Genomic DNA, 56,577 nt, shown 5'->3' with positions numbered 1-56,577 from the left:
CCGGAAACGCCCTACGATGCCGAAGATCTGGCGGAACGTTTTGAAACCCTTGCGTTTTACGATGAATACGCCAGCGTATCTGACGGCGGTGCCGGGGGCATGGGACGCTGGGAACAGCCCGTGCAGCTGGTGCCGGTCTTTGGGCCCTCGGTGACCAAAGCACAGGCCGAGAGAGACCGCGCTACCCTCACCGCCTATGCTGCGCGACTGGCCCGGATCACCGGTCATCCGGTCACGGTCGGCACCAGCGGCAACTTCACCGTGATCTTTGCCGGCATAGACGATGCCGATTTTGTCGAGGATAAGGTGCGCCGCCTGCTGCCCAACCTGTCCCCGGGTGACCTTGCGCTGTTTGCGACCCCGCCGCGCAAGTTCTATTGCCTCGTCTCTGCCGGGGGGCCACAGCGTGATCCGCTGAATTATGCCCGCGGCGTGGCGCTGATCCGGGCCGAACAGCCGGACCTGATGCGCGAGAGCTGTATCCACGAGGAAATCGCCCAGGGCCTTGGCCTGCGAAACGACAGCCCGAAGGCACGGCCCTCGATCTTTAACGACGACGATGAGTTTGCCCGCCTGACCAGCCATGACGAGAAACTGTTGCAGATGCTCTATGACCGCCGGTTGCGTGTCGGCATGAGCGCGGCGGAGGCCCGTCCCATCGTTCAGCGCATCGCAAGAGAGGTCATGGGAGGCCCAGGGACCTGACATGGATCACGCTTTTGGCCACTTGCCCGCCGTGGCGACAACCGGCTTGCGCGCCTATATACTGAGGACGCAGCCGGGCCGGGGTATGAACACGCAGCCGGGCGTTCGGGACTGTTGTCGTTGCATGGGGTCTGCCCCATCGCGTTTTGGAACACGGAGGAGCCACGCCATGGCGACATCATCGGGCATGCTGCGGAGAGACCGGCACCCGCCGCAAGCCCTTTACGCCGGTTGGGTCTCCGCTGCGCAACATCCCTCCGCCCTCTCAGCCATCCGCACACCAACCTCCGCAAACCAAAGAAGGTCAGCTCATGGGTATTTTTGACTTCCTCAAAGGCGAATTCATCGACGTCATCCATTGGACCGATGACACCCGCGACACCATGGTCATGCGGTTCGAGCGCGAAGGCCATGCGATTAAATACGGTGCCAAACTCACGGTCCGCGAGGGTCAGGCGGCGGTGTTTGTGCATGAAGGCCAGCTGGCGGATGTGTTCACGCCCGGGCTCTATATGCTCGAGACCAACAACATGCCGGTGATGACGACGCTGCAGCACTGGGACCACGGTTTCCAGTCGCCGTTCAAATCCGAGATCTACTTTGTCGCGACAACGCGGTTCAATGACCTCAAATGGGGCACCAAGAACCCGATCATGTGCCGCGACCCGGAGTTCGGCCCGGTGCGCCTGCGCGCCTTCGGCACCTATTCGGTGCGAGTGGTGGACCCGGCGCGGTTCCTGACCGAGATTGTCGGCACCGATGGTGAGTTCACCATGGACGAGATCTCTTACCAGATCCGCAATATCATCGTGCAGGAGTTCTCTCGCGCGATTGCAAGCTCCGGCATTCCGGTGCTTGATATGGCCGCCAACACCGCCGATCTGGGCAAGCTGGTCGCCGCCGAGATCGGCCCCGTTGTGGCTGAATACGGCCTCTCGATCCCTGAGCTATATGTGGAGAATATCTCCCTGCCGCCGGCGGTGGAGCAGGCGATGGACAAGCGCACCCAGATGGGCATCATCGGAGATCTGGGCCGCTATACCCAGTTCAAGGCCGCCGAAGCGATGGAAGCCGCCGCCACGACCCCCAACAGCGGCATGGGCGCTGGCCTCGGCATGGGGATGGGCATGGCGATGGCACAGCAGATGGGTCAGACCTTGCACCAGGCGCAGTCCCCGGCGGCAGCGGGTCAGACCTCCGGTCCCTGGGGCGCACGGCCCGCACCCGCTGCCTCGCAAGCGCCTGCGCAGGCCGCACCGATGGCCCCGCCGCCACCGCCGGTGGAACATGTCTGGCACATTGCGGAAAACGGTCAGACCTCCGGCCCCTACTCCAAGGCCCGCATGGGACGCATGGCCCAAGAAGGCCAGCTTACCCGCGACACCCATGTCTGGACACCGGGTCAGGACGGCTGGATGCGCGCGGGCGACGTGACCGAACTGGCACAGCTGTTCACCATCCTCCCCCCGCCTCCTCCGCCGCCGCCACCTGCGGACAGCTGAACCTCGCGCTACAAGGCCCTAAGGTCGGGCGCACTGACGCCCGCCCCTCTTATATCTGCGCCCTGCCCCCTTCCCGTGACCAAACCTGTGTTCAAAGAGCCCGCTTGACGTGACCCAGACACCGCCGCCCCCGCCCGCACTGGACGCAGCCCCGCAACAGGCCGAGGAAACCCATCGTTTTCCCTGCGAGCAATGTGGTGCGGACTACCGTTTTGCCCCCGCCGAGGGCGCGTTGATCTGTGATCACTGCGGTCACCAGAAAGACCTGGTTGAAAGCCCATGGGGCGGTGGTGCGCTGAAGGAGCTCGATTTCCTCAAGGCCCTGCGCGAACAACTTCCCGCTGCCGAGATGGAAGTGACGCGCGTCTCCTCCTGCCCCAATTGCGCCGCGCAGGTGGAGTTCGACCCCTCGGTGCATGCGCTGGAGTGCCCCTTCTGCGCGACCCCGGTGGTGGCGGACACCGGCGAGAATCGCCATATCAAACCCAAGGGGGTGCTGCCCTTTCAGTTTGACGAACGCGCCGCGCATCAGGCGATGGAGGACTGGCTCGGCGGGCTGTGGTTTGCGCCCAACGGTCTCAAGGACTACGCCCGCAAAGGGCGCAAGATGGATGGGATCTATGTCCCCTACTGGACCTATGACGCCCAGACCCGCAGCCAATACAGTGGCCAGCGCGGCACGGAATATACGGTCAACCGCACCGTGATGGTCGATGGCAAACCGCAGGTGCGCACCGAAATCCGCGTGCGCTGGTCCAATGTGCGCGGGCGCGTGCAGCGGTTCTTTGACGACGTGTTGGTGCTGGCTTCCAAGAGCCTGCCGCGCAAATATACCGAAGGGCTGGAGCCCTGGGATCTGTCGCAGCTTGCCCCCTATCAGCCCAAGTATCTGGCTGGCTTCCGGGCCGAGGCCTATACAGTCGACCTTGAGACAGGCTTTGCCGATGCGCGCCAGAAAATGGACCGGGTTATCGAACGCGACATCAAATTCGACATCGGCGGCGACCGCCAGCGGATCAGTTCGGTCGATACCGACGTCAGCGCGGTGACCTTCAAACATGTGCTGCTGCCGGTCTGGATGGCGGCCTATAAATACCGTGGCCAAAGCTATCGCTTTGTCGTCAACGGCCAGTCCGGCCGCGTTCAGGGCGAACGCCCCTATTCCGCGTGGAAGATCGCCGGCGCCTTGGTGCTCGGCCTGATCGTCGCGGCAGGCGTGGCCTATCTCGCATCGCAAAGCTGACCCCCAGACGACCCGGCCGGCGCAGGGCCCACAACCGGACACATCCGCTCCGCCCCCGGTCTCGGGCGCGCGCCTCGTCATGTCCGCTGCGAATCCGACAGCATCCCCGAGGGTGGGTGCCGAGCTTCGGAACAGGATCGGGATGCAGCCGTAAGGATCTGAATTACATATATATTTTTGAAACCACCCCTCTCGACCGACGCCGACATGGCTTATTTCCGACACCTGCTTGCGTTTTCACGACCTCGACGGCATGTTGCGCCAAACCCCGGGAGAGATCGGACATTGCCCAACAGCACCTTGAGCGCGCCAGATCGGACCGCCCCTTTACCCTGGCAGACGGTTCACAACCGCCGCCGTGAGGGCCATGGTAAAGACGGGGAGCGTGGGCGATGACCGCAGGCAATGCACGATCCGCGCGCCGACAGCCGCAGAAGGCGGTCCTTTCGGCGCCACAACGGACGAGAATCGCGACGGCCACGCCAGCAGCTGCCTGTGTCGGGCGCGGTCATCGGACATCACGCCACGATGCGGGGACAGGCCCGCAGGAAGGAGCCCCATGCGCGCCCTCTTGCAACGTGTGAGCGCGGCCAGCGTCACCATCGACTCGGCCATCACCGGCGAGATCGAATCCGGTCTTCTGGTGCTGGTCTGCGCGATGCAGGGCGACAGCGAGGCCGAGGCCGCACAGCTGGCGCATAAAATTTCACGCCTGAGGATCTTTCGCGATGAGGCAGGCAAGATGAACCGCTCGGTGGCGGATGTCCACGGTGCGGTACTGGTGGTCAGCCAGTTCACCCTTGCCGCCGACACCCGCAGCGGCACACGACCCGGTTTTTCCAAAGCCGCGTCACCAACAGAAGGAGAACGGCTCTATCATTGTTTTTGCGAGAACATCCGGGCGACAGGAGTGCCCGTGGAGACCGGCAAATTCGGAGCAGACATGAAAGTTTCACTTGTGAATGACGGTCCTGTTACAGTTTGGCTGGACACCGAGGATCGTCCCAGCAAGACGAAGTGACCGGGCCCCGGCCCGTCCACGCCGGATTTAGACGCGTTACCAGGTTCAAAGCTGGCCTGCGGCATGTGTGATCACAAAGCCTGCGCGAAATTTCTGGCAATATTTCTTGCCCCACTGCGCCAAATCGGCAAATCTTGATTCACCATTCAAGAAATCGGGGCTCACCCGAAACCTCGACAGGGAGACGACGAATGAACAATCATCTGAAACACCTCGCACGGGAAGCCGCGCTTGGCCGCATGGGCCGCCGTGAATTCCTCGGCCGCGCTGCGGCGCTGGGTGTCACCGCACTGGGGGCCAACACGCTGCTGGCCTCTGCCGTGAAGGCCGCCGGCCCGCAACAGGGCGGCACCATCAAGGTCGGTCTGCAAGGCGGCTCCACCACCGACAGCATGGATCCGGCGCTGGCGACCAACCAGGTTGCACTGTCCGTGATCCGTCTGTGGGGGGAACCGCTGGTGGAACTGGGCGAAGACGGCGGTCTCGAAGGTATGGTCGCCGAGAGCTTCGAAGCCTCTGCCGACGCCAAGACCTGGACCTTCAAGATCCGCTCCGGCATCACCTTCTCCAACGGCCAGCCGGTCACCGCCGAAGACGTGGTGGCAACCATGGAGCGCCACTCCGGCGAGGACACCAAGTCCGGCGCGCTTGGCATCATGCGCTCCATCACCAATGTGAAGGCCGATGGCAACACGGTGGTGTTCGAACTGGACAACCCCAACGCCGACCTGCCCTATCTGCTGACCGACTACCACCTGGTGATCCAGCCCAAAGGCGGCATGGATGATCCCACCGCAGCGATCGGCACCGGCCCCTACGTGATGAAGTCCGTGGACATGGGCGTGCGCTTTGTGGCCGAAAAGAACCCGAACTACTGGGGCGATCTCGGCAACGCGGGCACCATCGAATATGTGGTCATCAACGACAACACCGCCCGCGTCGCAGCCTTGCAGGCCGGTCAGGTGGACATGATCGACCGGGTGCCGCCGCGCACCGCGAAACTGGTCGACCGTGCCCCCAATATCACCGTGCATTCCACCGCGGGTCCGGGTCACTACGTGTTCATCGCCCATTGCAACACCGACCCCTTTGCCAACAACGACGTCCGTCTGGCGCTGAAGTACGGCATCAACCGTCAGGAAATGGTCGACAAGATCCTGAACGGCTTTGGCTCGGTGGGCAACGACACCCCGATCAACGCCTCCTACCCGCTGTTCACCCAGCTGGAGCAGCGTGAGTACGATCCCGACAAGGCCAAGTTCCACATGGAAAAATCGGGCTATGACGGCTCGATCCTGCTGCGTACATCGGACAACTCCTTCCCCGGGGCACCGGATGCGGCGGCGTTGTTCCAGCAATCGCTGGCAGCCGCGGGCATCACCCTCGACATCAAGCGCGAGCCCAACGACGGCTACTGGTCCGAGGTCTGGAACAAGCAGCCGTTCTGCACCTCCTACTGGGGCGGGCGTCCGACCCAGGACCAGATGTTCACCACCGCCTACCTCTCGACGGCGGACTGGAACGACACCCGGTTCAACAACGAGCAGTTCGACCAGATGCTGATCGCCGCCCGCGGCGAGCTGGACGAGGCCAAGCGCACCCAGATGTATGCGGACATGTCCACCATGGTGCGCAACGAAGGCGGCCTGATCTGCCCGATGTTCAACGACTTTGTCGACGCGACATCCGACCGGATCGACGGCTGGAAAGACGGCGTCAAAGGCCATGCGCTGATGAACGCCTATGCCCCGCTGAAGATGTGGGTCAAAGCCTGATATGAATCCGGTTGTAAAACTTCTGGCTCAGCGCATTGCGCTGAGCCTCCTCCTGCTGTTGATGATCTCGGTGCTGATCTTTGCCGGTACCATGATCCTGCCGGGAGATGTGGCCCAATCCATCCTTGGACAATCCGCAACCCCCGAGGCGCTGGCCAATCTGCGCGCCGAGCTGGGACTGAATGATCCGCCTGTCACCCGCTACTTCCAATGGCTGTTCGGCGCCATTCAGGGTGATCTGGGCACGGCGCTGACCTCCGGGCAGGACATTACCTCTGCCATCAGCTCGCGCCTGTCGAACACGCTGTTTCTTGCCTTCTGGGCGGCGGTCATCGCCGTGCCGCTGGCGATTTTCCTCGGCCTTCTGGCGGTGCGCTACAAGGACCGCTGGCCCGACAAGCTGATCTCCGCCGTGACCCTGGCGTCGATCTCGATCCCCGAATTCCTGATCGGCTACGTCCTGATGTATCTGATCGCCGTAAAACTGCGCTGGTTCCCCTCCGTTGCGATGATCAACGACGGCATGAACCTGTGGCAGAAGCTCAATTCCATCGCCCTGCCTGTTGCGGTGCTGACGCTCGTGGTGCTTGCCCACATGATGCGGATGACCCGTGCAGCGATCCTCAACGTGATGCAGTCCGCCTATATCGAGACCGCTGAACTGAAAGGGCTTTCGACCTTCAAGGTGATCTGGCGCCATGCCTTTCCGAACTCGGTTGCCCCGATCGTGAACGTGGTGATGCTGAACCTTGCCTATCTGGTCGTCGGTGTCGTGGTGATCGAAGTGGTCTTCGTCTATCCCGGCATGGGGCAATATCTGGTGGATCACGTGTCCAAACGCGACGTTCCGGTGGTGCAGGCCTGCGGCCTGATCTTTGCCGCCGTCTATATCGGCCTCAACATGATTGCCGATATCGTCTCGATCCTGTCGAACCCGCGTCTGAGGCACCCGAAATGAAGAATATCCCCGTATCCGCTCTGATCGGGCTGTTTTTCACGGCCCTTTACTTCCTCGGCGCGATCTTTGCGCCGCTCCTGGCCCCCTATGGCATGGCCGAAGTGGTCGGCGACGTCTGGGAGCCCTCCAGCGCCGACTATCTTCTGGGCACCGACAATATCGGGCGCGATCTGTTGTCGCGCATGATCTACGGCGGTCGCACCACCATCTTTATCGCCACCGTGGCGACCATCATCTCCTTCACCACCGGCTCCGTCCTCGGCATCTTTGCCGCGGTGGCGGGCGGCTGGGTGGATCAGATGCTGTCGCGCTTTGTCGATCTCATCATGTCGATCCCGACGCTGATCTTTGCCCTTGTGGTGCTGTCGGTGACGCCGGTGACCGTGCCGATGCTGATCCTGGTGATGGGGCTTTTGGATTCCACCCGCGTGTTCCGTCTGGCCCGCGCCGTTGCCGTCGATATCGAGGTGATGGACTATGTGGAGGCGGCCCGTCTGCGCGGCGAGAAAACCGCCTGGATCATCTTCCGCGAGATCCTGCCCAATGCGCTGTCGCCGCTGGTGGCAGAGATGGGTCTGCGCTTCATCTTCATGGTGCTCTTTGTCTCCACCCTGTCCTTCCTGGGTCTGGGCGTGCAGCCTCCTGAGGCAGACTGGGGCGGCATCGTGAAAGAAAACAAGGACGGTATCGTCTACGGCGTCCCCGCCGCCCTGATCCCCGCCTTCGCCATCGCAACGCTTGCGATCTCGGTGAACCTGGTGGCGGACTGGATCCTGAACCGTACCACATCGCTGAAAGGAGGCCGGGGATGAGCGAACCACTCCTGAAGGTCCGCGACCTGAAAATCGGCGCCACGGTTTATCCGCCGGGCGAGAAACCCCATGACATCGAGATCGTGCATGGCGTCAGCTTTGACCTGATGCCGGGCAAGGTGCTGGGTCTGATCGGTGAATCCGGCGCGGGCAAATCCACCATTGGTCTGTCGTCCATGGCCTATGGCCGCGGCGGCGTGAAGATCACCGGCGGCGAGGTCTGGGTCAACGGACGCGATATCCTCAAGTCCAAACTGGGCGATATCCGCAAGCTGCGGGGCGGCGAGGTGACCTATGTGTCGCAATCGGCGGCCGCCTCCTTCAATCCGGCCAAGACCATCATGGAACAGGTGGTCGAGGCCTCGGTCGAGCAGGGAAAATTCTCCCGCAAGAATGCCGAGGCCCGTGCGCGGGCGCTGTTTGACAAGCTGGGCCTGCCCGATCCGGACAATATCGGCAGCCGCTATCCGCACCAGGTCTCCGGCGGCCAGTTGCAGCGCTGCATGACAGCACTTGCGCTGTGCCCGGAACCGGATCTGGTGGTCTTTGACGAGCCCACCACGGCGCTGGATGTGACCACGCAGATCGACGTTCTGATGGCGATCAAGGAAGCGATCCGCGACACCGGTGTGGCGGCGCTTTATATCACCCACGATCTCGCGGTGGTGGCGCAGGTGTCGGATGACATCATGGTGCTGCGCCATGGCGAAACCGTGGAATATGGCGACGTCAACCAGATCATCAACGAACCGCAGGAAGAGTACACCCAGGCGCTGGTGTCGGTGCGCTCCATCGACCACGAGGAAAAGGCCCCAACGGAAGAACCGGTGCTGTCGGTGCGCAATATCACCGCGCGCTACAAGGGCACCAAGTTCGATGTGCTGCACAACGTGAACGTCGATCTTTACCCCGGCCAGACACTTGCCGTGGTGGGCGAGTCCGGCTCGGGCAAGTCGACGCTGGCGCGGGTCATCACCGGTCTGCTGCCACCGCGCGAGGGCGAGATCTACTTTGCCGGGCGCACGCTCACGCCGGACTTCAACCACCGCAGCCGCGAGGATCTGCGTGAGTTGCAGATGATCTACCAGATGGCGGATGTGGCGATGAACCCGCGCCAGACCGTGGGCACCATCATCGGCCGCCCGCTGGAGTTCTACTTCGGCCTCAAGGGGGCGGAGAAGAAAAAGCGGATCGTGGAGCTTCTGGACGAGATCGAACTCGGCGAGAAATTCATCGACCGCTATCCGGCAGAGCTGTCGGGCGGGCAGAAACAGCGTGTCTGCATCGCACGGGCGCTGGCGGCCAAGCCCAAGATGATCATCTGCGACGAGGTCACCTCGGCGCTGGATCCGCTGGTTGCGGACGGCATCCTGAAGCTGTTGCTGAACCTGCAAAAGATCGAGGATGTGGCCTATCTCTTCATCACCCACGATCTGGCGACGGTGAAGGCGATCTCCGACAACATCGCGGTGATGTACAAGGGCAAGGTGCAACGCTATGGCGGCAAGACGCAGGTGCTGACCCCGCCCTTTGATGATTACACCGACCTTCTGCTCAGCTCCGTACCAGAGATGAAACTGGGCTGGCTCGAAGAGGTCATCGCCAATCGCAAGATGGAGAGCGCGGGCAATTGATGCCAGAGTGAACCAAGAGGACAGCGCCCGAGCCTAGGGTGGGCGTGAAGCGCCCTCCCTGGGGGAGGGTCGGGCGCTGTCCGGCCTTGCGGCCGAACAAAACCTCCCCCTCTCACGCTTCGCTCCTTCGCGATTTTGACAGGCCAAGCCCCGGTCCTCGCCGCCCGCTGATCCCGGTCAGCTACCGCCTTTACCGGAACCAATCATCCACTCCCAGCCCAGGACCTCTCCCATGGACCGCAAACTCCTGCTCATCATTCTTGATGGCGTGCCCTACCGCAATTTCCGTCGCCTGTTTGGCAACCTCGAAGGCTGGGTTGCCTCTGGCGAGGCCCGCGTCTGGAAACACCGCGCGGTGCTGCCCTCGATCTCGGCCAGTTGCTATGCCTCGATCCACACCGGGGTCAGCCCGCAGGAACATGGCTGCACCGGCAACGGCAATGTCTTTCGCCTCAACCACGACGACGTGTTTTCACAAGTGCGCAAAGGCGGCGGCACCACGGGCGCCGTGGCGCATAGCTTCTGGTCGGAGTTCTTCAACCGCTCCCCCTTCGATTATGTGCGCGACATCGAATATGACGAGCCAGAAAGCGCCACCATCAACCATGGCCGGTTTCATTCGATGACGGGCTATGGCCACGACAACCAGATGACGCCCTCGGATGTGGATCTCTTTGCCACGCTCACCAACCTCTGCGGGCGCTTCGATCTCGATTACGGCATGTTGCACACCTGCACGCTGGACAGCATGGGGCACCGGTTCTTTCACGAAAGCGCCGAGATGGACAAAGCCTGCTTTGTCATGGACGAGATGCTCGCACCCTTCATCCCGCGCTGGCGTGCCATGGGCTATGAGGTGATCGTGACCGCAGATCACGGCCAGGACGACCGCGGCCACCACGGCGGACGCCATCCGCTGCAACAGGAAACCGCGCTCTATTACTTTGGCGACGGCGAGGGCCCCGGCGAAGGCGATGTGATCGACCAGCTGCAACTGGCCCCCAGCATCCTGTCCCGCCTCGGCGCACCGGTCGCCGATACGATGAAGGCCACGCCCTTTCTGCGCTGACAGCCCGAGCGGCGCCTGACCCCCCTCGTGGCCGCCACACGGATGGCCACGATCTCGGCCCTGCTGAGCGGCGTCGGCGAATGGGCAGAGAGCAGCAGATCAAACGCCATCGCCCAGACAAGCCCGGAATAATCCAGCGCGGCTGCCAAAGACCGCGATGCCCCGCAGAAAACCCGCTTGAGACGCCGAAGGGGAGGTCGCAGTCCTCGTCGCTTCGCTCAACCTACCGGCACTCGGTGGCCCTATTCGTCGTAGGGCCAGATTTCCTGCCCAAGCCCCTCGATCGCCAGAACGATCCGCTCGAAACTGTCCCGGGCTCTGCCCACGCTGTGACGGGCGCGCAGGTAGCCGTGCACCAGCCCGGCCTCGTTGATCCACTCCGCCTGACCGCCCGCCTTGCGAATGGCATCGCGGTAGGCGCCACAATCATCGCGCAGGGGATCGCAGTCCGCAGAGAACATCACCGTGGGCGGCAGGCCGGAAAAGTCGCGATCCTGGAGCGGCGCATAGGTCGGATCGCCCGCCGGTTCGGTGCCACCAGACCGCACACCCGCATAGAATTTGACATCTTCGAGCGTCAACATCGGCGCCTGGGCATGCTCGCGATAGGACGGCAGGCTGTGATCGCCGCCAAGGCCCGGATAGATCAGCACCTGTCCCAGCACCACATCGAGCCGACCGCGCGCATGATGCGCCACGCAAGCGCTCAGCATGCCGCCGGCACTGTCGCCCGCCAGCACCACGCCGCCCTCGTCATAGGTTTCCGCAATCCATTCCAGCACCGTCCAGGCATCGTCGAACTGCGCCGGGTGCTGGTTTTCGGGAGCAAGCCGGTAGTCCACGGACACCACGCGATAGCCGGTCTGTTCACAGATTTCGGCACAGACATCATCGTGGCTGTTGAGATCGCCGACAACAAAGCCTCCGCCATGGCAGTACATGACCGTGCGGGTGGGATCACCGGCCTGATAGATACGCACCGAGACCGTGCGGACCGTCCGCTCGGTAACCTCCACAACCTCCGCCCGGGGTTTACGGAACGCCGCCGCCATCTTGTTGTAGACCTCGCGCTGTTCGTCGATGCCGAGGGCCACGGAATCCTCCGGATAGTGGCGGCCCGTCTCCCGGATGAAGGTCCAGGTTTCCTCGTCAATCAGCTTTTCGTAGTCCATGTCCTCACCGTGGCTGGTGTCGCGTCCCAGAAAGCCTAGGACCGCAGCCCCACGATGAAAATGGCAAAATGAAAAAAGCACGCCGGACGCGGCGTGCTTTTCTCTGTCACAGCGCCATGCGGCGCGCAGGCGGCACCCTATGCCTCGGCCTGCTCCCAGGGGCGGGTGAAGGCGCCCAGCACATTGCCGACATCCTCGGACGCGCATCCGTTCAGGCTGACCTGCGCGACCAGACCGCGTTTCTTGTCGTCGAGGACCGAACTGACCCGGGCAGGCAGGCCAGCGGCCTCCAACGCGCCATCGTAGATGCGAATGATCGCATGCCGCCGCAAGTCCGGCTTGAACACTTTGCCCACCGCGGTTTTGGGCAATTCCGGCAGGATTGTCAGGTGCTTGGGGATCGCGGCCCGTTCATGGATGTGACGCTTGCAATAGGCCAGCAACTCCTCCTCGGTCACCGTGGCACCGTCCACCAGCTCGACAAAGGCGCAGGGCAATTCACCCGAATGGGCATCCGGCTGGCCAATGGCACCGGCAAAAGCCACCGCGTCATGGCCCAGCAGCGCCTCTTCGATCTCTGCCGGGTCGATATTGTGACCGCCGCGAATGATCAGATCCTTGGCGCGGCCGGTGATCCAGAGGTAGCCGTCGCTGTCCACCCGCCCCAGATCGCCGGTGCGCAGGTATTTCTCCTGATAGTAGAGGTCCACGTTCTTGTCGGCCTCGGTATAGGTGTGGCCGGGGAACACGCCGGGCGTATAGACGCAGATCTCGCCGATCTCGTCGCAGCCACATTCCGTCAGCCCGTCCGGCGTGCCCTTCACGATCTTCACATCGGAATAGGGGAAGGGAATGCCGATCGATCCGACCTTTTTCTCCCCCTCCACCGGGTTGCAGGATACAAGACAGGTCGCCTCGGTCAGGCCATAGCCCTCCACCAGCGTGACTCCGGTGGCCTTTTCAAAACGGCGGAACAGCTCCAGCGGCAAGGGAGCAGAGCCGGAAAACGCGGTCTTGATGGTGGAGACATCCGCATCCACCGGGCGCTGCATCTTGGCCGAGATCGCTGTTGGCACGGTGATGATAAAGGTGATCTTCCAGCGTTCGCAGAGCTTCCAGAAATTGTCGAACACCCCCTCGCCGCGATAGCCCTGCGGGGTCGGGAACACCACATGCGCACCAGATGCAACAGCGGCCATGACGATCACATGGCAGGCAAAGACATGGAACAGCGGCAGCGGACACATGATGTTGTCCTCTTCGGTGAAGAGGAGCGTATGACCGAGCCAGCCGTTGTAGATCATCCCTTGATAGGTGTGCTGCGCCACCTTGGGCATGCCGGTGGTGCCGCCGGTGTGGAAATAGCAGGCCACCCGGTCGCCGTCGCTGTCGGGAAAGGTCAGCTCGGTCGGCTGTTTCGCCATTTCCTTGCGAAAACACTTGTAGTCCGCATGGGCATGCGCCTTGTTCACCTTGGGCCGGATCAGCGGCACGATCCAGGATTTCGGCGGCGTCAGATAGCGGTTGAGATCGACCTCCAGCACGGTCTTGACGCTGGGGGCATGGGCCACCGCCTCGGCCACCTTCTGCGGCACGTCGGTCTTGGGAAAGCCCTTGAGCGTCACCACAACCTTGGCGCCGGTCTCGCGCAGGATGGACGCGATCTGCTCGGGTTCCAGCAGCGGGTTGATCGGGTTGACGATCCCCGCCACGGCCCCGCCGAGCATGGTAATCAGCGTCTCGTTGGCATTGGGCAGCACATAGGCGACCACGTCCTTTTCCCCGATCCCGAGGGACCGGAACAGGTTTGCGGCCTGGGTGGTCTTGTCCTTCAGCTCGCGCCAGGTCAGCGTCTCCGCCTTGTCGGTCGGGCCGGACAGGATCTGATAGCTCACCGCCTTGTTGTTCGGGAAATTCCCCGCCGTGCGTGACAGGAGCCCATAGAGCGTTTTGGGCACATCCCGGTCCGCCCATGCGCATTCCTGTTCGATCGCCGCGACATCCGCGGTCGTTGCAAAAGCCATATTTCTCCTCCCCTAGCCCGTTCCTCGGATCTTGATTGTTCCTCACCGGATACGATGATTGCAATTGCATCAGCGTGCAAGCGACACGGGCGGTTCACGTAAAGGAAGCTCATTTGTGACGCTACGCCATTTGCCGCCGACATAGGTCAGGACACCGCCCTGCCCTGCCCTGCCCGCACATGGACCTGCGCAGGACGTCAGGCGACCGCGGCCCCATCGGTGAATTGCAGGCGCGCCAGACGCGCATAGAGCCCACCTTCGGCCACAAGACTGTCGTGGCTGCCGACGGCGACGATACGGCCCTGATCCATCACCACGATCCGATCAGCCTGTTTGACGGTCGCCAGCCGGTGGGCCACCACGATGGTGGTGCGATCCCGGCTCAGATCCTCAAACGCGGCCTGCACCAGACGTTCACTCTCCGCATCGAGCGCCGAGGTCGCCTCGTCCAGCAACAGCACCGGCGCGTCGCGCAGGATGGCGCGGGCAATGGCGATGCGCTGCTTCTGCCCGCCCGACAGCATCACGCCGCGTTCGCCCACATAGGCATCATACCCTTCGGGCAGCTTCATGATGAAGTCATGCGCGGCGGCAGCCCGTGCGGCGGCCTCGACCTCGGCATCGGTGGCATCCGGGCGCCCAAAGCGGATATTGTCACGCGCCGTGGCGGCAAAGATCACCGGATCCTGCGGCACCATCGCCACATGGCGGCGGAAGTCCTGACGCGACAGGGCGTTCAGCGGCACCCCGTCCAACCGGACCTCGCCGGATTGCGGGTCATAGAACCGCTGGATCATCTGGATGATCGTGGTCTTGCCCGCCCCGGACGGGCCGACAAAGGCCACGGTTTCGCCGGGATGAATGGTCAGATCGACGCGGTCCAGCGCCGAGACATCCGGCCGCGACGGATAGGTGAAGGACACGTTGTCGAACCGCAATTCGCCGCGCACCGGCTCTGGCAGGGTCTGTGCCGACATCGGGTCGGTGACGCTGTCCTCGGCCTGCAACAGCTCGACCAGCCGTTCGGTGGCCCCCGCCGCGCGTTGCAACTCGCTCCAGATCTCGGACAGGGCCGCAACCGAGCCAGCCACCATCACCGCATAGATCACGAACTGCACCAATGCGCCTTCGGACATGTCGCCAAAGCGCACGTCGTTGGCGCCGATCCACAGCACGCCGACAACACCGGCAAAGACCAGAAAGATCACGATCACCGTGAGCCAGGCGCGCGTCTGGATGCGGCGACGCGAGACGTCATAAGCGGTTTCGGTCATCTCTGCAAAATGCTGACGGCTGAGATCCTCGTGGGTGAAGGCCTGAACGGTCTGCACCGCCCCCAGCGCCTCGCCCGCATTGCCCGAGGAGGCGGCGATCCAGTCCTGGTTCTCCTTGGAAATCGCCCGCAGGCGGCGGCCCAGAAACAAGATCGGGACAATCACCGCCGGTACGATCAGCAACACCAGCGCCGTCAGCTTGGCCGATGTCAGCAGCATCAGCACCAGCCCGCCCGCAAAGATCAGGAGATTGCGCAGCGCGACAGAGGCCGAAGAGCCCAGCACCGACTGGATCAGCGTGGTGTCGGTGGTGATCCGGCTCAGAACCTCGCCGGTCATGATTCGCTCGAAAAAGGCCGGGCTCATGCCGATGATGCGGTCGAACACCGCCTTGCGGATGTCCGCCACCACCCGTTCGCCCAGTTTGGTCACCAGCGCGTAGCGCAGCCCGGTGCCAAAGGCCAGCAGCGCCGCCATCACCATCGCCGCGGTGAAATACTGGTTCAACAGCGCCGCATCCGTGATCCGGAAATTGTCGACCACCCGGCGCACCGCCAGCGGCAGGGACAGAGACACGCCCGCGGTCAGCGTCAGCGCCGCCAGCGCCGCAAGGATCATCCCCCGATAGGGCCGCATGAAGGGCCAAAGCGCCTTAAGAACGCCAATCCGGCGAGAGCTCTCGCGATCTTCGTTGCCGCCTGAGGTTTGCACCGCACGTCGTGCCATGAGGGCTCCTTTGCTCGCCAATCTTCGTCTGGCGCGCACAGCGCCCGTCCCGCCCCGTGTCATGGCCCCGCGCCACTGGCAGGTCAAGGCTGCATTGGCCGCTAAACTGGGTAGTATCGCCGCAGTTGCGCAATACAAGCAGTTGAAGCAACAGGTCTTTTTATCGGCTGGGAAAGAATTGGAGCGGGTAGCGGGAATCGAACCCGCACCTTAAGCTTGGAAGGCTCTTATGATACCATTTCACCATACCCGCTTCGTATCGTGTGATGTATGTGAAGGTTTTTTTGCCGTCAACCACATATCCGGTATTTTTCCCGCCGGACCCGCGTCGCCCCGGATTTTCGCGGTCTCTCTTCGGCGGATCAGACCCGCCCCCTTTTCCACATTGCACAGAGCCCCTAGTGTCAGGAGGTCTCTGCCCCTTCACAGCCCCGAGCCCCTCATGCCGCATCTCCCCCGCGTTGCCATCCTGACCTCTCATGGCCAGCCGTCTGCACCCCCTCCCCCCGAGATCCATCTCGCCGCGGTGGCAGCAGCCGTGAACGACCAGCTGCCCGATTGGGATGTCCGGTCTGCAACCCTTTCGTCCAAGGGGTTTCTGGAGGCCGCCATGTGTGAGGATGCGGTGATCTATCCCTTTTTCATGGCGCGGGGATGGTTCACCGGCAAGGTCTTGCCGCGGCGCCTGACCGGGTGGCGATACCGGATCGCCGCGCCGTTTGGCCTTGATCCGGCGCTGCCGGCGCTCACGGTCACCGCCATCCGGGATGCGGTTGCAGCGCGTGGCTGGGCGCTCGACGATACCGAGATCCTGCTGGCTGCACATGGCTCTGCACGCGGTCCGAAGGCAGCCGAGGCCGCCGAGTCCTTTGCTGCGACACTGCGCGCCGCCCTGCCAGGGCTGAACCTGCGCACCGGCTTTGTCGAGGAGACACCGTTCATCGCGGACGCGGCCCGATCCCTTGGTCCCCGCGCCCTATGCCTGCCCTTCTTTGCCCAATCCGGCGCACATGTGCGCGAAGACATCCCCGAAGCGTTGGCCCAGGCCGGCTTTCAGGGCGCCACCCTGCCCGTTCTCGGCGCACTGCCCGGCGTCCCCGGGCTAATCGCCAAGGCCATCCTCCGGACGCATCACCAAAGCGCGACGGCGCAGGGTTAGCCCTCTTTCAGCACCCCAGATTGTCCCGCCTAGCGTATCGCTTGCCAGCGGCCCAATTGACGGAACGGCCGGAACGGGCAGAGCATTCAATGGTCTCCGTTTCCCCGTCCCGCAGCGCCTCAAACCAGGCTTCGAGAAGTCCCAAGAATTTCGTGAGAGATCGTCGTTTTGCCCCTTGCGAACCCATCAGAACACAAATAGACAGTGTGGCACGCTAAGTGGCAGGACACCACCCGCCACTGTTAAGCGATTGATAAGGCGAGTTGGCGGAGTGGTGACGCAGCGGATTGCAAATCCGTGTACACCGGTTCGATTCCGGTACTCGCCTCCATTTATTTTCAGACACTTGCGCTTCGCCATCGCTTACGCGGCCTGCGCCGTTTACATACCCGTTTACAATTTTGTTCATGCTGCGCCCCCTTCCGATTGCGCCAGCTTGGCCAGAACAGCATCGGTTTCGTCAGGCGATACACGGGCGTAATGCTCGATCACGTTCCCTGCATAGCGAACTGACCAGCCCATGTGATTGGCAATCTCAGCAAGGGATAGACCGGCATTTAGCAGGCGCGTTGCAGCCGTCCCGCGTGCATCATATAGGCGCAGCTCATCGGACAGCTTGGCTTTGTCGCGCCACTGGCGGACACCCTCGGACGCGCGGTGCGGGGTCAGGGCATTGCCGTTGGCATTGGTGAGGATCAGCAACCGGCCTGGCGGAGTCGTGTCGATCACCTCGGCCAGCGCGGGCGTGATCGGGATATGGGCCAGCCGCTTGCGTTTGTTCGTCCTGACGCGAAGGCGACGGCCGCGCGGCGTCTGCTCGACGTGGGCCGGGGTCAGCTTGATCTGGTCAGCCGGGCGCAAGCCGGTTTCGCAGGCGACGCAAAGAATGCGGCGGGCCCATTCCGGCGCGACCGCGTTAAAGGCTTCCCGGTCGGCTTGGGTCCAAACGATTTCTGAGCGGTCCGCCTCATAGAGCCGGTGGAGCTTGTGGCAGTGATGCTCGGACAGCTTGCCCTCATCCACCGCCCAATTGAGAATGCGAACCGCGTGGGTGCCCGCCATATCGTGCTGCTTCGGTGAGTGCTTCCAGAGCGCCCGCCATGCGTTCACCTCGCCCCGTGCGCCGCGTTCCTCGAAGATGACGGCAGGCGCATCCTTGAAATGGTCCGCGAATCGCAGGCCCCATTTCCGAATGTCGGCGCGGGACCGTTCGCCCTTGGGCATGGCGGTGCTGGACAGAAAGTCATCCACCATTTCGGGCGTCGTGTAGTCAGCCGGTTTCGGGCGCGCAGCGGCTTCCGCGAATGCCTGATAGAACGCAGGGTCGTTCGGCTTGCGGTGGTCACCTTCCCAGAATTTGGGACCGCCACGCCATGCATAGAAGTGAAAGCGGCTCTTGCCGTTCGCCAGCTTCCGCCGGACGCGGTGCACACCTTTGGGCAGATCAGCTTGTGGCACGGCCTGCCCTCCACTTTTCGAGCGGGGTCATGTCCGGCTTGGTAGCATCGCCGGCGGTTCCCGCCGTGATCAGGAAACGTTTGCCATCAGTGGTTTCTACGACGATGGACACCTGATCATAGCCCGCAGCTTTCGCGGCTTCGAAAGCGGGCGTGAGATCAGACTTGCGGATCGCGGCAGGGCGGCGCTCCATTTCAGGCCTCCTCGCTCGTCGCAGAGTTCGAAAGGTGAGGGCCTTGAGCCGGATCAACACCTTCGAACACTTTCGCTTTGATGTGCTCAATCGTAATCGCATCAATTGAACTGGAACGCGTAATGCCGCGCTGATCTAGAAGTGGAGAATATTCTCCATCCATTAGGCGAGCCATCAGTTCACGGGAGTAATACGTGAAGGAAAGCGGCTTGCCGTTATCATCGAGCACATCTTGGTTGCAGACTTCTACTGAAGACGTTCCGATGATGTTGATTAGGATCCCGCTAGGTATTTTGTTAAGCGGATCGCAAAAACACTCCAAGAGTTCAGAAAATGTGTGATCTGGGTCACTGGGAAGCGTCCCACTGGAGCGCCAAGCCTCTGGAATGCTCAATTGCATCGCACCAAAGTACCGGACCAGTTCAGGAGCGTGGGCGGGGCGGTTTGTGACCAATAGCGCGCTGAGCGTATTGGACAGGTCACTCTTTGTCATATGCGGAGCGTTGACGCCTCTGGCACCGGTTGAAAACAGGCCATTGTTTATGAGCTCACGAGCGTACATCTGCACAGTCTTCTCCTCGATCCGGGTGAAGGTGGCTACAGTTGATATGAACGGTCCCTTACGCATGCCTAAATGACTAAGCGTTATTAAGGGTAGCCGTCAACCCTAAATGATGATTACGCACTAAGTGCTAAATGAGCGGGTTGCCTGCCTTTCCTGTGCATGCCTGCCAGATGGAACGAACCGCACGGTTCTCAGCATCTTCTTCGCCTCCTTCCATTGCTAGATAGTACCAGGATAAGGACGCAAGCGCGGCGATGCCTTCCAGTGAGGTCGGGGTGCAATCTGCCATACGCTCTTCTAGTGCGATCCACCTATCCTCTAGTTCGACCATTGGAGGCGTGACCAAGCTCTCGTTGCCAGGGAGCTTGGCTAGTTTGTCCCACTCTCGACGAAGAGACATCCACTCATCATGCATCGCGACTAGGGGGTCTGTGGAACGGGCTGCGACTGGCTCAACTAGCGAAAGAGCTAGCGGGCTGGCTGGTAGTGATGCCAGGAGGGCACGGCGAGACACAGCTCCGCCATGCGCGCGAACGCGATTTTTCAACATCAAAGAACCTCTCATAGGTCAACTGCGGTGTGACACTATTTTGGTGCAGACACTATATTAGTGTCAACACTATTTTGGTGGCAATTTGGTGCGGCATTGCTATTCTGCTGTTATGGCAAAGCAAGATGACTGGATTCGAATAACTCTGCGCCTTCCGCGCGATTTGCATGCTCGCATCAATGCGGCAGGCGGCGCTTCTTCCTTGAACGCTACAATTGTAACAGCGCTAGACGAACAGTTTCCGGCCTCCGCTGAGGACAAACTTAAGTCACTCCTTGAAGAGTACGATAGATTGCTTGCATCAGACGACTCGCACAAAGCGGAGTTGCGCCAGTTGTATGACTGGGGGATTGAAGTTCTTGAAAGAGGCTTGAAAGCTGAGAAAAACGGCCGTGAATAAGAAACTGAGCCCCAATTGAAAGAAATAACTATCGAGGCCGAAAATGTTTGAAGTTGGAAAGAGTTACGAGTTTATTACATCTGGTCGTGACGAACAGGGTGTTTTTTTTACTTCCACATACTGGAAAGTTGAGAAAGTGGATGGAGCGCTATTGCAGTTGGTTGCTTACCACTCAGCAACCCCTCTGATCTTCAACGTCGCAAGTATAATGTTCCACTCTGCGAACCTGCTCGATTGGGACGCCTCGGAAGACCCTAGGACTGCTGTTGTAGAGTTTGGTGGTTATGAATACCAAAAACCCGAAGACATGAGTTAACCTAAATGCGCGCCGCGCCCGCTGGAATTGGAGCATTGGGCCGCGCGCTGTCGGGGTTGATACGGCACTCACCGACTGATCCGAGGCGCTTTCGGGTTGAACAAGCTGGATAAAGCTACCCGAGGCGCGCCCTGCCTATTCCTTCCAATCCACCATGCGCATGGCCCCGGACACGTCACCGGGCGGAATGCCCGCCTCTTTCGCCTCGGCCATCGTCTTGATGATCGCGGACAGGGCGCGGGCGCGCCCGCCTGCATCAAAGGCTTGCAGCGGCCGGATAGTGTCGATCTCCACCAGCCCGCCGAGTTTGGCGGATGCCTCATCGGCCAGCAGGGCGGCGATAGGTTGCAGCGTCCAAATTGCGAGCTGGCGTTGCGCTTCCCTAACGACTGGGCCTGTGGCGGCACGGTTCACCAGCGACGGCAGGACGCCATAGGCCATGAGGATACCCTCTCGGGCTGCGGCGAGCGTCTCAGCCGTCATGCTCCTGGACAGGTCTGGCGAGAGCTGATCCGGCTTCTGCCCGATTTGGGGGTTCATGCCCGCCGCCGTCGCCTGCGCTATGCCCTCGATCACCAACGTGGAGCCGCGCCGCCCACGAAATTCATCACGCATTGATGCCATATCCTCGGCCCCGGTGTCCGGCAGTGGCACGATCTGAGAGCCGAGCGGGGCATTCTCGAAGGTTTCGCCCAGGGCCGATTCCACGGCGTGGAGCATGGCCCCGGTGAGGCTGGACCGGCGCAACGGGGCGGTGCCGATCCAGGGCGTCAGGTTGTCCGAGCCGATCCGAAGGTGCAGCACCTCGGCAGCAAGAGCGGTTACCGTGCGCCCACCGCCTGCCTCGGGGATGGACAGGCGATAAGCGCGCGGCTTGCCATCACGGGTTGTGACGTCCCAATCTGTCGCCGGCACAAGCCCCAGTTCGGTAATCAGATAGACAGCCTCGCCGTTCAGCGCGGCCGCACGGGCAATCATCGCCATCGTCTGGCGGGTCAGCAACTCGGTGCCGGACACGTCCGCCATTGCGAACCCGCCTTCCCAAAGGCTGACGCAGCTCTGCACCGTCGCCGTCAGCTCGGCCACGCCGCGCCGGCCGCTGATAAAGCTGTCCCGCGCCGCCATGACCTGGGCGGTATAGCCAGATCCGCTGGACCTGGCCTCGATCGGGCGCAGCTTGTTCATGAGCCATCCAAACATGGTCACCTCCATCGGATTGCGGCGGGGCGGTGCGTCAGGCGTTTGACCACCTCGCCGATGGGTTGCCAGTTTCGGGCCTCGATCTGGGCTTGGGGATAGGCGGGTTTCGTGACGGCGCTGATCTCGATCAAGTCAGCCGCCTTGATGGTCCGCAGGATCGCGTTGCCGCGTTCCTCGACTGCCTCGCCGCCCGGCCGGACGCGGAAACCTGGGGACAGACCTCGCACCAGACCGGCCGCGTGGGCCGAGAGGAAGTCCCGGACATAGCTGACCTGACCCATGTCTGCGCTGATCGTCGCTTCTACCGTCAGCGCGTTATCCGTTTCCGTCAGGGTCAGGGTGCCGGCCGAACGTGAGGCCAACGGCTTGTTGAAGTCATGGCCGGACAGAAAGTGCACGTCCTCGCCGCGCTCGATCCGATCCGCGAAGGCACGCGCTGCGATCATCTCACGACGCTCACGGCCCATGCCCACGCGCTCGGCTAGCACGGTTTCCAGGCCATAGGGAAAGGTTGCCCGAAGGCGGGTTTCCCCGCCCTCGTTGCGCAGCTCAATGCTGCCGGTATGAGCGCCCCAGAGCATTACGCCGCCGCCAGTTGGAGGCCGGTCAGCAGTTCAAGCTGGGCCGGCCGAGCTACGGTCACGTCCATGGTCGCGAGTGCAGTGATCCGCAGCCCGCCGGACTGTGCATCGCTGTAAGGGTCGCGGATCATGTCCACCGCGCCCCATGCACCGATGAAGATCGGGGCAACCCCGCCCGCCGCGGTGGTAAGCAGCGAAGATGTGGCCGCGGGGGATCCTGACGGTGCAGCAAGCGCATTGTTCGTCATGGCGATGTTGGCTGAGGGCAGGTTCTTTACCAAGCGGTCCCACTCGGACACCGCCGTGCCGTCGATCAGCGCGCCGTCCAGAAAGTCCCACAGCTCGGGCCGGATCAGCGCCCGCACCGCGTCCGGTGAACCGGCGGCATTTGCGGTCATGAAGCGGGTGACGGCCGAGCGAAACGCTCCCCAGCTCGCCAGTGCATCCACGCCCGTAGATGTGATGCCATAGGTCGCCGCGCCGGTGATGACGCCGAGCGGCTGACCATTGGCCCCCGTGCCGAGGAAAGCCGCCTGATCCATCGCCGCGCCCATTGCCCCGCTCATGTCCCGGCGCGCCGCCTGCTCCAGCGCCGCGCCGGACTGCTTGAGCGTCTTGCGCGTGATGCGCATCTGAATGCCGAGATTGTGGTCCGGCGACATGGCGCGGTCGGTGGTTGCGTAGGTCGTCGGCCCGGCCACGTTCGCCGTCTCGCCATCGGCCCATCCCGCCGTGACGGCCGAGGTGGTCACGGGCCATTCTACCGCGCCCGCGTCGATGCTGATCATCTGCGCTCCCATGCGCGCCGCCACGCTGTCTGGGAAAAGCCGGTCGATGATGGGGCGTGTCTGGATCGGGTTCGGGGTGCCGGTGGCGACGGTCTCACCGGCCCGAACTTCCAGCGCCTGCCAGGGCACGGGAATACCACGGAAGCCACCCGCGCTGCGCAGCTCCGTCACGATCTCGGCCGTTTGCCCGTCGAGCTGACGCCCTTCATCGAGCGCAAGTGCGACCTGGCGCAGCTCGAAACCACCCATCAGTTCGGCCCATTCCTGGGCGGAGCGGGTTTCCAGCTCGGTGCCCGCATCACGTCGCTCGGTGTCTTCCGCGATCAGGGCGGCGCGATACCTGGTTTCGTTTTGGCGGTATTCCAGGTCCAGCGTTTCCATCGACCGCACTTCGTCCTCGGTCGGGGTTTCCTTGCCTGCCAGTTCGGCCAGTTGCTGGCGGATTTCGCTTTGCCGCCGGGCGATCTTCACAGAATCCAACATGCTCATTCCTCGCGGTTGTTGGTTTGGGTTTTGCCGGGGCGTTCCATCGCCTCGACCGCTTGCCGCCAGTCTTGGCGGTCTTTTCGGGGCGGGGGATGCCCGCACTCGATCCGAGTTTTCCGTGTGTGGCAGCTCGGGCAGAGCGCCTGTAGGTTGTGGGGGGCATAAGACAGTTCGGGGTGCGTCCTGACCGGCTTGATGTGATCCACTTCGAGCCGCCCACCGCAGCCGCAAGACTTGCAGCGGTAGCGGTCACGTTCGAGGATCTCCGCGCGCAGTGCCTTCCAGCGCTTGGTGCGGGTGACCTTCCGGGAATGCCGGTGATGTTCCTTGCGCGCGCTCACAGTGTTTCTTCCGTTTCGGCTGTGATCTCGAGAAATGCGCGGGTGTCCGGAACCTCTTTGATGCCGCTGATTTCGTAGGTAAAACCCTCGTGCACCAAGCGATCTGTGCGGCGGATGCCTTTGCCGAATGCAGTGGCGCGGATGATAAAGCGAGTGACAAGCTTGTTATTCCAAGCACCGGCACTCAGGCGTTCAACGTCGGACACGTCGCGTCGCCTGGCGAAGATCGCCGGGCCGTGATCGTTCCATTCGCTGTTGAAACCACCATAGCCGTCCGGGGTTTTGGTTACCCGCTGGACTTGAATGCGGCGGTTGAGACTACCGGCGCTCAGAACCATGCCATCCTCGCTTTTGCTTTGGGTTGTGCCGCGATCCGCGCGCCCTGGGCGACGGCCAGAACCGTTGCCGCCGCCGCGTCGATCCGCCCGTTCGAACGGGCCTTGGCAATCTTGATGTTGTTCGAAGGGTCGCGCAGGCAGACCGCATCCGCGAAGGCAGAGCGCAACAGCAGTGACGGGCTGGCCTTCACCTGGCCGTCAAAGGCCGCGCGGCGGAAACGTTCTGCATCCTCGCCACCGTCGAAGAAGCCCTGCCCGCGCCAGACCAGCGGAGCACGGATGCCCGCCCGCGTGATCGCTTCGCTCAGTTCGGCCCGTTTGAAGCGATCCATCGTGATCGCGCTGATCGGCTGGCCTTCGACATGGCGCACCACCTCGGCCAGCCATGGCGCAACGGGCACCGTCTTGTCGCCCAGAACCGACAATTCGCCCCGGTCCTGCATCTCTACATATCGCCCGGCCACGCCATCGGCCTGCCCGCGATCCAGCAGGGACGGCTGCGAAGGGAAGGCTCCCCGGCATTCTAGCCGCCCGGTCTCGGGCCAATAGAACGCAGCCGCCGTCATGCTGGCCGATCCGCCCAGGTCGATGCCGATCACGACGCTGCCCTGCCGGGGCGGCAAAGGATCGGTTTCGCAGGCCAACCATTCGTCCAAGGTAATCAGCATGTCACGCGCCTCACCGGACACGCGCTCATTGCGGTTGTAGAGCCGGAAGCTCGTGAGGCTGGATCCACCTCGCGCAATCGCCCGCTTGGCCTGGGCTTCGAGCCATTCCAGCGAAGCGCCGATACCATGAGGCGCGCCGGGGTTGGCGATCAGCAAACTTTCTGGATCGTCCGCAGGGAGACCGGGCGCGGGCCGATGCTCTTGCACATAGGTGCCGGGCAATGGATCGTCGATGTGGCGTGAGTAGGAGTGAGTGTCGTCGCTGGCGCTGGTACTGATCAAGGCCGCGCGCCCGCCGCGCTTCCCCAGGCCAGACAGCAAAGCGTGTTCCAGCTCATCACCGCGATCAAGCGCCCAGTGTCCGCGTTCGTCCAGGATTGCCATGGTAGGAGCACCGCCCAGGGCGGATTTACCGTCAGCCGCAATCACCCGCAGAACATGCCCGCCACCGTCGCCAGTGAATTCGATTTCCAAGCGGGGGGCACGGCGGTAGATCAACTGTTTCTGGATTTCGAGGGGTAGAGAGGCCGCGAAGCCTGCCACAAAGTCCCAGATAATCCGGCCCTGGTCGCGCGTCCGTGCGGCAGCGATGATTTCCCGACGTGGTTGACGGTCCCAGATGCCGATCAGGCCACCAAGCGCCAAGCCCGCCGTGATTGCAGATTTGCCGTTGCCGCGCCCAATGCTGAGAATGGCGTTGACAGTGTCGGCAGCTAGTGCGCCTTCGATGAACTGGCGTTGAAACGGCGCGAGGATGACTGGGGTGCCCGCGTTCGGACCTTCGGGAATGGCCAGGCTATGCATGAATTGCATAGCTCTTTCGGCTGGCGGCGCTGCGGCGAACTTTTCGTCCTGCGCGAAAAGAGAAAACTCATACCCTCGGTTACCTGCATTCTTCAAAGTCTCGGCATTGGGACCATTTCCGAAGAGGTCTTGTTCCCGTTGTTCCGCAAGCGTCGGTGCGGGGGCTGGCGTCGGCAGCTTTGAGCCGTCTGCTTTGCGCCACTGCCTGTCCTTTTTTTTCTTTACCTCAGTCATCGTCTGTCCTCGCGCGTATCTCTCTACCTAACCGTTGTTCTCTTCTTCTAAGCCTTCCAACGTTGGTTATCTTGGTGACGGTCAGAAAGCGGGTTACCGTGGCAGGGGATAAAACCCCGCCTCCCGCCCTGACCGCCGCCATGTTGCCCGCCACTTCGGAAGGCCCCAGCATATGGCCAGACCTGCCTTTCCCTCGGCTCGGTCCGCACTCCCATGTTCACCGCCTTAGAGGGTGGCAGTGGGGCCTTAGGGCATGGAATGACCGCAAGACGCGGAATAGCTGCCCTTGTGCTTTGGCCCGTTTCCCGGTAGCACTGTGATGCGTCAGGCCCGGCTAACCCGTGAAAGCCACCTGCCGCATAGGCCCGCCGTTCGCCCGGCGGGCTTCGTTCTTATCACCTCTCGATCAGCTGAATTTCCGGCTCATGCGCGGCGTCGAAGTCAGCCAGGATGTTGCGCATCCATGCCTCTTGCTTCTTGGAGGGGTGCCAGTTGCGACACTTGCCGCTCCTGGCGATTGAGCAGACAAAGCCCATCAACCGCTCATCGTTGGCTAATCCCATGACCTGACGCACTACACGCGGCCACCGGAATGTCATGATGAGATCCAGTTCTTCTTCGGTCACAGGCTCACTCCTCGATACTTGGCCCCAATGCGCGCCATGTGCGGGGAGTGGGTGAGGGATTTGGTGCTGAGTGGAGAACGCGCATCATATAGGAGCGCGGCCTGATCCATCAGCGCATAGGACAAATCAGCCGGGATGCTGGATGCCGTGTCGCCAAAGCCTGCCTGGTACTCGATCTGAACCCAACTCAAGCTCAGGTTTGCGAAGCTGTTGCCCCACTTCAGGTGAGGGCGGTTGCCTCCGAAGAAAGTATAGTCTGAGAAGGGCTGGCCGTTGATCGTCACGGTCGGTGTAGCGGTATCTTTAGCCGGTCCAATGGGAAGCCGCCAAAGCTCGCCCATGGATGCTTCAAACACCGTCACGCGGACTGTCTTTTCCAGCAGCGCGATTTGGCTTACCTGCTCAATTTCCGCCGCCGCCGCCAGTCCGAGGTTCGTGATCTCGACATCCTCGCTGGTATCGCTGGGATCGGCCCGGATGTGGCCTTTCAACAGGTCGAGTACGAAAGGCAGTTCACTGCCAACCGGGGTTTGGCGCACAAGCATCTTCATGCTGCCACCTCCTTTGCGCTGATGTACTGGAAGAACGCCGCCTGATCGCTGGCGGGCATGGCGTTGAAACACGCGAGGGCATATGCCTTGAGTTCTGAGCGGCTGGCGTATGATGCCCAGAACCGAGCATCCTCCATGCCTCCGAGAAACGGGGGCAAAGGCGTACCGGCCGAACCGATAGACGCCGCCGCCGTCATTTCAGCGTGATCCAATTCAAGGGAATTGAGGGCCGAGAACGCCAACGCCGCGCGCTCGGTCTCAGAAAGCCTCCTCGCTGCAACCAAGCTAAAACCGGACCAGGCATCGGCAGTGCCAAGGGTGAGGCAATAGCCGATCATCCGTGACATGCGCTTGTGCGCAGGTTTCATGAAGCGGCCGAGGCTGGATCCGCCTTTTCGGTTTACAGGCGGCGCGTAACCGTTTGATTTTTGGACACCCTTAAAGGGGGGGTGTTTACAGCTTTGTCTTGCGTTTTCAGAGGTATCCGAAGGATTGCAAATCCGTGTACACCGGTTCGATTCCGGTACTCGCCTCCAATATCTAGCAAATTCCGGCTCTCACCCCTCTGCTCAACATTCGCGTTTTGGCCTCGTGCCGTTCGTCTTGCGTCGTGGTGCACGCAGCCCCTTCCGCATGTTTCTGCGCCAATCAACGGGTGGTGATAAGCCTCTCAGTGGTGGCGACATCGCACACACCACGGCGCGCGAAGAAACCGCGCCCTCAGCACGGCAGTGCGCGCGATGTCACCGAAACCAACGGCAGAACGACAGGGTCCTGTAAGAACCGCTCATGCGGCGGAGGAAGAGTTTCCCTTGGGTTTGTGACCGCGTACGGCACGGCCATGTCGCCTAGACTGCGAGATGGCTGCTGGGCGCAGGGTGGCCTAACTGCTGGCGCGGGACATGTTTCACAAGCTGAAGCGCGATCCGGTCCGCGGCGGACCAGATCGCATGATGGTTCCGGATTTGTTGCCCGCCCCAGCGCTAGGCAGCGCGAGCGTCAGGGGCGCGCTCGACAATCAGGCCTTCTGCGTCGCTTCGCCTTCTGCGCGCACGGCCGAGAGCGACTGGTTGGGCGTCAGAGCCTCCGGATCGACGACAATCTCGATCATGTAGCCTCCCCTGGCAGTCCGGGCACGTTCCAGCGCGGCCGGGAAATCGCTCGTGGACAAGACCCGCTCGCCTGCGATGCCGAAGGAAGCCGCATAGGCCACAAAATCCGGGTTCACCAGCTTGGTCGCCATCACCTTGCCGGGGTGGTGACGCTCCTGGTGCATCCGGATGGTGCCGTACATGCCGTTGTTCACCACAACGAAGATCACATCTGCGCCGTGCTGAACGGCGGTGGCAAGCTCCTGCGATGTCATCATGAAACAGCCGTCACCGGCCATGGCAACCACCGTGCGATCAGGATGCTGAAGCTTGGCCGCCACGGCCGCAGGCACCCCATACCCCATGGAGCCGCTGGTGGGGGCAAGCTGGGTCCGATAGGCGCGATGCTGGTGAAACCGGTGCAGCCAGACCGTGTAGTTCCCCGCCCCGTTGGTATAGATCGTGTCCTGCGGCAGCGTCTCGCTCATGTGGCGCACCACATGGCCCATGTTCACATCACCGGGCACCTCGGTCGGGGTCTGGAAGGCAAGGTAGTCCGCCCGCTGGTCCTGAAGCCAGTCCGCCCAGACATACGGCCCATCGGGGACGGTGATGGCCTCGGCGGCGTCAAAGAACAGCTCCGGGTCGGAGTGGATCGCGAGATCCGGCTGATAGACCTGCCCCAGCTCCTCGGCGCCCGGATGCACATGCACAAATGTCATCTGTGGATGCGGGATGTCGATCAGCTCGTAGCCCTGGGTTGTCATCTCGCCAAGACGCGGCCCGACCGCGATCAGAAGGTCAACATCTTCACGCAAGCGTTTGCGAAGATTGGGAATCGGCGCGATGCCGACAGGACCGACATAATTGTCGTGACCGTTGTCCACATAGTCCTGACTGCGGAACGATGTGGTCACCGGCAGCCCGAGCCGTTCGGCAAATGCCAGCGCCTTTTGCGCACAGCGGTCGCTCCAGCCGGGGCCACCCACCATCAGCATCGGCCGTTCGGCGCGCGCGATCATCGCCTGCAGGGTCTCCACATCGCCTGCGGTCGGCGCCGGGCGTGCCGGCGGGGTCGCCCGCAGGTCCGCGACCGCAACCTCATCGGTGAGCATGTCCTCGGGCAGCGCCAGCACCACCGGTCCGGGGCGCCCCGACAGAGCCGTTTTCCATGCCCGCGCCATATACTCCGGGATACGGGCGGCATCATCGATCTGCGCCACCCATTTCGCCATCTGGCCGAACATGCGGCGATAGTCGATCTCCTGAAAGGCCTCCCGGTCGACCATCTCGCGCCCCACCTGCCCGATCAGCAGGATCATCGGGGTGGAATCCTGAAACGCGGTGTGCACGCCGTTCGACGCGTTGGTCGCCCCCGGCCCCCGCGTCACGGCGCAGATCCCCGGCTTGCCTGTCAGCTTGCCATAGGCGTCGGCCATATTCGACGCACCAGATTCGTGCCGGCAGGTGACGACGTTTATCGCCTCCTGATGGGCGTGAAGCCCGTCGAGCAACTCCAGGTAACTTTCTCCGGGTACACAATAAATCGTGTCTGCCCCTAGAATGCGCAACTGATCCGCAAGAATTCTGCCCCCGCTGCGGCGCGGCGGTGTGGTGGATGGTGCTGATACGCTGGACATCTGTTGGTCTTCCTCTCCTGATCGCCGGGATCATATCCATTGCAAAGGCTGCGCCTAGACCCAGTGAGGGGGAATTCGGCAGATTTACGAGCAAGCTGTCAAATTGACGCCAGCCGGGTGGCCGCGCCGACAAAGCCACCGTCAAAGGCTGTGGAAAACGCCAGTCAAATCTGTGGATAAATTCGGGATTTCCGCTTGAGCTCAAGTGGTTTTGCCCAGGTCATCATGTGGGTATCGCCACCGCTCGCATGTGCTGCCGGCCCCGATGACGCTACTCTATTGCCGATCTCCCCGTGGGCTCCGTTGCGTTGATCAGGCGAACACGCTGCTCAGCCAAATCTAGGCTTTCATCACCGGATAGGCATTTGAGCCAGAAACCGCAGAAATGTTGATTAAAGACAATTATAGAAAAAATTTTTGGAATATTCTGCGAGAAAAATCGGACAAGGACAACGCATTCTAGGGCCGCCGACATCGCAATCCCCGCCATTGCACTCAAACCCAGCCGTGGCCAAGACAGATCGCGCGCCCGCTGAGCGCGATCAACGCTGTCATGCCCCCAGACAATTTGAGCGGTTAAAGTCCTCGTAGATATTGCATCACTGCCGGGCGCACGGTCTGATCGCCCCGATGGCGCGCATCAGAGATGATCTTGCGCAACTCGCCCAGATCCACCCGCATCAGCAGCGATTTGACCGGACCGATGGAGGCCGGGCGCATCGACAGGGTGCGGATGCCCATGGCCGCAAGACAGACCGCCTCGATCGGACGCCCGGCATCTTCGCCGCAGAAACTCAGCGGCGTGCCAGAGATATCGCAGCGCTCCACGATGCGTTCGATAAAGCTCAGGAAGCTCACATTCAGCGTATCGTAGCGTTTGCGCACCCGTTCATTTTCACGATCCGCCGCAAAGAAAAACTGTTTCAGATCGTTGCCGCCGATCGACAGGAAATCCACTTCCTCAAAGAACTTGAGCGGCGCAAAACCAAGCGATGGCGTCTCCAGCATCGCCCCGACCTCCAGACTGGAGGGCAGGATATGACCCAGACGTTTTTCGCGTTCGATGGTTTTGTTCACTTCCTCTCTTGCCAGCCGGTACTCCTCGAACTGGGCGACGAAGGGAAACATAACCGTCAGCGGGCCGCCATTGGCCGCCCGGATCAGCGCCTGCAGCTGCATCCGCATCACGCCGGGTTTATCAAGCCCCACGCGGATCGCCCGCCAGCCAAGCGCCGGATTGGGTTCATCCTGCGGCTTCATGTAGGGCAGCACTTTGTCGGAGCCGATATCGAGTGTGCGAAACACCACACGTTTGCCATGCGCGGCTTCCAGAACCCGCTGGTAGAGCGCCACCAGCTCGGACCGCTTGGGCATCTTGTTGCGGACCAGAAACTGCAACTCGGTCCGAAACAGGCCAACGCCTTCTGCACCGGAGTTGTCCAGCGACGGAAGATCCGCCATCAGACCGGCATTCATCACCAGATTTATTCTTTGACCATCGGACGTTATAGCAGGTTTGTCACGTATCGACGCGTAGCGCTCCTGCGCCTGTGCCTGCATCGCGATCTTGTCGCGAAAGGCGCTGACGACGGGATCGTCGGGGCGCAGATGCACCACGCCCTGATCGCCATCGACCAGCACATGATCACCGTTCAGCCCCTCTGTCGTGATCCGCGCAGCGCGCACCACCAGCGGGATCGCCAGCGCCCGCGCCACAATCGCCGCATGAGAGCCCACGGAGCCTTCCTCAAGGACAATCCCCTTGAGCTTGCGGCCATATTCCAGCAGCTCGGCCGGGCCGATATTGCGGGCTACTAGAATGGGGTTCTCCGGCAACTCCGCGCCAGTGTCCTTGCCCTGCCCGGTCAGAATGCGCAGCAGGCGGTTGGAGAGATCATCCAGATCGCTCAGACGTTCGCGCAAATAGGCATCCTGCACCTGCGCCATACGGCCACGGGCGAGGGATTGCTCTTTTTCCACCGCAGCTTCGGCGCTGAGGCCACGCGCAATGTCTTCTTCCATGCGCCGCATCCAGCCCTTGGAATTGGCAAACATCCGATAGGTTTCCAGAACCTGCGCCTGCTCCTTGTCCGCGCCGGAGACCTGAAGCATCTTGTCAACGCCCACGCGCAGCTCGTCCACGGCCTCTTGCAGGCGCTCCAGTTCGCGGTGCGGATCATCGGCAATCGGGTTGGTGACCACCACGCGGGGTTCATGCAGCCAGATATTGCCCTCGGCCGCCCCCTCCTGGGCGGTGATCCCCTTCAGGATCACGGACTGCTGGTGCAGCGGCGACATCGCCGAGCCCTCGCCCACAAAGGCTCCCAGCTCGGTCATTTCGGCAATGACCATGGCCACCACCTCAAGCGCATAAACCGCGTCGGAGGAGTATTCACGGGTCTCCTTGGACTGCACCACCAGGACGCCCATCATCTCGCCCAGACGCTGGATCGGAATCCCGAGGAAAGAGGAAAACCGCTCTTCCCCCGTCTCGGGCATGTAGCGGAAGCCGCGCGCGCTGGGGGCATCGGGGGTGTTGATGACCTTGCCGGTGCGGGCCACGCGCCCCACCAGCCCCTCGCCCACGCGCATGCGGGTCTGGTGAACGGATTCGCGGTTCAGACCTTCGGTGGCGCAGAGCTCCAGCGTTTCTTCGTCGCGAAACAGATAGATGGAGCACACTTCGGTGCCCATGCTGTCGGCAATCAGCTGAGTGATCTTATCAAGGCGGGCCTGCCCGGCATCATCTCCTGCCATGGCCTCGCGCAGACGACCCAGAAGCTTCCTGCTCTCGGATTCCGTGTTCTCAACCATGTTCGCCCTTTCCCGGGTTTTTCATTTGACGCCACGGATGCCCTGTCACCCACCCGTTCACGATCCGGCGTTCCGAATAACAGATGACGCTCATGCGCATCAACTCTCTTCGCACCGGACGCGAGGTCACAGGCAATGTGTCGGCTGGCCGGGGCGCTGGCAAGAGGTTTTGCAGCAAATACCCTTCTGCGCCGCCGCCCTGCTGGCAGCATGGGGGCGGCCCCGACCAGCTTGCCTGCCGCACGCTCGAAAAAAGCGAATGCGCAAAAACAAACGCGCCGGAGGAAACCTCCGGCGCGCATTCAATCAGCGGCAACGCGTATCAGCTTGCCTTGTCGAGCTCGAACGCATCATGCAAGGCCTGCACCGCGAGCTCCATGTATTTGCGATCCACCAGCACGGAGATCTTGATCTCCGACGTGGTGATCACCTTGATGTTGATGCCCTCATCCGAAAGCACCTTGAACATCTTGGCGGCAACGCCGGACTGCGACCGCATGCCGATCCCGACGACGGAAATCTTCGCCACACCAGTGTCCGCCACCAGTTCGGCATAGTTCAGCTCGCCCTTGTCCTTGTAGGCGTTGAGCGCAACCTCGGCGCGCTGCACCTGATCGGTGGGGCAGGAAAAGGTCATGTCGGTGCGGCCATCTTCAGAGATGTTCTGCACGATCATATCGACGTTCACGCCCGCATCAGAGAGGCAGCCAAAGATGGTCGCCGCAATGCCGGGACGATCCGCGACCGAAAGACAGGTCAGCTTGGCCTCATCGCGAGAGTAGGCAACGCCGTTAACAACATTGGATTCCATGATTTCCTCCTCGTCGCAGACCAGCGTGCCGGCCTCGTCGGATTGTTCTTCAAAGCTGGAGAGCACGCGCAGCTTGACCTTGTAGCGCATGGCCAGTTCCACAGAGCGGGTTTGCAGCACTTTTGCACCCAAGGATGCCAGTTCCAGCATTTCCTCAAAGGCGATCTTGTCGAGCTTGCGCGCCTTTTCACAGATGCGCGGATCGGTGGTGTAGACGCCGTCCACATCGGTGTAGATGTCGCAGCGCTCGGCCCCAAAGGCCGCCGCAAAGGCAACCGCCGTGGTATCAGACCCACCGCGCCCCAATGTGGTGATACGGCCCTCGGGCGAAATCCCCTGAAAACCTGCAACCACTGCCACTTTCATCCCCTCGCCGAACTTGGCGTTGATATTGTCGGTGCCGATGTCCTCGATCCGGGCCTGACTATGGGCGGAGTTGGTCTTGAGCGGCACTTGCCAGCCCTGCCAGCTGCGCGCGGGCACGTCCATTTCCTGAAGCGTCAGCGCCATCAGCCCGGCGGTCACGTTCTCGCCAGAGGACACGACCGCATCATATTCACGCGCATCATACAGCGGCGAGGTCTCGCCCACCCAGCCGACCAATTCGTTGGTCTTGCCGGACATGGCAGAGACGATGACGATCACGTCATAGCCCTTGGCGACTTCGACGCCGACACGTTTGGCGGCGCGGCGAATGCGATCCGGATTGGCGACGGATGTGCCGCCGAATTTCATCACAAGTAGGGGCATGAGGTGTGGTTTCCCTCCGCTTGCGGGGTTAAGGGTTCGCGCGTTCTTAGGCGAGCAACCAGCCAAGGGCAAGACGGACCTGCCCTTTATTTCAAGGCAGCTGGTGTTTTGCGCAAGCATCAGCCCCAAGCGGAACTAGCTGCGCCAGAAACGAACCGTCAGGATCGCATAAACCGCCATCAGCTCCAGCCGCCCGATCAGCATGGCAATGGCCAGGATCCACTTGGCGGTGTCGTTGAGCGGCGCAAAATTGCCCGCAGGCCCGATTATATCGCCCAGACCCGGGCCGATATTGGCCACAGCGGTTGCCGCACCGGAAATGGCGGTGATGAAATCCAGCCCCGTCAGCGCCAGCGCCCAGGCGACAATGCCCAGCGTGATGACGAAAAACATAAAGAAGGAGATCACCGAGCTCAGCACATCCGGCGTCACCGGCCGCCCCTCGTAGCGAGGCACAAACACCCCGTTGGGCGAGCGGATCCGCTGCACCTGCACCCGGATCGAGGCAAAGAGCAGCTGGTAGCGGAAGATCTTCACCGAACAGGCCGTCGAGCCCGCACAGCCCCCGATCAGGCCGATGAAGAAGAAGATCATGATCAGAAACGCGCCCCATTGCATGTAGTCCACGCTGGCATAGCCGGTGCCTGACATGATGGAGATGATATTGAACAAGGCTTCGCGCACGGCTTGCTCGGGATGGTGCGGGAAGATAGTCACAAGGACCGCGGCCGAAACCAGGACCAATACGGCAATGGTGGCCAGGAAAGTCTGGATCTGACTGTCCCGGAACAGGGGCGTCATCTGGCCATTCACCATCTGCACATAGCGCACGAACGGCAGCGCCGCCGCCACCATGAAGAACGAGGCCGCATATTCCGCCGGGCCGGAGAACGTCCCGAAGGATGCGTCGTAGTTGGAAAACCCGCCGGTGGACGTGGTTGTCATCGCATGCACCAACGCATCGAACGGCCCCATCCCCAAAACGGTATAGACCAGCGCACAGACCATGGTCAGCACCAGATAGATGACCGAGATCTGCTTGGCGATCTCCTGCGCGCGCGGCAGGATTTTCCCCATGGTGTCAAAGGCTTCGGACTTGAAGATCTGCATGCCGCCGACCCGCAGCTCGGGCAGGAACACCATGGCCACCACAATGATGCCGATGCCCCCCAGCCATTGCAGGATTCCGCGCCACAGCAACAGCCCGCGCGGCAGATCGTCCAGACCGGAGATCACGGTGGAGCCGGTGGTGGTCAGCCCCGACATCGCCTCAAAGAACGCATCGGTGAAACTCAGTTCCGTCGCGCCCAGCATCAACGGGATTGCCCCAAAGAACGGCAGCGCCACCCACACCAGCGTGGTTAGCAGGAAGGTCTGGCGGATCGACAGCCCCCGCCCGATGCCATTGGCGCAGGTCAGGGCCAGACACCCCCCCGCCAAAAGGCAGATCACGGCGCTTTCCAAAAACACCGGCCACTCCCCCTTGCCATCATAGAGGTCAAGGAGAAGTGGAAAGACCATCATCCCGCCCAGAATGGTAACGAGCAGGCCGATGACATATCCGATGGGGCGCAGATCCAACATGAGGCGCAGCGTTGGCAACCCCTGCTCAGACTGTCAAGACAAAGCGATCACGACTCGCGCTTTGTCCCATCTTTACCGGTTTTCGGCCCCGGCATCTCCGGCGGAGTCGAGGGCGAGCGCGGACGCCGGCGCGGCGCAGCTTTGCTCTGCTCCGGGGTCGCGGGGCGTGCCTCCCGAACCGGCTGAGCGGTCTTTGTTTTTGCCGGCGCAGTGGCCTGCGGGCCTGTCGATTTGGTCGCGGGCTTTGCCGCCTCCGGTGTGCCAGCGCTGACACGTGCCGCTTGCGCAGGACGTGCAGGTTGCGAGGTTTTGGCGGGCGACGCGGCCTTGCGCGCCGGTGTCGCCGGTGTCGCCTGTGCCGTCAGGGTCTTGGCCGGTGCTTTCTGAACCGCTGCCTTGGCGGGAGAGGGTTTTGGCGCTGCCTTTCGCGTGGCGGGCTTGCGGGCTGCCGGCTTGCGCGGGGCTGTGGCTGTCTTGGCCGCAGCGGTGGCCTGCGTACCCGCGGCCCCTTCAGCCGCAGCAGCAGGGCCATGCATCCCGCTGATCCACTCCTGTTGCGCCTTCAGCATTACCTGCGCCATATGCAACTGGTGCTGCGGCGCCTCGGCCGCCCATGTCGCCATGGCGCGCATCATCTTTACCTGCCGCCCAAAGGCATAGCCTGCCCAAGCCTGCGGCGTTGTGGGAATGTCTTTGAAACCTTCAAACCGGATCATGTGAGCTCCTCAAGGTCGGTCATTGTCGCATTCAAACAGGCCAGGCGCCCGCTTGACTGACGCAAGCGCCCCCTCACGACTCACGCTAACATGATTTTCCTTCGCAACAGCAGCAAAAATGCCGCGATGCGGCAAAAACCGGCACCCGACCTCCGATCAAGGGGGCTTGTCTTCATCTTCTTATAAATATCTCGGGGAGCGCGAGGGGCAGCGCCCCTCGCATTGATCGCGTCAACCGCGATGGATCAGGGTCGAAAACAGCTGCGGGTCAAGGCTTGGTGCGGCAAACATCGTCCCCTGTGTCAGCACCGAGACCGCGTCATGGCTGTGCAGGCTTTCCTGATGGCTCGCCACCACCCGGAAATCGCCCACGCGCGCGTCGCTTTGCAGCGCCTCACAGAACAGCCGTGCGGCATCTTCGACAAAGATCGGATTGGCCGCATTCAGCTCCGCAAAGGCCTGCTCATCCTCGCGTTTGACCATCACCTGCGTCTCTGTCGGCACTGCACGACGACAGTGGTCGATCAGGTCCTCGAACCACAGGCAGCCGCTATCCTGTTCCATTTGCACGGAAATCCGCGCAACCGAGCGCTGCGAATGCGGTGTCGCCAACTGCCCACGTGCCTGACGCGCATGCTCTGAGAGTTCGAGCGAACAGGGACAGGTGGAGGAGTACACGTAATCCAGATGCACGATGCGATGACGTTGCCCGGCGATCTGCACCAGCTCCAGCGCCACGTCGTAATACTGATAGCCCGACAGACCCGAACGCAGGCTCTCCACCTTCACCGGAAAGGAAAACCGCATCTGAAGCCGCGCATCGCCGCTGTCAAGATCACTGAGGTAGTCCTCAAGTGCCGCCTCCATCACATCAAAGGAGAACACTTTTTCCGCATGTTTGTAAAAGCTGCGCATGATGCGGGACATGTTGATGCCCTTTTTCTCGGCATCAAGGCTCACGGTGCCGGTCACGCTGGTTTCAAGCGTCAGATCCCCGTTGTCGCGGGTATGAAAGCGGATCGGCAAGCGGAAATTGGAAATACCGACGTGCTGGATCTGCTCTTTTGCGCCCCGGATCAGGCTGGACGGGCCGTTTTGCAGATCCGGCAACGTCGCGCGATAGGTCTCGGATGCGTCGAATTCTTCCGGGTACTGGCGCTTCAGATCCGGATAGTTCGGCACTTCCCGGTTCGGCAGCAACCGTGCGATCGCCGGGTCGAGCTGCGCCACTTCGGTCTCGCTGGCACCACCGGCCCAGCGCCGCAGCACGGCCAATGCCTCTTCGGCCTCCGACCGATCCGGCGTGTCGTTCACATCACGAGAATGGATATTCATAAACCCGTACTCCTGTCCCAGCAGCAAAGCGCCTGCCCGCAATTATCTAGGGTAGTACGGCAGGAAACACAAAACAGATCACCTAAAAACGCCACTAAAGGTCTCTGATCTGACCTTTTGCACCGTGCTTTCCCGCCCCGCGATGGGTCCGCAGCAGAGCGCTCAGGTTCTGCTGCGGCAGGTTCAAGGCAAGTCAGCTGATCGCCGCAAGCGCCTGATTTACATCCGCGATCAGGTCGTCCGCATCCTCAAGGCCCACCGAGAAGCGTACCAGCCCGTCGGTGATCCCAAGTTCGGCGCGCTGATCTTCGGACAGGCGCTGGTGGGTGGTGGTGGCCGGATGGGTGGCGATGGATTTCGCATCGCCCAGATTGTTGGAAATCACCGGGATCGTCAGCGCATTGAGGAAGGCAAAGGCCGCGTCCTTGCCGCCCTTGATATCCAGTGACAGCACCGTGCCGCCCTTGCCGCCCAATTGCCGCTGCACCAGATCATTCTGCGCATGGGTCTTCAGACCCGGATAGATGGTGCGCGCCAGGGCTGGATGCCCGTCCAGCGCCTCGGCGATCTGCAACGCGCTTGCGGCCTGTGCATTGACCCGCAGGTCAATGGTTTCCAGTCCTTTGACGAACATCCAGGCATGAAACGGGCTGAGCGAGCCGCCGGTGTGTTTCATGTAAGGCTCCAGCGTGCCGCGGATGTAATCCTTGCTGCCCAGCACCACGCCCCCCAGCGCGCGCCCCTGCCCGTCGATATGTTTGGTGGCCGAATAAACCACCACATCCGCCCCCTGTTCGATGGCGTTGGAAAACACCGGCGTGGAGAACACATTGTCGACCACGACTGTGGCGCCGACCGCATGGGCAATTTCGGCGACGCCTTTGATGTCGATCACCTCAAGCGTCGGGTTCGACATGCTCTCAAAGAACACCGCCTTGGTATCCGCGCGCACGGCCGCACGCCATGCGTCCAGATCGGTGCCATCAACAAATGTCACCTCAACCCCATAGCGGGTCAGGATGCTCTCGAGAATATAGAGACAGGACCCAAACAGCGCCTTGGCAGACACCACATGATCGCCCGCCTTCAGGATCGAGGTCAGCGCGCCATTGACCGCAGCCATGCCGGATGCAGAGGCAAAAGCGTCCTCCGCCCCTTCGAGCAGCGCGATACGTTCCTCAAACATCGCAACGGTGGGGTTGCCATAGCGGGCATAGATGAACTCATCCGGGCCGGTCTCGATAAACCGCGCCTCTGCCTGCTCTGCACTGTCGTAGACAAACCCCTGGGTCAGGAATATCGCCTCGCTGACCTCGTTGTACTGGCTGCGCCGGGTGCCGCCGTGAACCAGTTTGGTGCGTTTGTTCCAGGTCTCAGTCATCGTATCGCCTCCGCCGGTCACCGCCGCTCTCTTGCGGGCCGCGCATAAAAAAACTCCCGTTCGGCCAAGCGAAAGGGAGTCCCGTCGTCCTGACCTCTTTAGCGGCTTTTTTACGTGGCCCGCAATCCGGTAAACAAATCGCCACGATGCAACATTGCGCAGATCCCGCGCAACATTGCGGAATGTGGTACTCCCGAGCGTCCCTGACGTCAAGTCCAGCCTTTTTGCAAACGGTCACGGCAATCTTCTTTCCACCGTCGGCCTATTCCAAGACAAGACGCACTGCCTGCATGGGCTGAATGCTTCAACCAGCTGCTCAAAAGGGTCCGCCACCGCCAAGCGTCCCGGCAGGCGCTCGTCCAGATCGACCGGGTCCGCCGCGACGTGGTATATGACCTCTTGGCCGCAGCTCATGGCCGTCACCTCATCGTTACCCAGCCGTCACCTTCCCGTCACCGCAAGCCGCTACCGGATAGGAAAAATCATGGCTTTGGGGGCCTGTGATGGCAGTGATCCGTATTAATGCAGTGGGTGAGACGCCGGTGCTTCATGCCCGGCTCAGGTCGTTTGACGATGGTATCGCGCGATTGGCAGATGTGCCGGGGCCGGTGGTGATCATGGTGCATGGCTATAAATACCAGCCCGGCAATCCCAACCACTGCCCGCATCGCCACATCCTGTCGCTTGATCCACAGCATATGCCGTGGCGCGCGCCGTCCTGGCCACGTCAGCTCGGCTTTGGCCTTGGCCGCAGGGACGAGGGGCTCGCGGTGGCGTTTGGCTGGGACGCCAGAGGCACGCTGGCCTCGGCGCAGGCACGCGCCTTGGCAGCGGGACGGGCCTTGGCACAGGTGGTGCGCAGCCTGCACGCACAAGCCCCCGCCCGCGACATCCATATCATCGGGCATTCTCTGGGGGCCGAGGTGGCACTGGAGGCCCTTCACTGGCTGCCCGCCGGTGCCGTGGGACGGGTGATCTCCTTGACCGGCGCCAGCTATCAGAGCCGAGCGGCAGCGGCGCTGGCGACACCGGCCGGACGCGGGGCAGAGTTTTTCAACGTCACCAGCCGCGAGAACGATGCGTTTGATTTTATGTTCGAGACCCTGACCCGGTCGCCCGAACGCGGCGATCGCGCCATTGGTCAGGGGTTTGAGGCCCCGAATGCGGTGACCCTGCAACTCGATTGCCTCGATACGCTGGAGCATCTGGCGCAGATGGGCCATTCCATCGGCCTGCCCGAGCGGCGGGTGTGCCACTGGTCGTCCTACATGCGCCCTGGAGCGCTTCGTCTGTACAAGCGTCTGCTGCGTCAGCCGGAACGCACGCCCCTACCCTTGATGCAGCAAGTGCTGCCAGAGGTGCCCGCGCGGCGGTGGTCACGCCTGCTGAGCCTGCGCCCGCAGCCAAGCCCGATGCCGATCTGGCAGCGGATCTGACCCTCCCCAGACTCACTCCTGTTCCTGCAAAGGCGGGTGTCCTCCCGCCCCTTTCCGCGACAGCCAAAGGCTGCACCAAAAGCGTTGGGCCGGGCGTGAGCCGCGCCTGAAAGGCGCGGCTCACGCCCCCCGGCGATGCGCGAAGCGCAGCGCAAACCCTTAAACCGGGTCGCGTTTCAGCTGAAAGCAAGCGCCGCGTGCGCGCTCACTCAGCCTCACTTTCCTCTTCGATACCGTAGGTCTGAAACAGCTTCGCCTGCGTCATGAAGAACAGGAACATGGCCGCCGTGAGGCCAAAGGTCTTGAAATAAACCCAGGTCTCGGTGCTCATCATCCGCCAGATGACCTCATTGGCCACGGCCAGCCCAAAGAAGAACGCACAGAGGCGGCGGGTGAGGATCATCCACCCCTCGTCCTGAAGCGGCATCATTTCCTCCATGACCACCCGCAGGTAGCTCTGCCCCCGCAACAGCCCCACGCCCAACATGCCGCCAAACAGCAGGTAGATCATCGTCGGCTTCATCTTGAAGAACCGCTCGTCGTTGAACCAGACCGACAGCCCGCCAAACACCACGATCAGCACCAGCGTCATCACCTGCATCTTCGACAGCTTGCCGGTCAGCTTCCACAGGATCAGCGTCGACAGCACCATCAGCGGCACAAAGCCGGCGGTGACCACGATGAACCCCTCATAAGAGGTGCCGCCGATCTCAAACGCCTGATCCTTGAGCCGCAGATAGGCGACGAAGAACAGCACCACCGGGCCGAACTCCAGCAGGTTCTTCACCAAGGGGCTGATCTTGCGCGCCTCACCAGTGGATGCATCGCTTGTCTGTTCGCTCATAGATGGCCTCTCATGTCCCAGTTCATTCCTGTCAGATGGCACCCTCAGCCCCCCATTTCAACAATCACCGCACCGGCCGCAATCAGCGCCATCAGCGCGATGCGGCGGGGGCCGACGGTTTCCTTCAGCACCAGCCAGCCGATGATTGCGGCAAAGACCGTCGATGTCTCGCGCAGGACCGCCGCCTCGCCCACCTTGTCAAGCCGGGTGGCCAGCATCACCGACCCGAAGGAGGCAAAGGCCACCAGCCCGCCGAAGAACCCGCGCACCATCAAAGGGCCCACCGTGGGCCGCTCCGCGCCCAGCCGATGCCAGCGCCAATAGGCGTAGATCGGCATGGTGACCCCATCGATCATGAAGAACCACGCCAGAAAGGTGAAAGGATCGGCAGTCGCCCGAATGCCATAGGCGTCGTAGGTCGTGTAAAGCGCCACAAACAGCCCCGTTGCCACCGCAAGCAGCAACGCAATCCCGAGGGTTTCACGCGCGGTCACAAGGAAGATGAAGTTATAAACCGCAAGGCCAAAAATCCCCGCGAGCAGCACGCCCACACCAAGCCACTGCACCAGCGTGAAGGTCTCGCCAAACAGCCAATAGGCCCCGATCACCGCAAACAGCGGCCCGGTGCCACGGACCACCGGGTAGACCACCGTGTAGGCGCCTTTGGTATAGGCCATCGCCTGCAACACTTTGTAGATCACGTGGATTACCCAAACGCCGAGGAAAATCAGCCACATATGCGGCTCCGGCCAGGGCACCACAAACAGCGCAAACGGTGCCGCCATCACCGCATAAGAGGCATCAATCGCCCCGCGCGACAGCCATGGATCATGCCGCCCCTTTTGCAGCGCGCCAAAGACCGCGTGCAGAAAGGCCGCCGACACCGCCAGGATCAGTGCCGCCTGATGGCCTGCCTCGGTGCCTTCCAGGGAAATCAGCCAGTCGCTCAGCATATACGGTCCTTTTCAATACAAGGTCTCAAATGATGGAATGAAGAAAATCGGGAACCCTGCCGCACTGCGCACGTTGACTGTTCATCACAGACAATCGGGGCATCATGTTCGACACCGCCATCCAGCAGATCACCAGTGAATTCACCAGCACCTTTTCCGTGGTGCCCGCGCCGGTGGCGCTGGCCCGGCTGCTCGCGGCCAGTGCATTGGCGGCGCTGGTGGGGTTGGAGCGGGAGATGCTCGACAAACCCGCAGGGCTCAGAACCCATATTCTGGTCGCCGTCGCGGCCTGCCTCTTTGTGGTGCTGGGGCGCGAGATTGCCGCGCTGGATTTTGGCGCAGACGCCCAGCGCAACGATCCCCTGCGCATGATCGAGGCGGTGACTGCCGGGGTGGCCTTTCTTGCAGCGGGCCTGATCTTCACCGCCGGGGACCGGGTGCGCAATGTCACCACCGGGGCCTCGCTCTGGCTTGCAGGCGCGATCGGTTTGGGCTGCGGCGCGGGTCAGATGCCGCTGGCGGCGATGGCTACCGCAATTGTCCTCACGGTGCTGTTTGCGCTGCGCCATGTGGAGAGATGGATGACCCGGCATTGAGCTTCGATCCTCAGGTCCCGTTTTCAAGCCCCGTCTTCAAACCCCGTCTTCGAGCCCGGTGAGCGCGGCGGCGAACTCCTCGGGGTCAAAGGGCGAAAGATCGTCAATTTGCTCGCCCACGCCAATGGCATGGATCGGCAGGCCGAATTTATCCGCAAGCGCCACCAGAACGCCGCCCTTGGCGGTGCCGTCGAGTTTGGTCATCACCAGCCCCGAAACATCCGCAAGCTGGCGGAAGGTTTCCACCTGTGACAGCGCGTTTTGCCCGGTGGTGGCATCCAGCACCAGGAGCGTGTTGTGTGGGGCTTCGGGATCTTTTTTGCGAATGACACGCACGATCTTTGCCAGCTCTTCCATCAGGTCGGCGCGGTTTTGCAGACGTCCGGCGGTGTCGATCATCAAGAGATCCGCACCATCGGCCTCAGCCTTGGTCATCGCATCAAAAGCAAGACTCGCGGGATCTGATCCTTCGGGCGCGGTCAGCACCGGTACACCGGCGCGGTCTCCCCAGACTTGCAGTTGCTCCACGGCGGCGGCGCGGAATGTATCACCTGCGGCAATCACCACGGTTTTCCCTGCCGCGCGGAACTGGCTGGCGAGCTTGCCGATGGTGGTGGTCTTGCCAGAACCATTGACGCCGACCACCAGTACCACCTGCGGCTTGGACGGATAAAGTGGCATCGGACGTGCCACAGGCTCCATCACGCGGGCGATTTCCTGCGCCAGAAGCTCTCGGATCTCGCGGCCCGACACCCGGCGGCCCATGCGGCCTTCGGCGATATTGGCGGTCACCCGCAACGCGGTATCGACCCCCATATCGGAGGCAATCAGCATCTCCTCGAGGCTTTCCAGCATATCGTCATCCAGCACCCGACGCGGCTCGGACGCTTTGCCGCGCCCCATGAGCCGACCCAATAGGCCCGGTCTGGATGCCTCCGCCTGCGGTGCAGGGGCGGGCGGAACGATGGGGGCAGGTGCAGCGGTGGACGCCCCTGCCGCCGGTGTGTCGGCGGGGCCTGCATCGGCCGGAGCTGGTGTCGTCTCTGCCGAAGGCTGCGTCTTTTCAACAGGCGCGGGGTCCGGGGTGGTCTCCGCTGCGGGGTCCGGGGTCACGGCCCCCTCTTCAACAATCGCATCCACCTCCTTGCCGAGGCGGGATGAGGATTTCAGCAACCGTTCCTTGAGCTTTGAAAAAAGCGCCATCTGGGTCTCCGCAGGGTCGTTTGACCTTCACCTAATGCGCTTTGACGCGGGATGCAAAGCGCAATGAGATGTTTCACAAGAGAAGCACCGCGAAAAACAGCGCCTGCGCCCCCCAGTAGAGCACCCAGACCGTTGGTGCGGTCAAGCGGCGTGCGGGGTGCGCGGGTGGCAGCACAAAGGTCTCCACCGCCAGAACCATATCGGACAGCATGAACATCACCGCCGCGCCCCAAATCAGTGGCTGGGGCAAGGTGAACCCCGCCAGCGCCATCGCAACGATCACTGGCACATACAAAAGCACCGCCACACGCATCTCGCCCGCATGACGCGCCAGCATCCGCGCCATCCCTATTGCGATCAGGAACAGCAACAGTACGGCCCAGAGCATGGGCGCAGTTGCCAGCCGCATAGTGTCTGACCCCGGCAGCGACAGAAACAGCCAGACATAGGCCAGATGCCCAGCGGCGAAACTGGCAACACCTGCCCGAAACGCGCGCTCTCCCGGGCGCGACAGGGCCAGATCGCCCAATGCACAGAGCCCCAGCGCCACAGCCAGCAGCGGCATCTTGAGGGCAGCCATCAGCGCCAGGATCAAAACCGCACCGGTTTTTAGGGCAGACCGCACCCAGCTTTCCCGGGCATGTACCAGGCAGAGATACCCCAGAGCAGAGACCCCTGCCCCCAACAGCCCAATCATGTCTGCGGTCATATGTTGCCTCCCCTGCGATCTGACGGCAGGTTGCGCCGGGCGTTGTGGAAGGTCAAAACTGACCTTGCGCCACCTTGCCGCGCAGTGCCCTCTTGGCCGGGCGCTGAAACTGCGCCATGGTGAGGACATGTTTGTTTCACCCTCACGGATCGCAGTTGCCCTCGCATTGGGCATGTCCCTCAGCTCTGGCGCTCCGCTGAGCGCGGCTGATACCGAGCGTTTTGACAGCTACACACAGGGCCGCACCATTCATTTTGACTGGCAAGGTCAACCCTATGGGGCGGAGCGCTACCTGCCGGGGCAGCGCGTGATCTGGTCCTTTCTCGATGGGCGCTGCATCGAGGGCGAATGGTATATGCAGGCGGGCGATATCTGCTTTGTCTATGAAGATCGCCCCGATGCACAGTGCTGGAGCTATCAGATCGACGACAGCGGCCTGAGCGTCACCATTGAACGCGGCTCGGGTCCGGCGCTGACGCTGACCGAACAAAAACGCCCCCGTGACGAGATGGTCTGCCTCGGCCCGGAGGTCGGGGTCTGAGGCCCTGAGGGATGCGAGGCTCTGCCTCGCGCTCCGGGATATTTTGAGTTAGAAGAGTTGGGGCGTCAGAACAGCGAGCCCTGCTCGCCCGGTGTTTTGGGCGGCTTGGGCGCGGCTGGTTTGGGCGCGGTTTTCTTTGGTGTTGCTGCGTTGGCGCCGATCTCCACCGTGCCATCCGCAAATTCGATGGAGAGCGCAGCCGCTGTGCGCGCGTCAGCCGTATTGGTGACCAGCGCATCCCCATCGCGCACCACCGCATAGCCACGGCTGAGGGTGGCCTTGTAGCTGAGGATTTCAAGCTGGCGCGCGGTGGCCGACAGGCGATCCGAGTGGCGCTCAATCCGGCTGGTTTGCGCGGCATTGAGGCGCTTGCTGATCCGGTCGAGCGCGTCGCGTTTGCGCGCCGTGTCCTGCTGGATCGGGCGAAGCGTGAGGCGTGACGACAGGTTCTTTAGACGGTCCTTGCGTGCCTCAACAAGGCTGCGCAGGGTGGCAGGCCGTAGAGAGGCTGCGCGCTCGCTGAGCGTAAGTTTGCGCCGCTGCACGCCCGAAATCAGCGCATTGGGAAGACGGTCTGACACCCGGTCCAGCCGCTGGCGCGGGGTTTCCAGCAGCGTATCCGGGCGCGGCAATGCGCGGGCCACGTCGCCCAGCCGTTGGCGGCGCAGCTGCACCGCGCGGCTGGTGGCATTGGCCATGCGCGCGCTCTGGTTTTCGACCCATCCCAAGAGTTCAAGCCGCACCGGAACCGCATGTTCCGCCGCCGCCGTTGGCGTGGGCGCCCGCAGGTCAGAGACATAGTCAATCAGCGTCGTGTCCGTCTCGTGCCCGACGGCAGAGATCAGCGGGATCTGACTGGCGGCAACCGCACGGGCGACGATTTCCTCGTTAAAGCCCCACAGATCCTCGATCGAGCCACCCCCACGGGCCACGATAATCAGATCGGGCCGGGGCAAGGCCCCGCCGGGGCTGAGGCTGTTGAAGCCGTCGATGGCGCGGGCCACCTCGGGCGCGCAATTGCTGCCCTGAACCGCCACGGGCCAGACCAGAACCTTGCGCGGAAACCGGTCCCGCAGCCGATGCAGAATGTCGCGGATCACCGCCCCCGAAGGCGAGGTCACCACCCCGATGATCTGCGGCAGATACGGCAGCGGTTTCTTGCGCTCCGGTGCAAACAGCCCCTCGGAGGCCAGCTGCGCCTTGCGTTTTTCCAAGAGCGCCATCAACGCGCCCTGCCCCGCAACCGCAACCTCGTCGACGTTCATATTGTACTTGGATTGCCCGCCAAAGGCCGTGAGCCGCCCGGTGACAACCACCTCCAGCCCCTCTTCGGGCACCACGGAAAGGCCCGAAATCTGACCTTTCCACGTGGTGCAGGCCAGCACCGAGCGGTCATCCTTGATGTCGTAGTAAAGATGCCCGGAGCGTGCCTTGAACACCCGCCCGACCTCGCCGCGCACCCGGATGCGGCCAAAGCTGCCTTCCAGTGTGCGTTTGATCTCGCCGGAGATCTCGGAGACAGAAAACTCTGGTGCGTTCTGGCCCGGAGAGGGATCATCAAGGAGGTCGGACATGGGAATTTCGGGCTCCGGTTTGATCTGCGATTGGATCTGGCTGCTCTGACACCTGCCACCGGAGGGAAACCCCGGCAAGGGCGTTCTTGTTTATACGTCGCACACAGCATAGAACGCGCATCAACCAAGGCCAAGCAGATCGGAGAATGGCTCATGAATATCCTCATCCTCGGCAGCGGCGGGCGGGAACATGCACTTGCCTGGGCGGTGATGCAGAACCCGAAATGCGACCGGCTTATCGTGGCGCCGGGCAATGCGGGCATCGCCAAGATCGCGGACTGCGCCAGCCTCAATGCCGATGACGGCGGCGCGGTTGTGACCTTTGCCGAGGAAAACGCCATTGATTTTGTGATCGTCGGCCCCGAGGCCCCGCTGGCCGCTGGTGTGGCGGACCGCCTGCGCGATGCGGGTATTCTGGTCTTTGGCCCCTCTGAGGCCGCCGCCCGGCTGGAGGCCTCCAAAAGCTTTACCAAAGAGATTTGCGACGCGGCCAATGCACCCACTGCGGGGTATGGCCATTTCACCGATGCCGAGGCCGCCAAGGCACATGTCCGTGCAAATGGCGCGCCGATTGTGGTCAAGGCCGATGGTCTGGCCGCTGGCAAGGGCGTGATCGTGGCGATGGACGAGCAGACCGCGCTCGATGCGATCGACGACATGTTTGGCGGCGCCTTTGGCGGGGCGGGCGCAGAGGTCGTCATCGAGGAATTCATGGAAGGCGAAGAGGCGTCGCTCTTTGTGCTCTGTGATGGCGAGGAAATCCTGTCCATCGGCACCGCACAGGACCACAAGCGCGTCGGCGAAGGCGACACTGGCCTCAATACCGGCGGCATGGGGGCCTATTCACCCGCCCCAATCCTGAGCGCCGAGGTTGAGGCCAAAGCCATGGAAGAGATCGTCAAACCCACCATGCGGGTGATGGCCGAGCGTGGCATGCCCTATCAGGGCGTGCTTTATGCCGGTCTGATGATTAAGGGCGGTCAGCCGCGTCTGGTGGAATATAACGTCCGCTTTGGTGATCCCGAATGTCAGGTGCTGATGATGCGCCTTGGCGCGCAGGCGCTGGACCTGATGCAGGCCGCCGCCGAGGGCCGCCTTGCAGACGCTCGCGTCAACTGGGCGGAGGACCACGCGATCACCGTGGTGATGGCCGCAAATGGCTATCCCGGCGACTACCAGAAGGGCAGCGAGATCAAAGGCCTCGCCGCTCTGCCCGAGGACAGCATGAACATGGTGTTTCACGCAGGCACCAAGGCCGAGGGCGACAAGATCCTCGCCAATGGTGGTCGGGTGCTCAATGTGACGGCACGCGGCGACAGCCTCACGGAGGCCCGCGACCGCGCCTATGCGATGGTGGATCAGATCGACTGGCCCGAGGGCTTTGTGCGCCGCGACATCGGCTGGCGCGCGCTCTGATCCGGCCATGACTGTCACGCCGGTTCAGATCCCCCCGGACAGCCCGCACGTGCAGGAGGTTCTGGACCTGATCCGGCGCAGCTTTGCCTATATGGACGGGCGGATTGATCCGCCCTCCTCGATGCACCATCTCACGTTGGACGCGCTTGCCGCACAAGCCGCGGCTGGCGAGGTCTGGGCAATCGGCGCGCCCGTGGTTGCCTCGGTGGTGCTGACACCGCGCGCCGATGTGCTGTATCTCGGCAAGCTCGCGGTGTCCGAGGATCTGCGCGGACAGGGGCTGGCACGTCATCTCATTGAGCATGCGGTCAGGCGCGCGCGGGCCTTGGGCCTCAGTGCGGTGGACTTGCAGACGCGGGTCGAACTGGTTGAGAACCACGCGGCCTTTGCCCGACTGGGGTTCAGGCAGGTGGCGACCACTGCGCATGCCGGGTTTGATCGCCCCACCTCCCTGACGATGCGCCGCACGGTCTGAGCCACGCCGGGTCGCAGTCCGGACCTGATCCGGCGCGCGACGACGCGTCCATCGGTGCGGGATCTGCTTTGCTGGCGACATCCCAAGGAGACCTGCCATGATCGTTCGTCACAAACCCGGCTTTCTGGAACTGCTGGTGGCCACACACGGGTCGGTGCTGCCGCGTATCCTGCCCCGCATCGCGGCGCTGACGGCCATGGCCGCGCTGCTGGTATGGCTCGACGGCAGCCTCTTGGCCCTGCCCCACACCAATGCCGCACCCTTTGCGGTCTTTGGCGTGGCGCTGTCGCTGTTCCAGCCGGACGGCCATCAGCGCCGCCCCCTGCGGCTGGCGTCTGACGGCGCTATGATCTCGCGGGCCGGTGATGCAGAAATCATCCTGCGACCAAACGGTGACATTGATATAAACGGCGCCAAAATCACTCTAAAAGGGGATACGATATGGTTGAATTGATAGCATTTTCTGTTGGAGTGTTGATGCTGGTTTCGTCTGCACAAGCAGGTGACAAGCAATCTGGATTTGATGGTGAGGCCTACCTGTGTGATAGCTCACAAATACATCTGGAGAGTTATATCGATGTGATCGTATTCAATGAATTTATGAAGGATGTGCGCTTTAGCACTGTTGCACCTGACGTGAGCAACTGTGCAAGCGGTCGCTGGCGGGCTCTGAACTTGATTTCCGAAGCCAGCGAACCTGAAGTTGGCTCCATGAGGACTGCATTTGTGTTTTCTTGGGTTCGTAGATCTCGCGAGATGCAAAGCTTTGAGGCACGGTACGCCAACGATGCCGAGATGTTGCTGCAACTGGCTTTGGCCTGCGAAACTGCTGCTTCAGGGCGTGGCGTGTGCATGCGTGAAACTCTCGAAACTATGCCAGACGCGTTTTTTGCAGATAGTCCGGTATTTTGCTCGCTTGTCGAAGAAACCGAACGAGTGCCGGAAGCATTTGGTCCCGCCCCTGCAGTCGCTATAAGGCGTGAACTACCGTTTTTGTGCAGTACGCTTATAGGAGCGGAGGGTCAAAACCAGGACGCTTGGTGGCAGAGCGTAGACCGTTCCTTGTTCCCAGCAACGCTACAGGAGTGAGGGGAAGGCATGGGCATTGAAGATGGTCTAGCAGGCTGCTGATGAAGCTGCTGCACGGAACGGTTTCCCTCTATACGGGTGCTAGGTGGGTCCGGATCGTGCTGAGGCAACCCTGGCGGCGGCTTCGCTGATCAGGCAGCAATCAGTTTCGGCAGCCTCGCCAGATTGCAGACGGCCATTGTCAGCGTGAAGCGGGCGCGCACCCGCTCGATCTCGCGGTACAGGGTCTGTGCCATGCCACCGACTGTGTTGGCCCAACCGAAAGGCTATTCGATCCTTTTCCTGCGGCGCTGTGAACGTATCGCCGCGACGCCCCTGCCGTTTGTCTACACGCTGCTGGTGTTCCGCACGACCTATCTCTACTGCCTGCTGTTCCCCTTTGCCCTGCTGGAGGGCGCGGGCTGGATGACGCCACTGTTCGTGGCCATCGTCGCCTATGTCTTCTTTGGCCTGGCCGAGGTGACCGAGGAACTGTCCAACCCCTTTGGCGAAACCGTGAACGGCCTGCCGTTGGATGCCATGTGCCGCACCATCGAGATCTCTCTGCTGACACAGTTGGGCGAGGAGGCTCCGGCGCCGCTGAAACCGGTCGGCTACTACCTGAGCTAGGGCAGCTGGCAGTCCAGCGCGGGACCAAGCCGGCTCCGCGCATCAAAGGGGCCGAGATCACGGCGGCTGATGCTGCCATCCGAGCTGAGGCGCGAGGCGATGATGCGGGACCAGTCGGCGTTGACGGTCACGATCTCCGGCCCCTGCCCGCAGTCGCGCAGGCCGGAGGTGATAAAATCCTCACCGATCAGATGGTTGGTCAGGCCGGGCGCGGCGGCGACCTCCACCAGCTTGCCATAGTGAAACCGCCAGATGCGCAGGGTCTTGGCCAGATGGGGCCGGTCGATATAGGCCACCTCGATATGGCCGTCGCCATCCAGATCCGCGGCGCCAACAGGCGCCAGCCAGCGGTTTGCCTGGCCGATATGGGGCGTGGCGGCGATCTTGTCGCCCGTGCTGTTGTAGACCGCCAGCTGCGCGCCCTGCGCTACATCCGTCTCGACCACCACAACCTCCGGCAACCCGTCGCCGGTGATGTCCCAGAGGCGCGGTGCAAGATCCTCAAAGACATGATCCACCGGCAGGTCGACCTCAAAGACATCTCGCCGCACACCTGCCTCGGATTGCTCAGCGTCGCCATCCTGTTGCACATGAATGCGCAGCTGGCTGTATTCGACGTCATCCCCCAGAACCGCATGGCCATAGCGGGTCGTGGGCGCATCAAACTCCGCCTCCGTGACCCGCCAGGCTTCCTGCGCGTTCAGCAGGGTCGCCGTCCCCGCCACCCCCAGGCACAACGCCTGCGCGGCGCGGCGGATGACCGGGGGCCTGATGCGTGTCAGAAGACGCCGCGCCCGGCCCGCCGCGCGCATCAGATCTGCTTTTCGGGCATATGCACAACCAGACCATCCAGCGCGTCCGACACCTTGAGCTGGCAGGTCAGGCGCGAGCGGGCCGGATCTGGCTCAAAGGCAAAATCCAGCATGTCCTCTTCCATATCGTCCTTCGCGGGCAGTTTCTCCACCCAATCCGGTGCGATATAGACGTGACAGGTGGAACAGGCACAGGCACCACCGCAATCCGCCTCGATCCCCGGAATATTGTTGTCCCGCGCACCTTCCATCACGGTCAGCCCGTTGGCGACGTCGACCACATGTTCGGTCCCGTTGTGCTCGATGTAGGTGATTTTTGCCATGATCCGTCTTCCCTTTTTCGGTACTCGCCCCCGTGTGTAGCGAGCGTGCCTGCACCGTTCCAGCCCCATTTGCGACATCCCTCGCGTCGCTTGCCTTTTCACGACACATGTTCTCGATTTACCCCGCACAGCGCCGGAAGAGCGGGACCGGCGCCGGCCAGAGGCGGGCCTCACGATCTGCTCTTGGCAGGCGCCGCGGGCCCGAACCGTCCGCCCCCCCGGGTCCGCAAACTCCGATCTTCCTTCGGCAGAACAGTGCTATAGCCGGGATACGGCCTTTTCCCGCGCCCGGGTTTTAGGCTAGCATCAGCGACGCCACCGGGGGCAACCGCGGATCCCGGCTGCTGCCCACCTCAAGGACCCCGTCAAAGCGTATGCCCGCCCCTTTGCCTCCGCCCGCTGCCCAGAGCGTCACGCTGCAAGCGCCCCCGTGCAGGGCAGCCATACCGGACCGGTCTCGCCGGGCCTGCGGCGCGCGTGGCATGGCGGTGCTCCTCCTTCTGACATTGAACGCCTGTGTCGCCGCTGCGCCCTTCGAAGGTGTCGGTCGCTCCGCGCCCCCGGGCGCCCCCGCTGGCACCTGCTGGGACAGCGTGATCATTCCGGCGCGAATCGAAACCGTGACCGAGCAGGTCCTGGTCTCACCCGAAGTGACATCCCCTGACGGCACCGTACTTGCCCCGGCCACCTTCTCCAGTCACAGCCGCCAGCAGATCACCCGGCCGCGCGAGGAAACCTATTTCGAGACCCCCTGCCCCGAGGTGATGACCCCGGAATATATTGCATCGCTGCAACGGGCATTGGCCGCGCGCGACCTCTACAGCGGCCTGATCACCGCCACGCTCAACGCCGAAACCCGCGCCGCCATCCGCAGCTATCAGGCGGGGTTTGGCATCGACAGCGCCACCTTGTCGCTGCGGGCGGCCCGCAGCCTTGGCCTCAGCGCCGTCGATCTGCCCGGGTCGACATAGGACCGGCGCCACGGCCCAGGTGGGACCGCAAACATTCCATATCCCACGTGCAAGCTTGCACCAGAGCCCTGGGCCCCCTAGAACACAAAAACGGAGAGATCCTCCCCCTTGCACTGACAGCCCGCCCGGAGAGCGCCCCATGGCCATTGCCCCCCTGCCCGCATCCAGCTTCCTGTTTGGAGCCTCGGATCGGCTGCGGGCCATGCTCGACAGCCAGGCCACCGATGTGCACCTCAAGACCGGCGACGTGCTGTTCGAACGGGGCGATGAGGGCGATGCCCTCTATGCGATCATTTCTGGCGCGTTGGAGATCTCAACCCTCTCCGCGTCCGGACGCAAACTCTCGCTCGATATGATGCGCCCCGGTGCGATCTTTGGCGAGATTGCCATGTTCGACCCCGGCGAGCGCACAGCCACTGCCACCGCTGCCGAACCCAGCCACCTGCGCCGCCTGCGGCACCGCGATGTGCTCGCGCAGCTGACAAAGCACCCGGAGCTTGCAGGCGATATGCTGAAACTCGCCGGGCAACGCATGCGCTGGATGAACACGCAGCTCAATGAGCAGGTGTTCCTGCCGATGCCGGTGCGGCTGGCGCGCAAGCTCCTCTATCTCACACCCGCAGATGGCAACGGCCAGCTGAGCCTGTCGCAGTCGGAACTCGCGGAGTTTGTCGGCGCCACCCGCGAAGCGGTGTCCAAGACGCTATCGAACTGGCGTAAGGCGGGACTGATCGAAATCAGCCGGGGCGGGTTGCAACTGAAAGACCGCGGCGGCCTCGCGGTTCTTGCCGATCCCGAGGGGATCTGAGGGCGCCTTCCCCGCTTACCAGATCGCCGGATCATCGAGCGCCGCGACACAGGTGCACCGCCCCTTGAGTGGCAGCAACGCAGGCTCTTGGAGCGGCTGACCGATCCATCCGACCGGTTGGCTCAGCGGCAAGGGGGCGGCGGCGGTGTCCTCGTCCAGGGGCTCAAACCCAACCTTGCCGTAAAAGGCTGGATCACCATAGGTGATGGCGACATCAACACCTTCCTTGGAAAGTGCGTTCAAGGCCTCTTTCAACAAGGCCTGCCCCACCCCTTGTTTCTGTCGCTCTGTCGCGACGGCCATAGGGGACAGAATGAACACCGATCGCGCATCCTCTGAATACGTCAGCCGAGAAAAGATCGCTGCCGCAATGAGAGCCTCACCTTCGGCCTGCGTAAAAACAAAAAGATCCTCACGCGGAGTGGTGTTTAGCAACCGCTCCACCAGCGCAGCAATCAAGCGCCCCTCGTCGGCGCCCTCCGAAGCCGCAAATGTCTGCGCAAAGAGCGATTTAATCTGCTCTTCTCGACCGTCGATCTGTGTTGAGAACTCCACTCTATCCCCCAAACCTTTGCTTGCGCGTACCGTGAACCGTGAACCGTGAACCGTGAACCGTGAACCGTGAACCGTGAACCGTGAACCGTGAACCGTGAACCGTGAACCGTGAACCGTTCGTCCGTCCCCGCTCATCTGTCAAGCCTCTCACCCCCTTTTCCGAAGCGCAGCTGACCACAGAAGACTTGGCGCACCATTGGTTCGGACACCAGGCGTCATGTGACGCAGCCTTGCGAAAAGATGCAGAAAAAAACTGAGCGTTCAGCCATAAAAAAATCCCGCGAATGTAACCTGTTTCACAGTCCGCCCTCGTAGCCTCTGCCATAAGGACTTTAAGGCGGTCATTCTCCTATCCATCCCAATGGCCGTCCGTCCCATCTTGAGCCATGTGTCCGCCCGACACATGGCTCTTTTGGTTTCAAAAACGCCCACCTACAAAACAAAACGGCCGACCCGATGGGGCCGGCCGCTGAGGAAGTAGATGCCTGCCCCGCCAGGGGGGCTGAGGCCTGTTACTCGTCGAGGTTCAGCGCCACGAAACGTGGCTCTCCAGCGCGACGCACCATCAGGAAGATGGACTTGCGCCCCGCATCCTCGGCCGCCTCGATTTGCGCTTCAAGATCCGAGATGGAGGCCACCTTGTTCTGACCTGCTTCGGTGATCACATCACCGGCGCGCAGGCCTTTTTCCCATGCGCCCGAGGTCTCATCCACCGACAGGATCACCAGACCGGTGGTGCCGGCATCCAGGTTCAGCTCCTCGCGCATGTCGTCGCGGACAACGCCGACCGTCAGACCGAGCAGCTCTTTTTCACCCTCATCCGGGACAGCTTCGCCAGAGCCGGTGGTGGCATTGTTGCCCACCGCATCTTCGCGCCGGCCAAGAGTCACGCGCAGGGTCTCGGTCTTGCCATCGCGAAACACCACGACGCGCACGGTCTTGCCGACCTCGGTATCGCCCACACGGCGCACCAGGTCGCGGGTGTCTTCCACCTCGAAACCGTCGAAGCTGGTGATGACATCCCGTGCCAGAAGACCTGCGTCCTTGGCGGGGCCATCAGGCACATCGGTGATCAGGACGCCGTTGTCGTTCTCAAGGCCGATCGCCTCGGCCAGGTCATCGGTCACGTCCTGAATGCGCACACCAAGCCAACCGCGGCGGGTTTCGCCAAATTCCTTCAACTGGTCGACCACTTTGGTCACCACATTGGACGCCATGGAGAACCCGATCCCGATGGAGCCCCCGTTCGGCGACAGGATCGCGGTGTTCACGCCAACCACTTCGCCATCCATGTTAAACAGCGGACCACCGGAGTTGCCGCGGTTGATGGCGGCGTCAGTCTGGATGTAGTCGTCATACGACCCCGACAGCGCCCGGTTGCGCGCCGAGACGATCCCGGCCGAGAGCGAAAAGCCCTGCCCCAGCGGGTTGCCCATCGCAACCACCCAGTCGCCGACGCGGGCGGTGTCGCTGTTGCCGAATTTGACAAACTTCAGCGGCATCGGCGCATCCACTTTCAAGAGCGCGATGTCGGTGTTGGGGTCGGTGCCAACAACGGTCGCCGGCAGCAGATCTGCGGGCTGTCCGTCACCGGGGAAGAACTCGATCTCGATCTCGTCGGCACCCTCGATCACGTGGTTGTTGGTGACGATATAGCCATCCTCGGAGATCACAAAACCGGACCCCAGCGCCGAAGAGCGGCGCGGACGGTTGCCGCCACCATTGCGGTCCTGGAATTCGCGGAAGAAATCCTCAAACGGGGAGCCTTCGGGCACGATCCCCTGTGGGCCGGTGCGCCCTTCGACCACGGTCGAGGTGGTGATGTTCACGACAGCCGGGCTGACTTTCTCTGCCAGCGGTGCGAGGCTCTCGGGGCGGGCAGCCGCCGACAGCGACTGCATGACCAGAAGCGCGGTCCCGAGGACCGCGATCCAGAACAGGCGCCAGCCGCTCTGCATCCCGTCATGGGCGCGCGCGCGGCTCAGGGCCTTGGGTGAGGTGATTGGATGCACGGACATACTCCTTCGAATTGGCCTGTCAACTCTGTCTCCGCCCGCCCCCGCACATAAGGGGAAAGGGCGCACCCGTGCCTCAGGCGCAGCATCAAGCAGGGACAAGGTGCTGCGCGTTGGGGTGGGAAATTCATGCCACCCAATGTAGCCACTCCGCGCGCAGTCGCAATGGGGCGCACAGTCACCTCAATTCGACGTGAAGGGTGGTGAAGGTTTCGCGACCGCGGCCAGAGCGCAACAGGTGGGCGGTGGGTGATCTGGCCCCGCCGCCGAGCACTGATTATTCCGGGGGAGACGCGGAGCAGAAGACCCGCATCAGCACGGCGAAGAACAAGGGAACCTTTTTGCCTCGCCTA

52 protein-coding genes, 2 tRNA genes, 2 pseudogenes and 1 riboswitch (1 of these 57 cut by a window edge) are annotated in these 56,577 nt (G+C 62.3%); of the genes and pseudogenes, 23 read left to right on the top strand and 33 right to left on the bottom strand.

The annotated features are described in order from the left end of the window. The 9 genes from MHM97_RS06605 to MHM97_RS06565 all read left to right on the top strand — a co-directional run. Positions 1-705, top strand: partial view of a DUF2927 domain-containing protein gene (locus MHM97_RS06605; RefSeq protein ID WP_239320980.1) — the 3' portion only. It extends 249 nt beyond the left edge of the window; only the last 705 of its 954 coding nucleotides appear in the window; its start codon lies beyond the left edge, outside the window; the stop codon is at positions 703-705. A gap of 311 nt (positions 706-1,016) precedes the next feature. Next, positions 1,017-2,207, top strand: a complete 1,191-nt coding sequence (locus MHM97_RS06600; RefSeq protein WP_239320977.1) for an SPFH domain-containing protein — start codon at positions 1,017-1,019, stop codon at positions 2,205-2,207. Positions 2,208-2,316: 109 nt separating this feature from the next. After that, a complete protein-coding gene (locus MHM97_RS06595; RefSeq protein WP_370645681.1) occupies positions 2,317-3,450 on the top strand; it encodes a TFIIB-type zinc finger domain-containing protein in 1,134 nt (377 codons plus the stop codon). A gap of 559 nt (positions 3,451-4,009) precedes the next feature. Next, positions 4,010-4,471 carry a D-aminoacyl-tRNA deacylase gene (gene dtd / locus MHM97_RS06590; protein ID WP_239320974.1) on the top strand — a complete coding sequence of 154 codons (462 nt, stop codon included), beginning with the start codon at positions 4,010-4,012 and terminating at the stop codon, positions 4,469-4,471. Between the two features lie 191 nt (positions 4,472-4,662). Further along, entirely contained in the window at positions 4,663-6,246 is a 1,584-nt protein-coding gene (locus MHM97_RS06585) for an ABC transporter substrate-binding protein (RefSeq protein ID WP_239320971.1), read from the top strand. A gap of 1 nt (position 6,247) precedes the next feature. Next, the gene (locus MHM97_RS06580) at positions 6,248-7,204 is read left to right on the top strand and encodes an ABC transporter permease (RefSeq protein ID WP_239320968.1); all 957 of its coding nucleotides are present in this window, start codon (positions 6,248-6,250) and stop codon (positions 7,202-7,204) included. Beyond that, entirely contained in the window at positions 7,201-8,016 is an 816-nt protein-coding gene (locus tag MHM97_RS06575) for an ABC transporter permease (protein WP_239320965.1), read from the top strand. The genes MHM97_RS06580 and MHM97_RS06575 overlap by 4 nt, the downstream gene beginning before the upstream one ends. After that, a complete protein-coding gene (locus tag MHM97_RS06570) occupies positions 8,013-9,650 on the top strand; it encodes an ABC transporter ATP-binding protein (protein ID WP_239320963.1) in 1,638 nt (545 codons plus the stop codon). Before MHM97_RS06575 ends, MHM97_RS06570 begins: the two co-directional genes overlap by 4 nt. A 232-nt stretch (positions 9,651-9,882) precedes the next feature. After that, positions 9,883-10,719, top strand: a complete 837-nt coding sequence (locus MHM97_RS06565; RefSeq protein WP_239320960.1) for an alkaline phosphatase family protein — start codon at positions 9,883-9,885, stop codon at positions 10,717-10,719. Positions 10,720-10,961: 242 nt separating this feature from the next. On the opposite strand, the gene MHM97_RS06560 is transcribed toward MHM97_RS06565, so the two are convergent. The 4 genes from MHM97_RS06560 to MHM97_RS06545 all read right to left on the bottom strand — a co-directional run bounded on the left by MHM97_RS06560 (position 10,962) and on the right by MHM97_RS06545 (position 16,168). Next, positions 10,962-11,891, bottom strand: coding sequence for an alpha/beta hydrolase (locus MHM97_RS06560; protein WP_239320957.1), 930 nt, complete (start codon positions 11,889-11,891; stop codon positions 10,962-10,964). Between the two features lie 137 nt (positions 11,892-12,028). Further along, positions 12,029-13,915, bottom strand: coding sequence for an acyl-CoA synthetase (locus tag MHM97_RS06555; protein ID WP_239320954.1), 1,887 nt, complete (start codon positions 13,913-13,915; stop codon positions 12,029-12,031). Between the two features lie 197 nt (positions 13,916-14,112). Next, on the bottom strand, positions 14,113-15,915 hold the full coding sequence (locus MHM97_RS06550) for an ABC transporter transmembrane domain-containing protein (protein ID WP_239320951.1): 1,803 nt from the start codon (positions 15,913-15,915) through the stop codon (positions 14,113-14,115). A 179-nt stretch (positions 15,916-16,094) separates the two neighbouring features. Continuing rightward, a tRNA-Gly gene (locus tag MHM97_RS06545) sits at positions 16,095-16,168 on the bottom strand. 189 nt (positions 16,169-16,357) lie between these two features. Between MHM97_RS06545 and MHM97_RS06540 the strand changes: the two genes are divergently transcribed. Both MHM97_RS06540 and MHM97_RS06535 read left to right on the top strand, forming a co-directional pair. Then, positions 16,358-17,074 (top strand): CbiX/SirB N-terminal domain-containing protein, encoded by a 717-nt coding sequence (locus MHM97_RS06540; protein WP_239320948.1) that lies wholly within the window; start codon positions 16,358-16,360, stop codon positions 17,072-17,074. A 257-nt stretch (positions 17,075-17,331) separates the two neighbouring features. Beyond that, positions 17,332-17,405 (top strand) — tRNA-Cys (locus MHM97_RS06535). Positions 17,406-17,479: 74 nt separating this feature from the next. Here MHM97_RS06535 and MHM97_RS06530 read toward each other — a convergent pair. Genes MHM97_RS06530 through MHM97_RS06520 form a run of 3 tightly spaced genes read right to left on the bottom strand, consistent with a single transcriptional unit; the run spans position 17,480 to position 19,293 of the window. Continuing rightward, positions 17,480-18,505 carry a tyrosine-type recombinase/integrase gene (locus MHM97_RS06530; RefSeq protein ID WP_239320945.1) on the bottom strand — a complete coding sequence of 342 codons (1,026 nt, stop codon included), beginning with the start codon at positions 18,503-18,505 and terminating at the stop codon, positions 17,480-17,482. A 13-nt stretch (positions 18,506-18,518) separates the two neighbouring features. Next, on the bottom strand, positions 18,519-18,725 hold the full coding sequence (locus MHM97_RS06525; protein WP_239320942.1) for a hypothetical protein: 207 nt from the start codon (positions 18,723-18,725) through the stop codon (positions 18,519-18,521). 1 nt (position 18,726) lies between these two features. After that, positions 18,727-19,293 (bottom strand): hypothetical protein, encoded by a 567-nt coding sequence (locus MHM97_RS06520; RefSeq protein ID WP_239320939.1) that lies wholly within the window; start codon positions 19,291-19,293, stop codon positions 18,727-18,729. A gap of 659 nt (positions 19,294-19,952) precedes the next feature. On the opposite strand from MHM97_RS06520, the gene MHM97_RS06515 reads away from it, so the two are divergent. Next, complete coding sequence (locus tag MHM97_RS06515; RefSeq protein ID WP_239320936.1) at positions 19,953-20,240, top strand: hypothetical protein; 288 nt, start codon at positions 19,953-19,955, stop codon at positions 20,238-20,240. 43 nt (positions 20,241-20,283) lie between these two features. After that, positions 20,284-20,556: a hypothetical protein gene (locus MHM97_RS06510; protein ID WP_239320934.1), complete on the top strand. Its 273-nt coding sequence runs from the start codon at positions 20,284-20,286 to the stop codon at positions 20,554-20,556. Positions 20,557-20,691: 135 nt separating this feature from the next. Here the strand turns inward: MHM97_RS06510 and MHM97_RS06505 are convergent, their stop codons facing one another. The 16 genes from MHM97_RS06505 to metZ form a co-directional block, all read right to left on the bottom strand. Next, positions 20,692-21,756: a phage portal protein gene (locus MHM97_RS06505; protein ID WP_239320931.1), complete on the bottom strand. Its 1,065-nt coding sequence runs from the start codon at positions 21,754-21,756 to the stop codon at positions 20,692-20,694. Between the two features lie 2 nt (positions 21,757-21,758). Next, positions 21,759-22,337 carry an HK97 family phage prohead protease gene (locus MHM97_RS06500; RefSeq protein WP_239320929.1) on the bottom strand — a complete coding sequence of 193 codons (579 nt, stop codon included), beginning with the start codon at positions 22,335-22,337 and terminating at the stop codon, positions 21,759-21,761. Next, positions 22,337-23,608, bottom strand: coding sequence for a phage major capsid protein (locus tag MHM97_RS06495; RefSeq protein ID WP_239320927.1), 1,272 nt, complete (start codon positions 23,606-23,608; stop codon positions 22,337-22,339). The genes MHM97_RS06500 and MHM97_RS06495 overlap by 1 nt, the downstream gene beginning before the upstream one ends. Before the next feature lie 2 nt (positions 23,609-23,610). Further along, on the bottom strand, positions 23,611-23,952 hold the full coding sequence (locus MHM97_RS06490; protein ID WP_239320924.1) for an HNH endonuclease: 342 nt from the start codon (positions 23,950-23,952) through the stop codon (positions 23,611-23,613). Continuing rightward, positions 23,949-24,290, bottom strand: coding sequence for a head-tail adaptor protein (locus MHM97_RS06485; RefSeq protein WP_239320921.1), 342 nt, complete (start codon positions 24,288-24,290; stop codon positions 23,949-23,951). Before MHM97_RS06485 ends, MHM97_RS06490 begins: the two co-directional genes overlap by 4 nt. Then, the gene (locus MHM97_RS06480) at positions 24,281-25,762 is read right to left on the bottom strand and encodes a terminase TerL endonuclease subunit (RefSeq protein WP_239320918.1); all 1,482 of its coding nucleotides are present in this window, start codon (positions 25,760-25,762) and stop codon (positions 24,281-24,283) included. Before MHM97_RS06480 ends, MHM97_RS06485 begins: the two co-directional genes overlap by 10 nt. A 629-nt stretch (positions 25,763-26,391) precedes the next feature. Next, the gene (locus MHM97_RS06475) at positions 26,392-26,622 is read right to left on the bottom strand and encodes a hypothetical protein (RefSeq protein WP_239320915.1); all 231 of its coding nucleotides are present in this window, start codon (positions 26,620-26,622) and stop codon (positions 26,392-26,394) included. Next, a complete protein-coding gene (locus tag MHM97_RS06470) occupies positions 26,619-27,173 on the bottom strand; it encodes a hypothetical protein (protein ID WP_239320912.1) in 555 nt (184 codons plus the stop codon). The genes MHM97_RS06475 and MHM97_RS06470 overlap by 4 nt, the downstream gene beginning before the upstream one ends. After that, a complete protein-coding gene (locus tag MHM97_RS06465) occupies positions 27,170-27,541 on the bottom strand; it encodes a hypothetical protein (protein WP_239320909.1) in 372 nt (123 codons plus the stop codon). The genes MHM97_RS06470 and MHM97_RS06465 overlap by 4 nt, the downstream gene beginning before the upstream one ends. Before the next feature lie 650 nt (positions 27,542-28,191). Continuing rightward, entirely contained in the window at positions 28,192-29,904 is a 1,713-nt protein-coding gene (locus MHM97_RS06460) for a thiamine pyrophosphate-binding protein (protein WP_239320906.1), read from the bottom strand. Positions 29,905-30,480: 576 nt separating this feature from the next. Beyond that, positions 30,481-32,718, bottom strand: coding sequence for a phosphoenolpyruvate--protein phosphotransferase (gene ptsP, locus MHM97_RS06455; protein WP_239320903.1), 2,238 nt, complete (start codon positions 32,716-32,718; stop codon positions 30,481-30,483). Between the two features lie 322 nt (positions 32,719-33,040). Beyond that, entirely contained in the window at positions 33,041-34,279 is a 1,239-nt protein-coding gene (locus MHM97_RS06450; RefSeq protein ID WP_239320901.1) for an aspartate kinase, read from the bottom strand. Between the two features lie 135 nt (positions 34,280-34,414). Next, positions 34,415-35,863 carry a TrkH family potassium uptake protein gene (locus MHM97_RS06445; protein ID WP_239320899.1) on the bottom strand — a complete coding sequence of 483 codons (1,449 nt, stop codon included), beginning with the start codon at positions 35,861-35,863 and terminating at the stop codon, positions 34,415-34,417. A gap of 47 nt (positions 35,864-35,910) precedes the next feature. Beyond that, complete coding sequence (locus MHM97_RS06440; protein ID WP_239320896.1) at positions 35,911-36,579, bottom strand: hypothetical protein; 669 nt, start codon at positions 36,577-36,579, stop codon at positions 35,911-35,913. A gap of 231 nt (positions 36,580-36,810) precedes the next feature. Then, complete coding sequence (gene folE2 / locus MHM97_RS06435) at positions 36,811-37,914, bottom strand: GTP cyclohydrolase FolE2 (protein WP_239320893.1); 1,104 nt, start codon at positions 37,912-37,914, stop codon at positions 36,811-36,813. A 193-nt stretch (positions 37,915-38,107) separates the two neighbouring features. After that, entirely contained in the window at positions 38,108-39,295 is a 1,188-nt protein-coding gene (gene metZ / locus MHM97_RS06430) for an O-succinylhomoserine sulfhydrylase (RefSeq protein ID WP_239320890.1), read from the bottom strand. Between the two features lie 77 nt (positions 39,296-39,372). Further along, positions 39,373-39,450: riboswitch (SAM riboswitch) on the bottom strand. Positions 39,451-39,798: 348 nt separating this feature from the next. On the opposite strand from metZ, the gene MHM97_RS06425 reads away from it, so the two are divergent. Then, complete coding sequence (locus MHM97_RS06425; RefSeq protein ID WP_239320887.1) at positions 39,799-40,731, top strand: alpha/beta hydrolase; 933 nt, start codon at positions 39,799-39,801, stop codon at positions 40,729-40,731. A gap of 205 nt (positions 40,732-40,936) precedes the next feature. On the opposite strand, the gene MHM97_RS06420 is transcribed toward MHM97_RS06425, so the two are convergent. Both MHM97_RS06420 and MHM97_RS06415 read right to left on the bottom strand, forming a co-directional pair. Next, a complete protein-coding gene (locus MHM97_RS06420; RefSeq protein WP_239320885.1) occupies positions 40,937-41,575 on the bottom strand; it encodes an inner membrane-spanning protein YciB in 639 nt (212 codons plus the stop codon). A 44-nt stretch (positions 41,576-41,619) separates the two neighbouring features. Further along, positions 41,620-42,525: a DMT family transporter gene (locus MHM97_RS06415; RefSeq protein WP_239321408.1), complete on the bottom strand. Its 906-nt coding sequence runs from the start codon at positions 42,523-42,525 to the stop codon at positions 41,620-41,622. A 107-nt stretch (positions 42,526-42,632) separates the two neighbouring features. Here MHM97_RS06415 and MHM97_RS06410 point away from each other — a divergent pair, with 107 nt between their 5' ends. Beyond that, positions 42,633-43,124 (top strand): MgtC/SapB family protein, encoded by a 492-nt coding sequence (locus MHM97_RS06410; protein ID WP_239320882.1) that lies wholly within the window; start codon positions 42,633-42,635, stop codon positions 43,122-43,124. A 36-nt stretch (positions 43,125-43,160) separates the two neighbouring features. On the opposite strand, the gene ftsY is transcribed toward MHM97_RS06410, so the two are convergent. Next, a complete protein-coding gene (gene ftsY / locus MHM97_RS06405; RefSeq protein ID WP_239320880.1) occupies positions 43,161-44,327 on the bottom strand; it encodes a signal recognition particle-docking protein FtsY in 1,167 nt (388 codons plus the stop codon). A gap of 73 nt (positions 44,328-44,400) precedes the next feature. Further along, entirely contained in the window at positions 44,401-45,036 is a 636-nt protein-coding gene (locus MHM97_RS06400) for a lysoplasmalogenase (protein ID WP_239320877.1), read from the bottom strand. A 127-nt stretch (positions 45,037-45,163) separates the two neighbouring features. Here MHM97_RS06400 and MHM97_RS06395 point away from each other — a divergent pair, with 127 nt between their 5' ends. Next, positions 45,164-45,577, top strand: a complete 414-nt coding sequence (locus tag MHM97_RS06395; protein WP_239320874.1) for a hypothetical protein — start codon at positions 45,164-45,166, stop codon at positions 45,575-45,577. 65 nt (positions 45,578-45,642) lie between these two features. On the opposite strand, the gene xseA is transcribed toward MHM97_RS06395, so the two are convergent. Next, entirely contained in the window at positions 45,643-47,151 is a 1,509-nt protein-coding gene (gene xseA, locus MHM97_RS06390; protein WP_239320872.1) for an exodeoxyribonuclease VII large subunit, read from the bottom strand. Positions 47,152-47,304: 153 nt separating this feature from the next. On the opposite strand from xseA, the gene purD reads away from it, so the two are divergent. The 4 genes from purD to MHM97_RS06370 all read left to right on the top strand — a co-directional run bounded on the left by purD (position 47,305) and on the right by MHM97_RS06370 (position 50,131). Further along, positions 47,305-48,567, top strand: a complete 1,263-nt coding sequence (gene purD / locus MHM97_RS06385) for a phosphoribosylamine--glycine ligase (protein WP_239320870.1) — start codon at positions 47,305-47,307, stop codon at positions 48,565-48,567. A 7-nt stretch (positions 48,568-48,574) separates the two neighbouring features. Then, positions 48,575-49,042 carry a GNAT family N-acetyltransferase gene (locus tag MHM97_RS06380; protein ID WP_239320868.1) on the top strand — a complete coding sequence of 156 codons (468 nt, stop codon included), beginning with the start codon at positions 48,575-48,577 and terminating at the stop codon, positions 49,040-49,042. A 97-nt stretch (positions 49,043-49,139) separates the two neighbouring features. Beyond that, positions 49,140-49,496, top strand: a complete 357-nt coding sequence (locus tag MHM97_RS06375; protein ID WP_239320865.1) for a bestrophin family protein — start codon at positions 49,140-49,142, stop codon at positions 49,494-49,496. Next, positions 49,484-50,131, top strand: a complete 648-nt coding sequence (locus MHM97_RS06370) for a hypothetical protein (protein WP_239320862.1) — start codon at positions 49,484-49,486, stop codon at positions 50,129-50,131. The genes MHM97_RS06375 and MHM97_RS06370 overlap by 13 nt, the downstream gene beginning before the upstream one ends. A 131-nt stretch (positions 50,132-50,262) precedes the next feature. Here the strand turns inward: MHM97_RS06370 and MHM97_RS06365 are convergent. Continuing rightward, positions 50,263-50,430: pseudogene (locus MHM97_RS06365) on the bottom strand (transposase); the annotation flags it as partial. On the opposite strand from MHM97_RS06365, the pseudogene MHM97_RS06360 reads away from it, so the two are divergent. After that, positions 50,423-50,740 (top strand): annotated as a pseudogene (locus MHM97_RS06360) (bestrophin family protein); the annotation flags it as partial. The pseudogenes MHM97_RS06365 and MHM97_RS06360 overlap by 8 nt on opposite strands. On the opposite strand, the gene MHM97_RS06355 reads toward MHM97_RS06360, so the two are convergent. Both MHM97_RS06355 and MHM97_RS06350 read right to left on the bottom strand, forming a co-directional pair. Further along, positions 50,737-51,552: an FG-GAP repeat domain-containing protein gene (locus tag MHM97_RS06355; protein WP_239320861.1), complete on the bottom strand. Its 816-nt coding sequence runs from the start codon at positions 51,550-51,552 to the stop codon at positions 50,737-50,739. The pseudogene MHM97_RS06360 and the gene MHM97_RS06355 overlap by 4 nt on opposite strands. Further along, positions 51,552-51,875 carry a 2Fe-2S iron-sulfur cluster-binding protein gene (locus MHM97_RS06350; RefSeq protein WP_239320859.1) on the bottom strand — a complete coding sequence of 108 codons (324 nt, stop codon included), beginning with the start codon at positions 51,873-51,875 and terminating at the stop codon, positions 51,552-51,554. Before MHM97_RS06350 ends, MHM97_RS06355 begins: the two co-directional genes overlap by 1 nt. A 482-nt stretch (positions 51,876-52,357) precedes the next feature. Between MHM97_RS06350 and MHM97_RS06345 the strand changes: the two genes are divergently transcribed. After that, the gene (locus tag MHM97_RS06345; RefSeq protein ID WP_239320857.1) at positions 52,358-52,846 is read left to right on the top strand and encodes a peptidoglycan-binding domain-containing protein; all 489 of its coding nucleotides are present in this window, start codon (positions 52,358-52,360) and stop codon (positions 52,844-52,846) included. Positions 52,847-52,985: 139 nt separating this feature from the next. Then, the gene (locus tag MHM97_RS06340; RefSeq protein WP_239320855.1) at positions 52,986-53,654 is read left to right on the top strand and encodes a Crp/Fnr family transcriptional regulator; all 669 of its coding nucleotides are present in this window, start codon (positions 52,986-52,988) and stop codon (positions 53,652-53,654) included. 15 nt (positions 53,655-53,669) lie between these two features. Here MHM97_RS06340 and MHM97_RS06335 read toward each other — a convergent pair whose 3' ends face one another. Both MHM97_RS06335 and MHM97_RS06330 read right to left on the bottom strand, forming a co-directional pair. Further along, positions 53,670-54,344, bottom strand: a complete 675-nt coding sequence (locus tag MHM97_RS06335) for a GNAT family N-acetyltransferase (protein ID WP_239320852.1) — start codon at positions 54,342-54,344, stop codon at positions 53,670-53,672. Positions 54,345-54,721: 377 nt separating this feature from the next. After that, positions 54,722-56,227 (bottom strand): Do family serine endopeptidase, encoded by a 1,506-nt coding sequence (locus MHM97_RS06330; RefSeq protein ID WP_370645680.1) that lies wholly within the window; start codon positions 56,225-56,227, stop codon positions 54,722-54,724. Positions 56,228-56,577 lie beyond the last annotated feature (350 nt).

The organism is Epibacterium sp. Ofav1-8 (genome assembly GCF_022348185.1).
Taxonomy (GTDB): Bacteria; Pseudomonadota; Alphaproteobacteria; order Rhodobacterales; family Rhodobacteraceae; genus Epibacterium.
This window is presented reverse-complemented; position numbering and strand designations above follow the sequence as displayed.

What these genes read in the sequence shown, in the direction of transcription:
- MHM97_RS06600 (WP_239320977.1), top strand. Translation starts at nt 1,017, where the DNA reads ATGGGTATTTTTGACTTCCTCAAAGGCGAATTCATCGACGTCATCCAT.
- dtd (WP_239320974.1), top strand. Translation starts at nt 4,010, where the DNA reads ATGCGCGCCCTCTTGCAACGTGTGAGCGCGGCCAGCGTCACCATCGAC.
- MHM97_RS06585 (WP_239320971.1), top strand. Translation starts at nt 4,663, where the DNA reads ATGAACAATCATCTGAAACACCTCGCACGGGAAGCCGCGCTTGGCCGC.
- MHM97_RS06580 (WP_239320968.1), top strand. Translation starts at nt 6,248, where the DNA reads ATGAATCCGGTTGTAAAACTTCTGGCTCAGCGCATTGCGCTGAGCCTC.
- MHM97_RS06575 (WP_239320965.1), top strand. Translation starts at nt 7,201, where the DNA reads ATGAAGAATATCCCCGTATCCGCTCTGATCGGGCTGTTTTTCACGGCC.
- MHM97_RS06570 (WP_239320963.1), top strand. Translation starts at nt 8,013, where the DNA reads ATGAGCGAACCACTCCTGAAGGTCCGCGACCTGAAAATCGGCGCCACG.
- MHM97_RS06565 (WP_239320960.1), top strand. Translation starts at nt 9,883, where the DNA reads ATGGACCGCAAACTCCTGCTCATCATTCTTGATGGCGTGCCCTACCGC.
- MHM97_RS06560 (WP_239320957.1), bottom strand. Translation starts at nt 11,891, where the DNA reads ATGGACTACGAAAAGCTGATTGACGAGGAAACCTGGACCTTCATCCGG.
- MHM97_RS06555 (WP_239320954.1), bottom strand. Translation starts at nt 13,915, where the DNA reads ATGGCTTTTGCAACGACCGCGGATGTCGCGGCGATCGAACAGGAATGC.
- MHM97_RS06550 (WP_239320951.1), bottom strand. Translation starts at nt 15,915, where the DNA reads ATGGCACGACGTGCGGTGCAAACCTCAGGCGGCAACGAAGATCGCGAG.
- MHM97_RS06540 (WP_239320948.1), top strand. Translation starts at nt 16,358, where the DNA reads ATGCCGCATCTCCCCCGCGTTGCCATCCTGACCTCTCATGGCCAGCCG.
- MHM97_RS06525 (WP_239320942.1), bottom strand. Translation starts at nt 18,725, where the DNA reads ATGGAGCGCCGCCCTGCCGCGATCCGCAAGTCTGATCTCACGCCCGCT.
- MHM97_RS06515 (WP_239320936.1), top strand. Translation starts at nt 19,953, where the DNA reads ATGGCAAAGCAAGATGACTGGATTCGAATAACTCTGCGCCTTCCGCGC.
- MHM97_RS06510 (WP_239320934.1), top strand. Translation starts at nt 20,284, where the DNA reads ATGTTTGAAGTTGGAAAGAGTTACGAGTTTATTACATCTGGTCGTGAC.
- MHM97_RS06505 (WP_239320931.1), bottom strand. Translation starts at nt 21,756, where the DNA reads ATGTTTGGATGGCTCATGAACAAGCTGCGCCCGATCGAGGCCAGGTCC.
- MHM97_RS06500 (WP_239320929.1), bottom strand. Translation starts at nt 22,337, where the DNA reads ATGCTCTGGGGCGCTCATACCGGCAGCATTGAGCTGCGCAACGAGGGC.
- MHM97_RS06495 (WP_239320927.1), bottom strand. Translation starts at nt 23,608, where the DNA reads ATGTTGGATTCTGTGAAGATCGCCCGGCGGCAAAGCGAAATCCGCCAG.
- MHM97_RS06485 (WP_239320921.1), bottom strand. Translation starts at nt 24,290, where the DNA reads ATGGTTCTGAGCGCCGGTAGTCTCAACCGCCGCATTCAAGTCCAGCGG.
- MHM97_RS06480 (WP_239320918.1), bottom strand. Translation starts at nt 25,762, where the DNA reads ATGCATAGCCTGGCCATTCCCGAAGGTCCGAACGCGGGCACCCCAGTC.
- MHM97_RS06470 (WP_239320912.1), bottom strand. Translation starts at nt 27,173, where the DNA reads ATGAAGATGCTTGTGCGCCAAACCCCGGTTGGCAGTGAACTGCCTTTC.
- MHM97_RS06465 (WP_239320909.1), bottom strand. Translation starts at nt 27,541, where the DNA reads ATGAAACCTGCGCACAAGCGCATGTCACGGATGATCGGCTATTGCCTC.
- MHM97_RS06460 (WP_239320906.1), bottom strand. Translation starts at nt 29,904, where the DNA reads ATGTCCAGCGTATCAGCACCATCCACCACACCGCCGCGCCGCAGCGGG.
- ptsP (WP_239320903.1), bottom strand. Translation starts at nt 32,718, where the DNA reads ATGGTTGAGAACACGGAATCCGAGAGCAGGAAGCTTCTGGGTCGTCTG.
- MHM97_RS06450 (WP_239320901.1), bottom strand. Translation starts at nt 34,279, where the DNA reads ATGCCCCTACTTGTGATGAAATTCGGCGGCACATCCGTCGCCAATCCG.
- MHM97_RS06445 (WP_239320899.1), bottom strand. Translation starts at nt 35,863, where the DNA reads ATGTTGGATCTGCGCCCCATCGGATATGTCATCGGCCTGCTCGTTACC.
- MHM97_RS06440 (WP_239320896.1), bottom strand. Translation starts at nt 36,579, where the DNA reads ATGATCCGGTTTGAAGGTTTCAAAGACATTCCCACAACGCCGCAGGCT.
- folE2 (WP_239320893.1), bottom strand. Translation starts at nt 37,914, where the DNA reads ATGAATATCCATTCTCGTGATGTGAACGACACGCCGGATCGGTCGGAG.
- metZ (WP_239320890.1), bottom strand. Translation starts at nt 39,295, where the DNA reads ATGACTGAGACCTGGAACAAACGCACCAAACTGGTTCACGGCGGCACC.
- MHM97_RS06425 (WP_239320887.1), top strand. Translation starts at nt 39,799, where the DNA reads ATGGCAGTGATCCGTATTAATGCAGTGGGTGAGACGCCGGTGCTTCAT.
- MHM97_RS06420 (WP_239320885.1), bottom strand. Translation starts at nt 41,575, where the DNA reads ATGAGCGAACAGACAAGCGATGCATCCACTGGTGAGGCGCGCAAGATC.
- MHM97_RS06410 (WP_239320882.1), top strand. Translation starts at nt 42,633, where the DNA reads ATGTTCGACACCGCCATCCAGCAGATCACCAGTGAATTCACCAGCACC.
- ftsY (WP_239320880.1), bottom strand. Translation starts at nt 44,327, where the DNA reads ATGGCGCTTTTTTCAAAGCTCAAGGAACGGTTGCTGAAATCCTCATCC.
- MHM97_RS06400 (WP_239320877.1), bottom strand. Translation starts at nt 45,036, where the DNA reads ATGACCGCAGACATGATTGGGCTGTTGGGGGCAGGGGTCTCTGCTCTG.
- MHM97_RS06395 (WP_239320874.1), top strand. Translation starts at nt 45,164, where the DNA reads ATGTTTGTTTCACCCTCACGGATCGCAGTTGCCCTCGCATTGGGCATG.
- xseA (WP_239320872.1), bottom strand. Translation starts at nt 47,151, where the DNA reads ATGTCCGACCTCCTTGATGATCCCTCTCCGGGCCAGAACGCACCAGAG.
- purD (WP_239320870.1), top strand. Translation starts at nt 47,305, where the DNA reads ATGAATATCCTCATCCTCGGCAGCGGCGGGCGGGAACATGCACTTGCC.
- MHM97_RS06380 (WP_239320868.1), top strand. Translation starts at nt 48,575, where the DNA reads ATGACTGTCACGCCGGTTCAGATCCCCCCGGACAGCCCGCACGTGCAG.
- MHM97_RS06375 (WP_239320865.1), top strand. Translation starts at nt 49,140, where the DNA reads ATGATCGTTCGTCACAAACCCGGCTTTCTGGAACTGCTGGTGGCCACA.
- MHM97_RS06370 (WP_239320862.1), top strand. Translation starts at nt 49,484, where the DNA reads ATGGTTGAATTGATAGCATTTTCTGTTGGAGTGTTGATGCTGGTTTCG.
- MHM97_RS06355 (WP_239320861.1), bottom strand. Translation starts at nt 51,552, where the DNA reads ATGCGCGCGGCGGGCCGGGCGCGGCGTCTTCTGACACGCATCAGGCCC.
- MHM97_RS06350 (WP_239320859.1), bottom strand. Translation starts at nt 51,875, where the DNA reads ATGGCAAAAATCACCTACATCGAGCACAACGGGACCGAACATGTGGTC.
- MHM97_RS06345 (WP_239320857.1), top strand. Translation starts at nt 52,358, where the DNA reads ATGGCGGTGCTCCTCCTTCTGACATTGAACGCCTGTGTCGCCGCTGCG.
- MHM97_RS06340 (WP_239320855.1), top strand. Translation starts at nt 52,986, where the DNA reads ATGGCCATTGCCCCCCTGCCCGCATCCAGCTTCCTGTTTGGAGCCTCG.
- MHM97_RS06335 (WP_239320852.1), bottom strand. Translation starts at nt 54,344, where the DNA reads ATGAGCGGGGACGGACGAACGGTTCACGGTTCACGGTTCACGGTTCAC.
- MHM97_RS06330 (WP_370645680.1), bottom strand. Translation starts at nt 56,227, where the DNA reads ATGTCCGTGCATCCAATCACCTCACCCAAGGCCCTGAGCCGCGCGCGC.